This is a genomic window from Acidimicrobiales bacterium (assembly GCA_035316325.1).
Classification (GTDB): domain Bacteria; phylum Actinomycetota; class Acidimicrobiia; order Acidimicrobiales; family VFJN01; genus DASXTK01.
This window is the reverse complement of sequence record DATHJB010000022.1, coordinates 1-54,336: the sequence shown is the minus strand read 5'-3', so window position 1 is coordinate 54,336 and position 54,336 is coordinate 1. Positions and strand designations below refer to the sequence as shown.

At 71.8% G+C, this 54,336-nt stretch carries 52 protein-coding genes; 34 read left to right on the top strand and 18 right to left on the bottom strand.

The window, feature by feature from the left end:
* From VK611_03150 to nhaA, 9 genes are all read right to left on the bottom strand, one after another.
* A partial coding sequence (locus tag VK611_03150; protein ID HMG40292.1) for a hypothetical protein occupies window positions 1–195 on the bottom strand: 195 nt, incomplete at its 3' end.
* 12 nt (window positions 196–207) lie between these two features.
* Window positions 208–1,044 (bottom strand): ABC transporter permease subunit, encoded by an 837-nt coding sequence (locus tag VK611_03145; GenBank protein ID HMG40291.1) that lies wholly within the window; start codon window positions 1,042–1,044, stop codon window positions 208–210.
* Window positions 1,041–1,958, bottom strand: coding sequence for an ABC transporter ATP-binding protein (locus tag VK611_03140; protein HMG40290.1), 918 nt, complete (start codon window positions 1,956–1,958; stop codon window positions 1,041–1,043). Before VK611_03140 ends, VK611_03145 begins: the two co-directional genes overlap by 4 nt.
* A 138-nt stretch (window positions 1,959–2,096) precedes the next feature.
* Complete coding sequence (locus VK611_03135; GenBank protein ID HMG40289.1) at window positions 2,097–2,594, bottom strand: hypothetical protein; 498 nt, start codon at window positions 2,592–2,594, stop codon at window positions 2,097–2,099.
* Complete coding sequence (locus VK611_03130) at window positions 2,591–3,181, bottom strand: hypothetical protein (protein HMG40288.1); 591 nt, start codon at window positions 3,179–3,181, stop codon at window positions 2,591–2,593. Before VK611_03130 ends, VK611_03135 begins: the two co-directional genes overlap by 4 nt.
* A 70-nt stretch (window positions 3,182–3,251) precedes the next feature.
* On the bottom strand, window positions 3,252–4,724 hold the full coding sequence (locus VK611_03125) for an ammonium transporter (GenBank protein HMG40287.1): 1,473 nt from the start codon (window positions 4,722–4,724) through the stop codon (window positions 3,252–3,254).
* A gap of 267 nt (window positions 4,725–4,991) precedes the next feature.
* Window positions 4,992–5,327, bottom strand: a complete 336-nt coding sequence (locus VK611_03120) for a hypothetical protein (GenBank protein HMG40286.1) — start codon at window positions 5,325–5,327, stop codon at window positions 4,992–4,994.
* Window positions 5,328–5,485: 158 nt separating this feature from the next.
* Complete coding sequence (locus VK611_03115; protein HMG40285.1) at window positions 5,486–6,454, bottom strand: calcium/sodium antiporter; 969 nt, start codon at window positions 6,452–6,454, stop codon at window positions 5,486–5,488.
* Between the two features lie 3 nt (window positions 6,455–6,457).
* Complete coding sequence (gene nhaA, locus VK611_03110) at window positions 6,458–7,894, bottom strand: Na+/H+ antiporter NhaA (GenBank protein HMG40284.1); 1,437 nt, start codon at window positions 7,892–7,894, stop codon at window positions 6,458–6,460.
* A 192-nt stretch (window positions 7,895–8,086) separates the two neighbouring features.
* Between nhaA and VK611_03105 the strand changes: the two genes are divergently transcribed.
* The 4 genes from VK611_03105 to VK611_03090 are packed head-to-tail and all read left to right on the top strand — an operon-like array spanning window position 8,087 to window position 12,005.
* Window positions 8,087–8,512, top strand: coding sequence for an OB-fold domain-containing protein (locus VK611_03105; GenBank protein HMG40283.1), 426 nt, complete (start codon window positions 8,087–8,089; stop codon window positions 8,510–8,512).
* A gap of 1 nt (window position 8,513) precedes the next feature.
* Window positions 8,514–9,719, top strand: a complete 1,206-nt coding sequence (locus VK611_03100) for a thiolase family protein (protein ID HMG40282.1) — start codon at window positions 8,514–8,516, stop codon at window positions 9,717–9,719.
* Window positions 9,720–9,740: 21 nt separating this feature from the next.
* Window positions 9,741–10,754 (top strand): glycerate kinase, encoded by a 1,014-nt coding sequence (locus VK611_03095; GenBank protein ID HMG40281.1) that lies wholly within the window; start codon window positions 9,741–9,743, stop codon window positions 10,752–10,754.
* Window positions 10,755–10,793: 39 nt separating this feature from the next.
* Window positions 10,794–12,005, top strand: a complete 1,212-nt coding sequence (locus tag VK611_03090; protein ID HMG40280.1) for an acyl-CoA dehydrogenase family protein — start codon at window positions 10,794–10,796, stop codon at window positions 12,003–12,005.
* A gap of 5 nt (window positions 12,006–12,010) precedes the next feature.
* On the opposite strand, the gene VK611_03085 is transcribed toward VK611_03090, so the two are convergent.
* Window positions 12,011–12,691: a helix-turn-helix domain-containing protein gene (locus VK611_03085; GenBank protein ID HMG40279.1), complete on the bottom strand. Its 681-nt coding sequence runs from the start codon at window positions 12,689–12,691 to the stop codon at window positions 12,011–12,013.
* A 224-nt stretch (window positions 12,692–12,915) separates the two neighbouring features.
* On the opposite strand from VK611_03085, the gene VK611_03080 reads away from it, so the two are divergent.
* The 5 genes from VK611_03080 to VK611_03060 are packed head-to-tail and all read left to right on the top strand — an operon-like array spanning window position 12,916 to window position 17,257.
* A complete protein-coding gene (locus VK611_03080; GenBank protein HMG40278.1) occupies window positions 12,916–13,407 on the top strand; it encodes an EthD family reductase in 492 nt (163 codons plus the stop codon).
* Window positions 13,407–14,162: an enoyl-CoA hydratase/isomerase family protein gene (locus VK611_03075; protein HMG40277.1), complete on the top strand. Its 756-nt coding sequence runs from the start codon at window positions 13,407–13,409 to the stop codon at window positions 14,160–14,162. Before VK611_03080 ends, VK611_03075 begins: the two co-directional genes overlap by 1 nt.
* Window positions 14,163–14,179: 17 nt before the next feature.
* On the top strand, window positions 14,180–15,346 hold the full coding sequence (locus VK611_03070; GenBank protein ID HMG40276.1) for an acyl-CoA dehydrogenase family protein: 1,167 nt from the start codon (window positions 14,180–14,182) through the stop codon (window positions 15,344–15,346).
* A complete protein-coding gene (locus VK611_03065) occupies window positions 15,346–16,488 on the top strand; it encodes a CoA transferase (protein ID HMG40275.1) in 1,143 nt (380 codons plus the stop codon). The genes VK611_03070 and VK611_03065 overlap by 1 nt, the downstream gene beginning before the upstream one ends.
* Window position 16,489: 1 nt before the next feature.
* Entirely contained in the window at window positions 16,490–17,257 is a 768-nt protein-coding gene (locus tag VK611_03060; protein ID HMG40274.1) for an enoyl-CoA hydratase/isomerase family protein, read from the top strand.
* 18 nt (window positions 17,258–17,275) lie between these two features.
* Here VK611_03060 and VK611_03055 read toward each other — a convergent pair whose 3' ends face one another.
* Window positions 17,276–18,181 (bottom strand): TIGR03619 family F420-dependent LLM class oxidoreductase, encoded by a 906-nt coding sequence (locus tag VK611_03055; GenBank protein HMG40273.1) that lies wholly within the window; start codon window positions 18,179–18,181, stop codon window positions 17,276–17,278.
* A gap of 124 nt (window positions 18,182–18,305) precedes the next feature.
* On the opposite strand from VK611_03055, the gene VK611_03050 reads away from it, so the two are divergent.
* The 10 genes from VK611_03050 (at window position 18,306) to VK611_03005 (ending at window position 29,845) form a co-directional block, all read left to right on the top strand.
* Window positions 18,306–19,103, top strand: a complete 798-nt coding sequence (locus VK611_03050; protein ID HMG40272.1) for an enoyl-CoA hydratase/isomerase family protein — start codon at window positions 18,306–18,308, stop codon at window positions 19,101–19,103.
* Between the two features lie 10 nt (window positions 19,104–19,113).
* Complete coding sequence (locus tag VK611_03045) at window positions 19,114–19,926, top strand: enoyl-CoA hydratase/isomerase family protein (GenBank protein HMG40271.1); 813 nt, start codon at window positions 19,114–19,116, stop codon at window positions 19,924–19,926.
* A complete protein-coding gene (locus VK611_03040) occupies window positions 19,923–20,612 on the top strand; it encodes an RraA family protein (GenBank protein ID HMG40270.1) in 690 nt (229 codons plus the stop codon). Before VK611_03045 ends, VK611_03040 begins: the two co-directional genes overlap by 4 nt.
* Window positions 20,613–20,645: 33 nt before the next feature.
* Complete coding sequence (locus tag VK611_03035; GenBank protein HMG40269.1) at window positions 20,646–21,806, top strand: amidohydrolase family protein; 1,161 nt, start codon at window positions 20,646–20,648, stop codon at window positions 21,804–21,806.
* A gap of 73 nt (window positions 21,807–21,879) precedes the next feature.
* Window positions 21,880–22,578, top strand: coding sequence for a hypothetical protein (locus VK611_03030; protein ID HMG40268.1), 699 nt, complete (start codon window positions 21,880–21,882; stop codon window positions 22,576–22,578).
* Complete coding sequence (locus VK611_03025; GenBank protein HMG40267.1) at window positions 22,575–24,494, top strand: hydantoinase/oxoprolinase family protein; 1,920 nt, start codon at window positions 22,575–22,577, stop codon at window positions 24,492–24,494. Before VK611_03030 ends, VK611_03025 begins: the two co-directional genes overlap by 4 nt.
* Window positions 24,491–24,865, top strand: coding sequence for an acetone carboxylase subunit gamma (locus VK611_03020; protein HMG40266.1), 375 nt, complete (start codon window positions 24,491–24,493; stop codon window positions 24,863–24,865). The genes VK611_03025 and VK611_03020 overlap by 4 nt, the downstream gene beginning before the upstream one ends.
* Window positions 24,862–26,997 (top strand): hydantoinase/oxoprolinase family protein, encoded by a 2,136-nt coding sequence (locus VK611_03015; GenBank protein HMG40265.1) that lies wholly within the window; start codon window positions 24,862–24,864, stop codon window positions 26,995–26,997. The genes VK611_03020 and VK611_03015 overlap by 4 nt, the downstream gene beginning before the upstream one ends.
* A gap of 8 nt (window positions 26,998–27,005) precedes the next feature.
* A complete protein-coding gene (locus tag VK611_03010) occupies window positions 27,006–29,066 on the top strand; it encodes a hydantoinase B/oxoprolinase family protein (protein HMG40264.1) in 2,061 nt (686 codons plus the stop codon).
* Window positions 29,063–29,845 carry an SDR family oxidoreductase gene (locus VK611_03005; protein HMG40263.1) on the top strand — a complete coding sequence of 261 codons (783 nt, stop codon included), beginning with the start codon at window positions 29,063–29,065 and terminating at the stop codon, window positions 29,843–29,845. The genes VK611_03010 and VK611_03005 overlap by 4 nt, the downstream gene beginning before the upstream one ends.
* A gap of 9 nt (window positions 29,846–29,854) precedes the next feature.
* Here the strand turns inward: VK611_03005 and VK611_03000 are convergent, their stop codons facing one another.
* Genes VK611_03000 through VK611_02990 form a run of 3 tightly spaced genes read right to left on the bottom strand, consistent with a single transcriptional unit; the run spans window position 29,855 to window position 33,169 of the window.
* A complete protein-coding gene (locus VK611_03000) occupies window positions 29,855–30,733 on the bottom strand; it encodes an NAD(P)-binding domain-containing protein (protein HMG40262.1) in 879 nt (292 codons plus the stop codon).
* Window positions 30,726–32,192 carry an AMP-binding protein gene (locus tag VK611_02995; GenBank protein ID HMG40261.1) on the bottom strand — a complete coding sequence of 489 codons (1,467 nt, stop codon included), beginning with the start codon at window positions 32,190–32,192 and terminating at the stop codon, window positions 30,726–30,728. The genes VK611_03000 and VK611_02995 overlap by 8 nt, the downstream gene beginning before the upstream one ends.
* Window positions 32,193–32,218: 26 nt before the next feature.
* The gene (locus VK611_02990) at window positions 32,219–33,169 is read right to left on the bottom strand and encodes a D-glycerate dehydrogenase (protein HMG40260.1); all 951 of its coding nucleotides are present in this window, start codon (window positions 33,167–33,169) and stop codon (window positions 32,219–32,221) included.
* A 91-nt stretch (window positions 33,170–33,260) separates the two neighbouring features.
* Here VK611_02990 and VK611_02985 point away from each other — a divergent pair, with 91 nt between their 5' ends.
* From VK611_02985 to VK611_02915, 15 genes are all read left to right on the top strand, one after another.
* Window positions 33,261–34,043, top strand: coding sequence for an enoyl-CoA hydratase/isomerase family protein (locus VK611_02985; protein ID HMG40259.1), 783 nt, complete (start codon window positions 33,261–33,263; stop codon window positions 34,041–34,043).
* A 34-nt stretch (window positions 34,044–34,077) separates the two neighbouring features.
* Window positions 34,078–35,709, top strand: coding sequence for an FAD-dependent monooxygenase (locus VK611_02980; GenBank protein ID HMG40258.1), 1,632 nt, complete (start codon window positions 34,078–34,080; stop codon window positions 35,707–35,709).
* 137 nt (window positions 35,710–35,846) lie between these two features.
* Window positions 35,847–36,818, top strand: coding sequence for an ABC transporter permease (locus VK611_02975; protein ID HMG40257.1), 972 nt, complete (start codon window positions 35,847–35,849; stop codon window positions 36,816–36,818).
* Window positions 36,815–37,780: an ABC transporter permease gene (locus VK611_02970; GenBank protein ID HMG40256.1), complete on the top strand. Its 966-nt coding sequence runs from the start codon at window positions 36,815–36,817 to the stop codon at window positions 37,778–37,780. Before VK611_02975 ends, VK611_02970 begins: the two co-directional genes overlap by 4 nt.
* The gene (locus VK611_02965) at window positions 37,777–38,838 is read left to right on the top strand and encodes an ABC transporter ATP-binding protein (protein ID HMG40255.1); all 1,062 of its coding nucleotides are present in this window, start codon (window positions 37,777–37,779) and stop codon (window positions 38,836–38,838) included. The genes VK611_02970 and VK611_02965 overlap by 4 nt, the downstream gene beginning before the upstream one ends.
* Window positions 38,828–39,841: an oligopeptide/dipeptide ABC transporter ATP-binding protein gene (locus VK611_02960; GenBank protein ID HMG40254.1), complete on the top strand. Its 1,014-nt coding sequence runs from the start codon at window positions 38,828–38,830 to the stop codon at window positions 39,839–39,841. Before VK611_02965 ends, VK611_02960 begins: the two co-directional genes overlap by 11 nt.
* Before the next feature lie 61 nt (window positions 39,842–39,902).
* The gene (locus VK611_02955; protein ID HMG40253.1) at window positions 39,903–41,486 is read left to right on the top strand and encodes an ABC transporter substrate-binding protein; all 1,584 of its coding nucleotides are present in this window, start codon (window positions 39,903–39,905) and stop codon (window positions 41,484–41,486) included.
* Window positions 41,483–42,700, top strand: a complete 1,218-nt coding sequence (locus tag VK611_02950) for an amidohydrolase family protein (GenBank protein ID HMG40252.1) — start codon at window positions 41,483–41,485, stop codon at window positions 42,698–42,700. Before VK611_02955 ends, VK611_02950 begins: the two co-directional genes overlap by 4 nt.
* Before the next feature lie 18 nt (window positions 42,701–42,718).
* A complete protein-coding gene (locus VK611_02945) occupies window positions 42,719–43,636 on the top strand; it encodes a TIGR03619 family F420-dependent LLM class oxidoreductase (GenBank protein ID HMG40251.1) in 918 nt (305 codons plus the stop codon).
* Entirely contained in the window at window positions 43,636–44,787 is a 1,152-nt protein-coding gene (locus VK611_02940) for an acyl-CoA dehydrogenase family protein (protein HMG40250.1), read from the top strand. Before VK611_02945 ends, VK611_02940 begins: the two co-directional genes overlap by 1 nt.
* A gap of 3 nt (window positions 44,788–44,790) precedes the next feature.
* Window positions 44,791–45,543, top strand: a complete 753-nt coding sequence (fabG, locus tag VK611_02935; GenBank protein ID HMG40249.1) for a 3-oxoacyl-ACP reductase FabG — start codon at window positions 44,791–44,793, stop codon at window positions 45,541–45,543.
* A gap of 49 nt (window positions 45,544–45,592) precedes the next feature.
* Window positions 45,593–47,221, top strand: coding sequence for an AMP-binding protein (locus VK611_02930; GenBank protein HMG40248.1), 1,629 nt, complete (start codon window positions 45,593–45,595; stop codon window positions 47,219–47,221).
* On the top strand, window positions 47,218–48,063 hold the full coding sequence (locus VK611_02925) for an NAD(P)-dependent oxidoreductase (GenBank protein HMG40247.1): 846 nt from the start codon (window positions 47,218–47,220) through the stop codon (window positions 48,061–48,063). The genes VK611_02930 and VK611_02925 overlap by 4 nt, the downstream gene beginning before the upstream one ends.
* Window positions 48,060–50,399 carry a glycoside hydrolase family 3 N-terminal domain-containing protein gene (locus tag VK611_02920; protein ID HMG40246.1) on the top strand — a complete coding sequence of 780 codons (2,340 nt, stop codon included), beginning with the start codon at window positions 48,060–48,062 and terminating at the stop codon, window positions 50,397–50,399. The genes VK611_02925 and VK611_02920 overlap by 4 nt, the downstream gene beginning before the upstream one ends.
* 42 nt (window positions 50,400–50,441) lie before the next feature.
* Window positions 50,442–51,278 carry an alpha/beta hydrolase gene (locus VK611_02915; protein HMG40245.1) on the top strand — a complete coding sequence of 279 codons (837 nt, stop codon included), beginning with the start codon at window positions 50,442–50,444 and terminating at the stop codon, window positions 51,276–51,278.
* Here the strand turns inward: VK611_02915 and VK611_02910 are convergent.
* The 4 genes from VK611_02910 to VK611_02895 form a co-directional block, all read right to left on the bottom strand.
* Window positions 51,275–52,132, bottom strand: a complete 858-nt coding sequence (locus tag VK611_02910; protein HMG40244.1) for an SMP-30/gluconolactonase/LRE family protein — start codon at window positions 52,130–52,132, stop codon at window positions 51,275–51,277. The genes VK611_02915 and VK611_02910 overlap by 4 nt on opposite strands.
* A complete protein-coding gene (locus VK611_02905; protein ID HMG40243.1) occupies window positions 52,132–52,923 on the bottom strand; it encodes an SDR family NAD(P)-dependent oxidoreductase in 792 nt (263 codons plus the stop codon). Before VK611_02905 ends, VK611_02910 begins: the two co-directional genes overlap by 1 nt.
* A gap of 12 nt (window positions 52,924–52,935) precedes the next feature.
* Window positions 52,936–53,781, bottom strand: a complete 846-nt coding sequence (locus VK611_02900; GenBank protein HMG40242.1) for an amidohydrolase family protein — start codon at window positions 53,779–53,781, stop codon at window positions 52,936–52,938.
* 14 nt (window positions 53,782–53,795) lie between these two features.
* On the bottom strand, window positions 53,796–54,336 hold a 541-nt coding region (locus VK611_02895; protein ID HMG40241.1), incomplete at its 5' end, for an LLM class flavin-dependent oxidoreductase.

Genomic DNA, 54,336 nt, shown 5'->3' with positions numbered 1-54,336 from the left:
GGCGACCGCCCAGAAGACCACGACCGGCGCCCGCCGCCGCCACACCAGGGGGATGTGGACGGCGACGGTGCAGATCCAGCCGACCACGCCGGTCTCGCCGCCTGCCACGGCGAGGCTGACCGCGGCGAGCCCGGCGGCCAGGGCGGCGTCGGCCGTTCGGGGCTGCCGTGCCATGAGGGCGGGGGTCGTGAGCATGGTCCTCGAGGGTCAGGCGTCCCGGCGACGCAGCACCACCGCTCCGGCGGCGAGCACGGCCACGATGTAGACGGCCAGCAGGGCGCCGGCCGCAACGGGCGTGAGCAGGTCCGTTTCCACCGCGGCGGTGTCGAGCGTATAGACCGCCTCGGCGGCCAGGCCGGGATGGAAGGGGAGGACCGCGTCGCGGGCCGACTCGGGGACCGCCAGTGCCAGCAGCGCCGGCGTGACCATCATCAGGCCGATGTAGGTGGTCAGAGCCCCGGCGGTGTGGCGGATGACGGTGGCGAGCCCCAGGCCGATCAAAGCCAGCGCCACCACGGTCAGCGGCCCCGTGAGAATGGCGCGCAGCGCACCGTCGTCGACGATGCCGACACCGTGATCGCCGGCTACGGCCTGGCTGACCAGGAACGACACCACGCAGACCACGAGCATCACCGGGGCGATCACCACGGTCAGCGCCAACGCTTTGGCCCACAGCAGCGGCAGGCGGCGGGGCACCGCGGTCAGGCTCGACCGGATCGACCCGGAGGCGTACTCCCCGGTCATCTGCAGCATGCCGAGGACCACGACGATCAGCGAGCCCAGGTGCAGGGCGTCGAAGGCGGTGTCGATGGCCGCGGCCGTGGACGGCTCGATCTTGCCGCCGTCGACGTCGGAGGCGTACGCGGCGGCGAAGATGGCGGCCAGACCGACCAGTGCGGCGCCGACGCCGGCCAGCACGATCCAGGTGGAGCGCAGCGAACACAGCTTGGTCAGCTCCGAACGGAACACCCGGGGCAGGGTCACGCGGTATGCCGGGGCGGTGACGTCGAGGGCGGCGTCGACGGTGGCGTCGAGGGTGGTCATGCGGCGCTCCTGTCGTCGGTCCGGTACTCCAATGCGTCCCGGGTGAGGTCCATGTAGGCCTCCTCCAGCGAGGCGCGCTTCGGGGTCAGCTCGTGCAGCGCGATGCCGCGATCGGCCGCCAGCGCGCTGATCCTCTCCACCGCCACGCCGTGGACCTGCAGCACACCGCGCTCGGTGCTCGACACCGTGGCGCCGTCGCCGACGAGCAGGTCCCGCAGCTCGCCGGCCTGCGGGGAGCGCACCGTGACGGTGTCGGTGTCGACGCGGGCGATGAGCTCCTCCACGGTGGTGTCGGCGAGCAGGCGGCCGCGGCCGATGATCACCAGGTGCTCGGCGGTGACTGCCATCTCGCTCATCAGGTGGCTCGACACCAGGACGGTGCGACCCTGCCCGGCGAGGTCCTTCAGCAGGTTGCGGATCCACAGCACGCCGTCGGGATCGAGGCCGTTGACCGGTTCGTCGAGGATGATCACCTCCGGGTCGCCGACGAGCGCCGCGGCGATGCCCAACCGCTGGCCCATGCCCAGGGAGAACGCCCCGACGCGGCGCCGGGCCGCGTCACCGAGGCCGACGCTCTCCAGCGTCTCGTCGACGCGGCCGGCGGGGATGCCATGGGTCTGCGCCAGCGCGATCAGGTGGTTGCGCGCCGTCCGACCCCGGTGCACGGACTGGGCCTCCAGCAGCGCCCCGACCTTCTGCAGCGGCGCCGTATGCGCCACGTAGCTGCGGCCGTCCACCGTGGCGCGGCCGCGGGTGGGACGGTCCAGCCCGACGATCATCCGCATCGTGGTGGACTTGCCCGCACCGTTGGGGCCGAGGAAGCCCGTGACCTGGCCGGGCCGCACGCTGAACGACAGATCCTGCACGGCCGTCTTGTCGCCGTACCGCTTGGTCAACTGGTCGATCTCGATCATGGACGCCACCGTAAGGACGCGTCCCACCGCCGAAAACAGCCTGCAGTCTGGTCTTCGCCCCACCCCCACTACGACCTTCGTCGTACCGGCCGACACCGAAGGCGGCCCGCCGCCGGCAGGTAGGTCGGGTGTGGTTGGTCAGGTCTTGTGGTCGAGGAGGATGCCGTGTCCTCGGCTGGTGTCGATGGTGAGGCCGATGGGTGCGAGTCGGGCGCGTAGGCGGGACAGGCGGGCGGTGGCCTGGCGCTTCGTGCCCCGACCGTCGGGTCGGAGGGCGCCGGTGATGTCGGTCCAAAGGACGACGGTCCCGAACCGGTCGACGAGGAGGCCGACGAGCCGGCTGTCGCCGGTGGCCAGGGAGACGTGGTGGCCGTCGTAGTGGAGTTGGGTGTCGTCGGTGAGTCGGGGCCGGCGTCGTTTGCCGGTGGCCCTGAGAGCGAGCGCCTGGAGGCGGGCCCATGTGTCGCGTTCGCCGGCGGACGCCCGGATCCAGTCCTCGTCGTCGTCGATCGTTGGTGGGGTGGTGTCGTCGTCGAGGAGCAGTAGGCGGGGTACCCGGCGTGCGGCCAGCTCGGTTCGCCGGTCGGCGTCCCTCGGCCAGCGCACGATCTCGGGTGGCGTCATCGTCATCGTCATCGTGCTCGTCGCTTCGGTGTGGGGGTGGGGGCGTCGTCGGAGAGGATGACGCCGCGCTTGCGCACGACGTGGAGCCGGAGGCCGACGTCGGCGAGGCGGGCGGCGATGCGCCGGACGAAGTTGCGGCGGGAGGCATCCGAGGTGCTGCCGCCGTGGTCCTGGTAGGTGCGGATGAGTTCGTCGTGGGTGACGAGGCGCCGGTAGTTCTGGATGAGGAGGTCGACGACGGGCATCTGGGTGGTGGAGACGGCGACCCAGCGTCCTCGGAAGCGGACGAGGCCGTCGTCGTCGAGGATCGGCTCGGCCCGGGTGTGGAGCAGGCGGTGCTGGAGGTTGGTGACGCCTCGGACGATGGCGAGCGGGTCGGCCGCTTCCGGGATCCACTGTTCGAGGTCGTCGATGATGTTCGGGGGCGTGGAGCCGGGGGCGAGGAGGAGGACGCGGGGTTCGCCGAGGGAGGCGAGGAGTCGGCGACGGTGCTCCTGGGTCGGCCAGTGGAGGACCTCGACGTGGGGCAGCGGGCCGACCGAGGCCCAGGCGGACGGGGAGGGGGAGGGGGAGAGCGTGGCGGGGCTGGGTTCGGGCATTGGGCCGTCCTCCGGAGGGGTGGGTGTGCCCCGGCACCGCGCGGGCCGGGGCACACCGGATGGGTTGTCGCTACGGCGTGACGGTCTCGAGCTCGGGCTCGGCGGCCGGTGAGCCGCCGTTGCTGGCGGCCGCGGGGACGAAGGTGCCGAACCCCTCGCCGTAGCCGGGGCTGCCGTGCTCCTCGACGTCGAGGCCGGCCAGCTCCTCCTCCTCCGACACACGGAGGCCGACGACCAGCTTGATGAGGAAGAACATGACGAACGAGGCCACCGATACCCAGGCGATGACGGCGAGGATGCCGATGACCTGGGAGACGAGTTGGTCGGCGCCACCGCCCAGCAGCAGGCCCTGCTTCCAGAAGCCCTCGACGTCCTGGCTGGCGAACAGCCCGACGGCGAGCACGCCCCAGACGCCGCAGACGCCGTGCACCGAGATCGCCCCGACCGGGTCGTCGACCTTGACCACCTTGTCGAAGAAGTCGACGGCGAACACCACGAGCACGCCGCCCACGGCGCCGATGAGGATCGCCCACGGGCCGGTGACGGCCGCGCAGCCGGCGGTGATGGCGACGAGCCCGGCGAGCAGGCCGTTGCCGGTCATGCCGACGTCGGGCTTGCCGGTCTTGAGCCACACGGTGCCCATGGCCGCGATCGCGCCCGCCGCCGCCGCCAGGGTGGTGGTCACGGCGATGGCGCTGACCGCCCCGTCAGCTGCCAGTTCCGAGCCCGGGTTGAACCCGTACCAGCCCACCAGGAGGATGAAGCATCCGAGGATCACGAACGGGATGTTGTGGCCCGCGATCGTGTTCGACGAGCCGTCGGCGTTGTACTTGCCGAGGCGTGGCCCGAGGGCCTTGGCGCCCCAGAACGACGCGATGCCGCCGACCATGTGCACGATCGACGAGCCGGCGAAGTCGTGGTACGGGGTGTCGAGCTGCAGGAGCCAGCCGCCGCCCCACACCCAGTGGACGACAACGGGGTAGATGATCGCCGAGATGATGAACGAGTAGACGAAGTAGGCCTTGAACTTCGTCCGCTCCGCCATCGCCCCGGACACGATCGTCGCCGCCGTGGCCGCGAACGCCACCTGGAAGATGAAGAACGTCGACACCGACAGGTCGCCGTAGGTGCCGGCGTTGTCGCCGAGGAACCAGCCGTCGAGGCCGATGAACTTCTTGATCCCCGAGGTCTCGGGGGCTCCGAAGGCGAAGGCGTAGCCCACGGCGAAGAACGCCACTGCGCCGGCGCAGAAGTCCATCAGGTTCTTCATCATGATGTTCGCAACGCTCTTGGCCCTGGTGAGCCCGGCTTCGACCAGCGCGAAGCCGGCCTGCATGAAGATCACCAGCACGGCAGCCAGGAACACGAAGATGTTGTTGAGGTTCGTCTGCACGAGGGCGACGGGGTCGACCTCGGCGTCCTGAGCGCCGACCGGGCCGGCGAGCAGGATGCCCGCCATGCCGGCAGCGGTCGCGACGCCGGCTCCGACGAGGAGCTTGCGGCGCCACCCCGACCTGGCGGGGTGACTGCGCGGGGTATGCATCTGTCGTCTCTCCTTGGTGAAGGGATGCCGCGCGTGCCAACGACGCACGTCGTCGGGCAGGCGTTGACCACTCACGGCGGGTGAGCTGCGCACTCGGGTGAGGCGCAGGGACGTGCCCGGGCATGCGTTCGTCCAGGTGCTCGCCGCACGGGGCGACTCCGGGACACGCCGGGACCGGGCGCGTTGGGGCCGGTGACGCGGCCTCGGCGAGGCGTCAGCTACGTGGCGGGCTCGGGTGGCCGCGACGTCGACGTCGGCGAGGGGGCGTCAGCCGAGAGCGAGCGCGGGTGGTCCCCGCCGTGTGGGAATGCGCGCCCACAGCAACGACCGGCGGGGGCCGGGCTCGTCGGTGGTGCGCAGGATCGCGCTGACCAGCATGAGCGAGGTCAGCATCAGGATCACGACGAGGGTGGGCACGATGGCCCGGGCGATCTCGTCGATCGTCGTGATGCGCGGCAACGGCTTCGCGTGGTTGGCGCCCACGGTGGAACCGGTGACGTCAGGGCGACCCAGGCTGGCGGGCGTGCCCGAGTCGGGCTCGAGGGTGAGGCCGACCAGGATGCCGAGGAGCAGGAAGAGGCACAGCGCTGCACGCCTGGTCATCCCGCTCACCTCCCCGCTCCGGTCGCCGACCGCCCACCTTGGGCCTGACTCGTTCGTGACGCTAAGGAGCCGCGGTTTCCTCACCGTTCGCGCTCGATTACGGGAGATGCACGAAGACCTGACGCATCCCTGACCTCGAGAACGGTCGTGCTGCGGCGCTAGAGAGCGAGAAGGGGCAGGCAACCGGCGTAGGTCACGAGCAACGCCACCGCCTCACCGCGGGTGACGTGCCGCCGGCGGACCAGCGCCCCCGCGCCGAGGCCCGTGACCAGGAGCATCAGGCCCACGGCGCCCAGGGTGAGCGCCGCGTCGTCGAGGTCAGCCGGTCCGACGAGCCCTATGACGCCGCCGACCGCCAGGCAGTTGAACAGGTTCGACCCGACGACGTTGCCGACGATCAGCTGGTCCTCACCAACCCGTGCCGCGGCCGCGGCGGTGACCAGCTCCGGCAACGAGGTCCCGATCGCCACGATCGTCAGTCCTATGAACCCGCCGGAGAGCTCGACGCGCTCGGCGATGTCCACGGCACCCCAGACGAGCAGCTGCGCACCGATCAACGTGCCGACCAGACCGAGGCCGGTGCTGGCCGCCATCTGCCACGGGGACCGGTGCTCCTCCACGTCGAGGAACTCGCCGACCTCCTCGGCCAGCTCGTCGTCGCCAGCCCCAGGGCCGGAGGGCGCGATCCCTGCCTGGCGCAGCAGGATCGTCAAGGCGGCCACGAGTGAGAGGAGCAGCAACACGGCGTCGGCGCGGCTGAGGCCACCCTGCACCAGCACGGCGAACAGCACCGTCGCCGCAACGGCCAGGGGCAACTCGCAGCGCAGGATGCCCGACGACACCCCGATGCGGCCGATCAGCGCCGCCACACCCAGGACCAGGCCGAGGTTGGCCATGTTCGAGCCGATGACGTTGCCGACACCCACCTCCGGCTCGCCATCCGCGGCGGCGAGCCCGCTGACGAGCATCTCCGGGGTGCTCGTGCCGAAGCCCACGATGACCGCACCGACGACGACCCTCGACACACCCCACCGCTCGGCGAGCCCGGCCGAGCCGGCGACGAACCGGTCCGGCGCGAACGCCAGCAGCACGAACCCGCCGACCACCGCAGCCAGGACGACAGCCACCGCTCAACCCACGGCAAGGACCGGCTCGGGCCGACCCTCCTGCACCTCGCCATCGTCTTGGGACCGGGTCACCGGAGGACCGCCACTCGAACGCAGCAGCAGGTAGCCGATCGTGCCGGCCAGCAGGCTGCCCGCCAGGATGCCGACCTTGGCCGAGGCGGCGAAGGCGGGATCGGTGAACGACAGGCTGGTCACGAACAGCGCCACCGTGAACCCGATGCCGGCGCACACCCCCAGGCCCGCCATCTGCCGCCACGTCGTGCCCTCGGGGAGGCGGCCGGCGCCCAGGCGCACCGCCAGGAACGACGCCAGCAGCACCCCGACGGGCTTGCCGATCAGCAGCCCCAGCACCACGCCCACCGTCACCGGGTCCGACACCAGCCCGCCGATCGCGTCGCCCGACAGCGGGACGCCGGCGTTGGCCAGCGCGAACACCGGCACGATCACGAACGCCACCCAGGGCGACAGCGCCCGCTCCAGCCGCTCCAGCGGGCTCGTCGAGTGCATCGACAGGCGGGACACCTCGGCGATCAGGTGCTCGTTGGCCTCGAACTCCTCGCCCGTCACCACCCGGTCGTAGTAGGCCCGCTCGACGCGGTCCAACAGCCGGCGGGCCTCGGTCGGGTAGCGCCGCGGTGACCGCAGGGGCCACGCCGGCGTCAGCAACCCCAACGCCACGCCGGCCAGCGTGGCGTGCACCCCGGACTCCAGGAGCGCCAGCCACAGCAGCGCGCCCACCGCCAGGTACGGCGCCAGCGCCTGCACGTCGGCCCGACGCATCACGAAGATGATCCCCAGCCCGACCAGCGCGGCGGCCAACCAGCCGAGCGACAGGTCGCCCGTGTAGAAGACGGCGATCACCACGATGGCGCCGATGTCATCCGCGATCGCCAACGTCAACAGGAACACCTTCGCCGCCAACGGCACCCGCCGGCCCAGCAGCGTCACCACCCCCACGGCGAAGGCGATGTCGGTCGCCATCGGGATCCCCCAGCCGTCGACACCGCCACCACCGGCGTTGAACGCCCAGAACACCCCCGCCGGCACCACCATCCCACCCAACGCCGCGATCACCGGCAGTGCCACCGACCGCATGTCCTGCAGCGCCCCGTGCACCACCTCACGCTTGATCTCCAACCCCACCAGCAGGAAGAACACGGTCATCAGCGCGTCGTTCACCCATGCCTGCAGGCTCAGGTGGTCGAGGTGGATCACCTCGCCGAGCTCGATCAGCAGCGGCGTCGACCACAGGTCCACGTAGCTCTGGGACCACGGCGAGTTGGCCCACACGATCGCCACCACCGCCGCCACCAGCATCACGATCCCGCCGGCAGCCTCATGGCGCAGCAGCCGCTGCGCCGGCTGAACCATCGCCCGCGGCACGAAGCGGCCCGACTCCGACCAGGTGTGCCGTACCGGCATCCCGCCGTTCACCTGCATGGGAGCCCTCCCGATCGCGCGTCAGAAACGTGCCGACCAGACTTCCCGGCTCACCACTGACGACTCTACGAGCACCCCGTTACGCGACCGTGTCCGGACCCTGTACGAAGCCTTCGCCCACCGCCGGGTGGCTGGCGTCGATAGGTGGATGTATAGTTCCGATTCGTACATCGGGGCTGCGAGGAGACGAGCATGGCCGGAAAGACTTCCGGGGGAGAGCGGGGTGTGGTCCCGCTGGTCGACTACCTGGTGCTGGGGGACGATCCGCACCTGGTGGCCAACGAGTGCACGTCGTGCGGCGCCCGGTTCTTCGGCCGGCGCAACGCGTGCGCGTCGTGTGGGGGAGAGGGTTTCGCCGGCGTCCGGGTCGCGACCGAGGGCGAGGTGCGGGCGTTCACGATCGTGGCCCATGCGGCACCAGGGGTACCGGTGCCGTTCGTGGCCGCGCTCGTCGACTGCGCCGGCACCAGCGTGCGAGGGAACGTCGTCGGCGTCGAGCCCGATCCGGACCATGTGTCGCTGGGCATGAAGGTTCGACTCACGACCGTGCCGGTGGGTGTCGACTCGGCCGGGACCGAGGCGATCGCCTTCGGCTTCGAGCCTCTGGAGGGCAACTGACATGGCTGATGACGTCTGGATCCTGGGGATCCACATGACGAAGTTCGGCAAGCACCCGGAGCTCGACACGGTCGATCTCGCGGCCGAAGCAGCCATGGGGGCTCTGGCCGACGGTGGCGTGGCCATCGGGGACGTGCAGGTGCTCGCCGCCGGCAACCTCATGGGCGGGCCGGCCGGCATCGGCCAGCAGCTGCAGAAGCAGATCGGCCAGACCGGCATCCCCGTCTACAACGTGGCCAACGCCTGTGCGACGGGCGCGACGGCGCTCCGCACGGCGATCATGGCGGTCAAAGCGGGCGAGGCCGATGTGGGCCTCGCGGTCGGTGTCGAGAAGCTCGCCGGCGCCGGCCTGCTCGGCGGCGGCGGTCAGGCGAAGGCCGACGGCGACTCGTGGACGCCCCAGGGCCGGTTCGGGGCGGTCGCGCCGGTGGACGGGCGGATCGGCACCGACACCATGCCGGGCGTGTTCGCCCAGGTCGGCATGGAGTACGGCCACCGCTACGGCGGCACCAGCTTCGAGCTGTTCGCCCGCATCTCCGAGAAGAACCACGCCCACTCCACCCTCAACCCGCTCGCGGCGTACACCAAGAAGATGTCGCTCGAGCAGATCATGGGCGACGTGATGATCGCCTACCCGAACACCCGGCCGATGTGCTCCGCCAACTGCGACGGCGCCGCCGCGGCGGTGGTCGTCTCCGGCGAGAAGCTGAAGACCCTGTCGCTCGACCAGCGGAGGCGCGCGGTGAAGGTCTCGGCGTCGATCCTCACGTCGGATCCCTGGACGGAGGCCTGCCAGGTCCTGCCGGACGTCAACACCCTGACCAAGCGGGCGGCCGCGCAGGCCTACGAGCAGGCCGGAGTCGGGCCCCAGGACCTCGATCTCGTCGAGTTGCACGACTGCTTCGCCACGGCCGAGCTCGTCCACTACGACAACCTCGGGCTGTGCGAGGAGGGTGGTGCCGTCGACTTCTTCGAGTCCGGTGCTCCCTGGCGCGACGGCCGCCTCCCGGTCAACGTGTCCGGTGGACTGCAATCGAAGGGCCACCCCATCGCGGCCACCGGCATCGCCAACGTCTGGGAGGTTTGTCACCACCTTCGGAACGAGGCCGGCGACCGCCAGATCGACGGAGCCATGGTCGGACTGGCCCACGTCATCGGTCTCGGCTCCGCGTGCGGTGTCCACATCCTGGAGAGGTCGGCGGCCTGACGGGCCGAGGGTCGCGATGACGTGAGGCTGTTGGCGGCGCCCGACAAGTTCAGGGGCACGGCGACGGCCGCCGAGATCGCCGAGGCCATCCGTGGGGCGGCGACTGCCTCGGGTTGGGAGTGTCGGTCGACGCCGGTGGCCGACGGCGGTGAGGGCACCCTCGAGGCGCTGGGTGGCGCCAACCGGGCGACGGTCGTCCACGGCCCGCTGGGCGAGATGGCGACGGCCTTGTGGCGCCTGGACGGCGACGTCGCCGTCGTCGAGATGGCACAGGCCTCGGGCCTCGGGCTGGTCGGGGGAGCCGAGGGCAACGACCCCTGGCGGGCCGACACCGCCGGCACGGGCGAGCTCATCGTGGAGGCGGTCCGCTGCGGGGCGCGGCGGATCATCGTGGCGCTCGGGGGGTCGGCCAGCACCGACGGCGGGGCGGCCTGCCTCGAGGTCGTTCTCGGTTCCACGGCAGACCTCGACGACATCGACCTCGTCGTCGCCTGCGACGTGGAGGTCGGCTTCGAGGAGGCAGCCCCGGTGTTCGGCCCTCAGAAAGGGGCAGGTGGAGAGCAGGTCGCGGCGCTGCACGCGCGGCTCCAGGGGTTGGCCGACGAGTACCGGGCCCGGTTCGGCGTCGACGTGCGGAGCTGTGCGGGCGCCGGTGCTGCGGGAGGTCTGGCCGGTGGGCTGCTCGCGCTCGGAGGTCGGCTCGTTCCCGGGTTCCGGGTCGTGGCCGATCAGTTGGACCTGCGTACCCACGTCGAGGCTGCGGATCTGGTGGTCACGGGCGAGGGCCACCTCGACGAGCAGTCGCTGCGCGGCAAGGCCGTCGGGGGAGTGCTCGAGCTGTGCCGGTCGCAAGGCCGGCGGGGCATCGTGATCGCCGGCGGCGTCGATCCGGCCATGACCGTGCCGGCTGTCTCGCTGGCCCGGCGCTTCGGGGACGCACGTGCCCGGCGTGACGTGCTCGCCTGCGTTGCCGAGGTGACGACCGACCTCCTCGGCATGTGGGAGGCGGGCCACGGCTTGACACAACCGGAATAATTCCTTCACAATCGTCGACGTGGTTGGAGTACGTGGATCGTGACCGGATGGACGGAGGAGCAGCAGGAGTTCCGCCGGGTCGTGCGGCGCTTCGTCGAGGCCGAGGTCGCGCCGCGGAGGACCGAGCTCGAGCTGGGCGACCTCCCTCCCTACGGGGTCCTCCGCTCGTACTACGCCGCCTTCGGGCTCGGCGACGCCGCGCTCGATCGCTTCCGGCGGGCCAGTGCGCGCCGAGCGGACGGGCCCGGCACCGGAGCGGCCGATCGCTCACCCCGGAGCTCGGCCGCCGAGGTCCTGATCCCGATGATCGAGCTCAGCAGATGGTGCCCCGGGCTGGTCACGGCCCTCGGCGTGAGCGTCGGCCTGGCGGCCGGAACGATCCTCCGGTCCGGTTCGGCCGAACAGCGGGAGCGTTGGGCGCCTCCCCTCCTGACCCTGGAGAAGGTCGGCGCCTGGGCGATCACCGAACCGGACTCCGGCTCCGACGCCTTCGGCTCGATGCGCACCGTCGCCCGGCCCGACGGCGACGGCTTCGTCCTCAACGGGTCCAAGACCTTCATCACCAACGGGCCCTATGCCGACACGCTCGTCGTGATCTGCAAGCTCGACGACGGGCGCCCGCCGAAGGACCGCGAGGTCCTCACGTTCGTCCTCGACCGGGGCATGCCGGGCTTGGCGCAAAGCGGGCCCTTGCGCAAGCTGGGGCTTCACTCGTCGCCGACCGGCGAGGTCTCGCTCGCCGACGTCCGGGTCGGCGCCGACCGGCTGCTGCGCTCGTCCGCGGGCGGGGACGCCAAGGCCCAGGACGGCGTGCGGGCCAACTTCGCCACCGAGCGGGCCGGCGTGGCCGCCATGGCCCTCGGCGTCATCGAGCGGTGCCTCGAGCTGGCCGTCGACTACGCCCGGGACCGCGTGCAGTTCGGTCGTCGCATCGGCGACTTCCAGCTGGTGCAGCTGAAGCTGGCGGACATGGAGGTGGCGAGGCTCAACGTGGAGAACCTGGTCCTCGGCTACATCGCCATGGCCGACGCCGGGCGGCGGCCGTCGCTGGCGGAGGCGTCGGCCATGAAGCTGTACTCGGCCCGGGCCGCGGTCGACGTGGCGTCCGCAGCCGTCCAGGTCTTCGGCGGCAACGGCTACATGGCCGAGAACCACGTCGAACAGCTCTACCGGGATGCGCGCGTGTTCCAGATCTACGGGGGCACCGACGAGATCCAGGTGACGCACATCGCCCGGGACCTCCTTCGATGACGACCTCAGCGGGACTCGGCTGCGTTCGGCTGTCGGCCTCGCAGGGCGAAGGCATCCTCGGACTCCTCGATGGTCAGGGGTGGCCCGCCGAGCACCTCTCTTCCGGGCCCCCGGAGCCCGTCCATCACGATGCCGACGTAGCGCCGCACCAGGCGCTGAGCGATCTGCGACTCGTGCCCCGAGACCTGGGCGAACGCGACCAGCGCCATGCGGACGTCGCTCACGTTCGCGTCGGGGCGGAGCTGGCCTGCCGCCTGGGCGCGGTGCACGATGCCGTCGATCACCTCGTACATGGCGTCGCGCTGGTCGAGCAGCTCGGGCGAGCCCGTGATGCGGCGCGAGAGGAACTGCGCGAGCACCAGGTTCTCGAGCTGCAGGTCGGTGATGAACCGGCAGCACTGCACCAGCGCCCGCCAGGGGTCGTCGTCGCCCGCGGCATCGTTGGCGACCGCGGTACAGCGCACCAACCGGTCGAGCACCAGGGCGTGGACGATCGCCTCCTTGGTGGGGAAGTTGCGGTAGAGCGTCGCCACCCCCACCCCGGCAGCCTCCGCGATGTCGCTCATCTGCGCATCGACGCCCGACCGGGCGAAGACCGCGAAGGCCGCATCGAGGATCCGCTCGCCGTTGCGCCGGGCATCGGAGCGACGCTCGGCCCTGTGGTCGCCCTCTCGTGATGTCCGCATCCCACCGGATGTTACGTTCCGGATCGTTCGGAGGAGAAGGGCTCGTTCCTGCGAAGGCCGTCTTCTTCGTCAAACGCCGACCGGGGATCGAGGTCGCAGCGCTCCGGGAGCTGTTCCTGTCTCGCGAGCTCACAGCCGTCCGGTCGCTCCGTCCGCGTCGCTACGTCCAGCACCATGCACTGCCGGGCGGGTATCGGCGGGGCGAGCCTGCGTTCGATCTGGTCGTGGAGCTGTCGCTCGCGGCGGACGAGCCGGACCTCGACGTGCTCGGGGGCGTCGGGGCGTGCTCCGCGGCCGCGGCGGCCGCCGTCGACCGGTCGAGGAGCCTGGGGATGGTCGTCACCGAAGTGCTGGTGAAGTCCGGAGCACCGGCGGCCGGCGGCGTGACCGCCTTCGCGCCGGTGTGCCGCCGGCCGGACCAGGAGCGCGACGAGTTCTTCCGGTACTGGCGCGACGTGCACGGCCCGACCGCTGCCGCGATCCCTCAGCTGGTGCGCTACGTGCAGTGCCATGCGGTCCGGCCGGTCAGGTCGGCGGAGGGCCAGGTGCTGGAGGGCTGCGCCGTGACCTGGTTCGACAGTACGGCCGCGATGCGAGAGGCGGCGGCGACGCCGGAGTACGCCGCCACGCGTGCCGACGAGCCCAACTTCGTCGCCGGCGTGCCGCCCCAGGTGATCACGACCGAGCAGGCGCGCCTCGGCGAGGAGGCGGTCTGATGGGCATCGGGATCAGCCGGCAGGACGGTACGACGCTGGTCACGCTCGACTGGCCCGAGAAGCGCAACGCGCTCGACGTCGACCAGATGTCGGACCTCTCGGCGGCGCTGGAAGAGGCCGCCGGCGGCGACACGAGCGTCATCGTGCTGACCGGAAACGGAGCGTTCTGCGCTGGCGCCAACCTCCGGAAGGTGACGTCCCGGTCGGCGCTGTCCGAGACGGAACGACGGTCGCTCGTCGAGAACGTCGCCCATCGGTTGATCAGGGCGGTCGTCGACGCGCCGATCCCCGTCATCGCCGCCGTCGACGGACCGGCCGTCGGGCTCGGGTTCGACCTGGCACTCGCCTGCAACTGCCGACTGATCGGCCCCCGAGGCTGGATGATGCAGGGGTGGGGGCGCATCGGAGTCATCCCCGGAGCGGGAGGGGAGCTGCTGCTTCGGCTGCTGAACCCGTCGATCCTCTGGCGGCTGCTCGAACAGCAGCCGCGCATCACCGGCCCCGAGGCCGAGCGCTGGGGCCTTGGCGAGGCCGTGTCCTCCGGTTCTGCGCTCGACGCGGCTCTCGGCCGGGCCACTGCTCTGGCCGATCTTCCCCGGGAGACCGTGCTCGCCTACACGTCGCTGCACCGGTCGACCCTGCGGCGGGAGCTGCCCGCCCACCTGGCCGAGTGCGCGGAGGTGCAGCCCCGACTGCTCGCCAGCCCAGCGGTCGCCGAGCGCGTCGCACGCCTGCTCGGGCCACAACCGGAATAGACCCAGAGGGGGACGAGGTGGACTTCAGCTCAGCGGAGGCCGAGGACGAGATCCGGGAGGCGGTCCGCTCGACGTGCCGCAGGTTCGACGACCGCTACTGGCGGGAGTGCGACGAAGCCCACCAGTTCCCGCACGAGTTCTACGACGTCATGGCGGCCGGCGGCTGGGTCGGCATCGCCATCCCCGACGAGTACGGCGGCGGCGACCAGGGGATCACCGAGGCGTCGATCGTGCTCGAGGAGATCGCGGCGTCCGGAGCGGCGATGAACGGATGCAGCGCCCTGCACCTGTCGATCTTCGGCATGAACCCGGTCGTCAAGCACGGCTCGGACGAGATGAAGGCCAAGTACCTGCCCCGCGTCGCCGCCGGCGACCTCCACGTCGCCTTCGGTGTGACGGAGCCGGACGCCGGTACCGACACCACCTCCATCACGACGAGGGCGATACCCGACGGCGATCGCTACCTGGTCCGGGGCCGCAAGGTCTGGACCACCAAGGCCTCGCTCTGCGAGAAGGTGCTGCTGCTGGTGCGCACCACCCCCCTCGAGCAATGCGAGCGGCGCACCGACGGGATGACGCTGCTCCTCGCCGACCTCCAGCGCCCCGAGGTGGACATCCGACCGATCCCCAAGGCGGGCCGGAACGCCGTGGTCTCGTGCGAGGTGCGCTACGACGACCTGCCCGTGTCGATGGCCGATCGCGTCGGCGAGGAGGGCCGCGGCTTCCACTACCTGCTCGACGGGCTCAACCCCGAGCGCATCCTGGTCGCGGCCGAGGCGCTGGGCACCGGCAAGCGGGCCCTGGCCCGGGCGGTCGACTACGCACGCGAGCGTGAGGTGTTCGGCCGGCCCATCGGCCAGAACCAGGGCATCTCGTTCCCGCTCGCCGAGGCCCACACTCGCCTGCACGCGGCAGAGCTGGTCATCCGCGAGGCCTCGTGGCGCTACGACCGGGGCCTCGCGTGCGCCGAGCAGGCCAACCTGGCCAAGTGGCTGGCGGCCGACGCCGGGCACTTCGCGGCTGACCGGGCGGTGCAGACGCTCGGAGGCTTCGGGTACGCCAAGGAGTACGACGTCGAGCGCTACTGGCGCGAGTCCCGACTGATGAAGCTCGCGCCGATCTCCCAGGAGATGGTCATGAACTTCGTGGCCGAGCACGTCCTCGGCCTGCCGAGGTCGTACTGATGGGCGCGATCGCACAGCCGCCCCTTGCCGGTGTGCGCGTGGTCGAGGCGTCGAGCTGGGTGAGCGGTCCCTACGCGGGACTGATGCTCGCCGACCTCGGCGCCGAGGTCATCAAGGTCGAGCCACCGACGGGCGATCCGTTCCGGCGGTTCCGCCGGCCGACCACGCCGGTGAGCGCCGAGTTCGCCAACTGCAACCGCGGCAAGCGCAGCGTCGCGCTCGACCTCAAGTCGCCCGCCGACAGGCAGGCACTGCTCGACCTCGTGGCGCAGAGCGATGTCTTCATGTGCAACTGGCGCCCGGACGTGGCCGATCGGCTCCGCCTCGGCGATGCCGCGCTGGCCGCGGCCAACGAGCGCCTCATCCGCGTCTACATCACCGGATACGGCGCCGCGGGCCCGGAAGCGGGGGCGCCGGCCTTCGACTCCGTCGTCCAGGCCCGGAGCGCGCTGTGCCATGCCGGCTCGCCCGACGGGACGCCGGTACTGCTCCCCGGCTATCCGGTCGACAAGACCACGGGCATCCTGGCCGCCCAGGCGGTGCTCGCCGGTCTCTTTGCGCGGGAGCGCGACGGCTCGGGTGAGCGCATCGACATCGCCATGCTCGACGTCGCGGCCTACGTCGACTTCGTCGAGCTGTTCGCCAACCGCACGTTCGTGGAGGGCCAGCCGGAGGAGGCCACGAACGTCCAGGCGACCTCCCTCCGGCCGCTGCCGGCGAGCGACGGCTGGCTCGTCCTCGCGCCGGTGAGCGGTGCTCAGGTCGGCGCCCTGTGCCGGGCGGTCGGCCATCCGGAGTGGGTCGACGAGCTGCGCGCGCAGCCGACCGCGGCTGAGTCGGCCGCGTTGCTGTTCGAGCGGCTCGAACGGGTCCTCCGGGGGCGCCCCCAGGCCGAGTGGCTGGCCCTCTTCGACGCCCACGACGTTCCCGCGGCCCCGTGCCTCACCATCGACGAGCACCTCGCCGACCCGCAGGTGGCGCACAACGAGATCTACGAGCTGGACGACTGGCCGGGCATGGGACCGGTGCGCACGGTCCGCTACCCGGCGCTCTTCGCCCGGCGGGGCCCGCTTCGGGCGGCGACGTCGCCCCCGGAGCTGGGGGAGTACGACCTCGAAGGGAGCGGAGGGACGGATGTCTAGCGTGCTCAGGACCGAACTGGTCGACGGGGTCTCGGTCGTCTCGCTGAACCGGCCGGCCAAGCACAACGCCCTCGACGACGCCCTCCAGGAGGCGTTGTGGGCCGCCGTGGCCGACGCGATCGACGACGACTCGGTCCGGGCCGTCCTCCTGCGCGGCGAGGGGCCGTCGTTCTCCTCCGGCCGCGACACGACGGCCCTCGGGCACCACGGCGACCGGGGGCTGTACGCCTTCGCCGGGCAGGTGCAGGAGGCAGCCGTTCGTCTCGTCACCTGTCCCAAACCGGTGGTCGCGGCGCTCAAGGGCCACGTGCTCGGCGTGGGGCTCGAGATCGCGCTGTCGGCCGACATCCGGGTGATCGCCCGTGGGACCTCGATCGGCTTCCCCGAGGTCAACCACGGGCTGTCGACCGACAACGGCGGCGCCGGCCTGGCCACCGTGCTCGCCGGCCCGTCACGGGCGAAGCACCTGCTCATGACCGGCGAGACCATCGACGCCGACCAGGCCGTCGCCTGGGGGCTGGCCGACTGGCTGGTCGATCCGGACCAGCTCGACGAGCGTGCCCTCGAGATCGCCCGGCGCCTGGCCAGCAGGCCTCCGTTGGCCGTGCGCATGTTCAAGCACCTCGTCGACCAGGTGCACCGCGGCCGGGTCCTCGACGAGCTCCGGGCGGAGCTCCCGGTGCTCATGGCTCTGTACGCCAGCGACGACGTGGCCGAAGCCCGCTCCGCCCGGGCCGAAGGACGCCCGCCCGTGTACCGGGGGCGCTGAGCGACGCCCGCTCGCCGGTCAGCCCGTGATCTCGGTCCCTACGGTCTCGGCCAGCCGGGTGGCCCGCTCGATGAGGGCGTCGGGCGGGGCGAAGCTGACCAGGTCGCAGACCGTCACGCCCAGGCGGGCGTGCGCGGCCAGGTCGGCCGGCTCGCTCGACAGCTTGCCCCCGGTCACGATGACCAGCTCGGAGAAGTCCCGACCGGCCTCGTCGCAGAAGCGGCGGAGCGCATCCAGTCGCTCGGCGAGCACCGCGGGCGGCAGCAGCTCGTGGGTGTCGCGCCCGGGCGTCGGGGGCGAGTAGACGGCCCAGCCGTCGGCGTAGGCCGCAACCCGCCGCAGCACCGCGTCGCGAAACCCTCCGAGCAGCACAGGGATCCGGTTCCCGGGCTGCGGCGGCTGCGGGTGGAAGCCGGCCTCGACGTGGCGGTAGAAGTCGCCGGCGAACGAGCTCACGCCTTGCTGCCAGGCGCGCTGCATCAGCTCCGTGTGCTCGTCGAGCCGGGCGAGCCGCCGGTCCATGCCGACGCCTACGGCGTCGAACTCCTCCTTCATCCACCCGGTCCCGACGCCGAGCAGAAGGCGCCCCCCGGCGAAGGCATCCACGGTGGCGAGCTGCTTGGCGAGGATCACCGGCGGCCGCAGGATCGAGACCAGCACCCGCGTCCCCAGGCGGATCCGCGTGGTGGCACCGGCGACGGCCCCGAGCAGAGCGGTGGCCTCGAGGTAGGGGAAGGACGGATCGAAGTCGTAGGCGCCGTCGGCGGTCCCCGGGTACCGGCTCGCGACCTTCGCGGGCCCGATCAGGTGATCGAACACCCAGAGCGAGTGGTAGCCGGAGTCCTCGGCGGCACGGGCGACCCGGAGGACCGCGTCGACCGTGGTGCGAGGGCCCGACTGGGGGAGGTGGAGGCCGAGCTTCATGATTCGGAACAATTACTACACTTGAGGTCCAATGGACAACAGGAAGTTAAGTTCCGTATGGTGGCGACACGGTGAAGGAGCGCGGCGCCGAACGGCCGCCCGGCGACGGAGGAGGGGAGATGCAGTGGGCTCACGAGTGATCGACCTCGGTACACCGCACCTCGTCCTCGAGCGCCGAGGCGTCCTCGCGTGGTGCACGATCGACCGCCCCGAGGCGCGGAACGCCCTGAGCCCCGCCATGTACCGGGGCATCGGCCGGGCCTTGGAGCTGGTCACTGCCTCCGACGAGCTCGAAGCGCTCGTGCTCACGGGGACCGGCGACGTGTTCGTGCCGGGCGGCGACATGGGAGACCCCACGCAGGCCGAGCCCTGGCCCGGGCAGGTCCTGCCCTTCGGGGCCCTGCGGCACAGCCGCGTTCCGGTCGTGACCGCCGTGAACGGCATCTGCCAGGCCTCCGGCCTGCTGCTCGCCCTGCTCTCGGATGTCGCCGTCGCCAGCGACCGGGCGGTGTTCCGCGCCCCCGAGCTGCTGCGGGGCTTTCCCGACATGTGGTTCGCCGCGGTCCTGCCCGCGCACGTCGGCGTCGGGAGGGCCCGCGATCTGATGCTCACGGGCCGCCGGGTCGACGCCCGCGAGGCCTGCGCCATCGGCCTCGTCGAGCGGGTGGTCGCCCACGACGAGCTCGAACAGGCCGCCGAGGAGGCCGCCTACGAGCTGCTGGAGGCGGCGCCGCTGGCGCGCAACGCCTGGCGCCGGGCGGTCAACGCCTCGTACGGCGTGGTCGACGAGTCGAGCCAGGAGGCGGCCGCCAGCAGCCCGGAGGTCACGGAGGGGTTCGGCGCGTTCCTCGCCAAGCGTCCCCCCGCCTGGAGCCGGCGCCCGACGACCCAGCCGCTCGCCACGGGCGACCACGGTGAGTGATCATCCGGAGGTGACGATCACAGAGCCCGAGGTCGGGATCATCACCGTGACGTTCGACCGCGACGAGAAGCGCAACGCGGTGAACCCCGCCATGACCGACGCGCTGTGGTCGGCGTTGGACGCGCTGATGGACCGCGACGACCTGCGGTGCATGGTCATCACCGCCGTGGGCAGCTACTTCAGCGCCGGCATCGACCTGGCTCACGGAGCCGGCCGGCGCCCGGCGAACCCCGAGACGGCCCACCTGCACCCGGGTTGGAGCTATCGGCGCAACTACCGCAGCCATCACCTCCTCTACGACGAGATGGAGACCACGGAGAAGCCGATCGTCCTCGCCGCCCAGGGGACCGTGCTCGGCTGGGGCGTCGAGACGGCCGTCGCGTGCGACTTCCGGTTCTGCACCCCCCGCACCGCGTGGGGCCTGCCCGAGCCGGGGCTCGGTGTGCTCGCCGGCAGCGGGGGCACCACCCGCCTCACCCGGCTCGTCGGGCCGCACTGGGCGAAGTGGCTGGCGATGGCGGGCCAGAGGATCACGGCGCAGAAGGCTGTCGAGATCGGCCTCGTGCACCAGGTCCTCCCGGAGGAGACGCTGCTCGACGAGGTCTACGCCTTCTGCCGCGAGCTGATCGCGATCCGCGCCGAGACCCTGGGCCTCGCCAAGCTCGTCGTCGACCTCGCCGCCGACGTCCCCGACCGCAACGCCCAACGCCACATCGACCGCATGGCCAACTCGCTGCTGCGCACGGGTTCCTCGACGTTCGACGAGCGCGCCGCCCACCACCGGCGAACCGCCGCCGGCCCGAGCCAGGAGGAGACGTCATGACCGTCGATCGAGAGCTCGTCCTGGAGCTGTCCCGCATCTCCACCCCGTCGATCGTCAACGCCATCGAGCTGCTCGACCTGCGCCCTGGGGACGAGGGCTACACCGACTCGTCGATCCGCTGCCTCACGCCGACCCTGCCCCCGGTCATGGGCCACGCGGCCACGGCCAAGGTCGTCACCCGGCGGGACCAGGGCGGCGACGGGCCGTCGTTGCAGCTCGCGGACCTGTGGGAGTACGTCGCCACGCTCCCGACACCCCGTGTGATCGTCATGGAGGACGTCGCCGAGCCGCCGGGGCACGGGAGCATGTGGGGAGAGGTGCACGCCAACGTGATGGTCGCCCTCGACTGCCACGCGGTGATCACCAACGGCGTCGTCCGCGACCTGCCGGAGATGCAGGCGGTCGGCTTCCGCACGTTCGCCGGCGGGCTCGTCCCGTCCAAGGGTGTGCTGCGCCTGCTGGAGGTCGGCGGGCCGGTGGCCGTCGGCGGGCTCGCCGTCCGGCACGGCGACCTGCTCCACGCCGACCTGCACGGTGTGGTCCACGTGCCCGACGAGGCCGTCTCCGCTCTCCCGGACAAGGTCCGCGAGGTCGAGGCGAACGAACGCCGGACCATCGCCTACTGCCAGGCCCCCGGCTTCACGCTCGAGGGCCTGCTCGCCATGCGCAAACGGGTGACGCACTAGCCCACCCGATCGATCAGTACCAGGGAGGAACCAATGGTCGAAACAGCATCGATCGAGGAACGGCTCGACGCCATCGAGGTGCACGACGTCGACACCCATGTCAGCGAGCCGCCGGACCTGTGGACGAGCCGCATGCCGTCGAAGTGGGGCGACGAGACGCCCCACGTCGAGGCGGGGCCCGACGGCAGGCGTGCGTGGTTCTCGGGCGGCGAGCGAATCATGGGCGCGGCCGGTGCGGCCGACGAGCACCCTCTGCTCGACACCGACACGTGGGCGGGCGCCACCGACCCGCACGCGCGGCTGCGGTGGATGGACAAGCACGGGATCCGCTCGCAGGTGCTCTACCCCAACCTCGTCGGCTTCTTCGGGGCGATGTTCGCCACCCGCGACCCGGCCTTCGGGATCGACGTCTACCGCGCCTACAACGACTTCCAGACCGACTTCTCCTCGGTCGCGCCCGATCGGCTCATCCCCCTCGCCAACCTGCCGTTCTGGGACCTGGACGCGTCGGTCGCCGAGCTCGAGCGCTGCCACGGGATGGGGCACAAGGGCCTCAACTTCGGCTTCCGGTTCGAGCAGATCGGCCTTCCCCGGCTCCGGGACATGCATTGGGACCCCATCCTCCGGCGTGCCGAGGAGATGGGCTGGTCGGTGAACTTCCACGTGGGCTTCAGCGGCAACCCCGCGGACGACCCCGCTCTGCAGTTCGACGTCGACCACAGCGACTTCGACCGGGTGAAGTTCGCCGCCGCGCTGTTCGCCGGCAACATGCAGTGCATCGCCGAGCTGATCATGAGCGGCCTGTGCAAGCGGTACCCGACGCTCAAGTTCGTGTCGGTGGAGAGCGGCATCGGCTTCATCCCCTATCTGATCGAGGCGCTCGACTGGCAGTTCGTCAACCAGAACCTGCACCGGACCCACCCGGACTGGCTGCGGCCCTCGGAGTACTTCCGGCGGCAGATCTACGGGTGCTTCTGGTTCGAGCAGGACGTCGCCCGGCTCGCCGACCTCTATCCCGACAACTTCATGTTCGAGTCGGACTACCCGCACCCGACCAGCCTGACCCCGGCCGACGACCTCGAGTTCGTCCTGGGGCCGAGGGAGACGATCATCGCCAACCTGGCGACGCTCCCCGACGACCTGTTGCGCAAGGTCGTGCACGACAACGCGGCGCGCGTCTACGGCCTCGACTAGCGCCGGAATTATAATTCCGGTACGTTGAGATCGTCAGCCCACCACGGAGGTTGTGCATGTCGGTACGGGGCAAATGGGCGCGGTCCACGCAGCGCTGAGCGGGAGATCCGCCGGCCCGGTGTTCCTGCCGTGGGTGTGGGAGCTGGCCGCCGAACGGGCCGGGATCGACGTCACCGCGATGGCGGCGTCGCCGACGGAGCTCGTCTCGGCGCTGAGCCTCACGGCCGAACTGGTCGAGTCCGACGCGGTCGTCGTGCTGGTCGACGACCTGGACGCGCCCGCGCTGGAGGCGCTCCGCCGCCTGGCCGCCGCCGCTGGGCGCCGTGACCGTGTCGCCGTCGTGCCCGGCCCCTGCCTGCTGGCGGAGCGCCGGGGGCTGGGGGACGCCGACGACCGCGACGAGGCGGCCGAGGACCTGGCCCGGGCCGCCCTCGAGACCCGCGTCGACGTGCTGGCCCTGGACGAGCCCCGGCCGGACCCGTCGTCGGCCGGCTGCTTCCGGACGCTGGCGCGCATGGCGGCCTTCCACGGCGCGCGCACGCTGGTGATCGGCCCCGCCGCCGCCTCGTTCGCGCTCGACGCGGGCGTCGACGCCGTCGACTGCGGGCCCGCCGGGCCGTTGGGCGCGGGGGTGGCGGTCGCCGCTCCACTGGGCGTACCCAGCGGATTGGCGGTGGTCACCACCCCATGGTCGCCCCGCTCGACGGACGCGGAGGCCCTGCGGGCACGGGCTCGCGAGGTCCACGGTCAGCGAAGGGACGCGGTGGCGTGACCCTCACGATCGACATCGACACCGGTGGCACCTTCACCGACGGTGTGTTCACCCGGGACGGGGTCGCCCACGGCGTGAAGGTCCTGACCACGCCGCACGACCTCACCGTCGGGATGCTGGAGTGCATCGACGCCGGTGCCGGTGTGCTCGGCCTCCCGGTGCAGGAGATGCTGCGGGAGGCCCTGGCGGTCAGGTTCTCGTCGACCATCGCCACCAACGCCATCCTCGAGCGGCGGGGCCCCGCCATCGGGCTGATCGTGAGCGCCGGGGCCGAGCACGACCTCTACGGTGCGCCGCTGGTCGAGGCCGGCATCGTCCGCCCCGAGCTCGTCGCCGGGGTGGCGACACCCGTCGACCTCGACGCCACCCGCGTGGTCGTCGAGCGTCTGCTCGACGGGGGAGCGCGGGCGCTGGTCGTCAGCCTCGACGGCTCGTGGCACGATCCCGGGCCCGAACGGGCGGTGCGCGCCGCGGTGCGCAGCCTCTATCCGCCCTACTACCTGGGCGCGGTGCGGGTGTTCCTGGCCAGCGAGCTCAGCGCCCTGCCCGGGGCGGCCGAGCGCACCGGCACGGCCGCGCTCAACGCCTTCGTGCACGACCGCCTCGCCCGCAGCATCTACCGGGTCGAGGAGGAGCTGCGGCGCCGTGGCCTTCGGCATCCGCTCCTGCTCGTGCACGGGCACGCCGGGCTGGCGCGCAGCGCCAAGACCCTGGCCGTCCACACCTACAACTCGGGGCCGGTCGCCGGCGTGCGGGGTGCGGCGGCCGCAACCAGCGATCTGGGCAAGGTCGCGGTGACCCTCGACATCGGCGGCACCAGCGCCGACGTGAGCCTGGCGGAGTCCGACGGGTCGAGCCTGACCTGGACCGGCTCGGTGGGCCTCGTCCCCACCCACGTGCCCTCGGTGCCGGTCGACGCCCTGCCGATCGGGGGAGGGTCGATCGCCTGGGCCGACGGTGCCGGCCTCCAGCTCGGTCCTCGTAGCGCCGGGGCGCATCCCGGCCCGGCGTGCTTCGACCGCGGGGGAGCCGAGGCGACGCTGACCGACGCCAACCTGCTGCTGGGCCTGCTCGACGCCGACGCGTTCCACGGCGGTCGGCTCCCGCTGGTCCGGGCACGGGCCGAGGTCGCCCTGGGCGCGCTCGCGGCCGCGTCCGGGATCGAGCTCGGCGAGGTCGCCCGCCGGGTGCGCGACCGGGCCGAGGCCGTCATCGCCGACGGGTTGTCCGCGCTCCTGGCCCGCCGGGGCGTCGACGCCGCCGACGCCGTGCTCGTGGCCTACGGCGGCGGAGGCCCCCTGCACGCCGCCGGCATCGCCGGGCGCGCCGGGATCGGGCGGGTGCTCGTGCCCGACCACGCGGCCGTGTTCAGCGCCCTGGGCGTGAGCAGCCTGGACGTCGCTCACCACTACCCGCTCCTGGTCACCGGGCCCGTGGCGCCCCAGGCGGTGTCCGACATGCTCGGCGCGGCCCGGCGCGACATGGAGGCCGAGGGCTTCGCCGGCTCGGACCAGCACACCGACCTCGAGCTCGTCGATCCCCGGCGTCCCGGTGTCGTCCGCTGGCGCCACGCCTTCGCCGCCCCGCCCACGGCGTCCGACCTCGTCCCCCTGGTCGCCGAGCTCGACGAAGTGGCGATGGAAGGAGACCTGCTGGTGCTCACGATGACGGCGCTGACGCCCCACCCGGACAGCGCGCCCGCCCCGGCCGACGCCGGCGAGCCAGGTCGTCGCCCGGTCGACTGGGGCGACGGACCGACCGACACTCCGGTGATCCCCGCCGCCTCACTGGGCGACGGTGCGACGGTGGAGGGCCCGGCGCTCGCCGCGGGGCCCGACACCACCGTCGTCGTCCCGCCGGGCTGGCGCCTGACCCGCACGAGCCGCTCGGGCCTGGTCGTGGAGGCGGTGCGGTGACGCAGGTCCGTATCACCGAGTACCTGAGCATCGACCTGGAACCCGAACGCTGGACGTGCGTCGTCTGCGGCCACGACCTCGGCGACGCCCGCGGCGACTACAAGCAGGGCTGCCTCGTCGCCGCCCGCAACCCGTTGGAGATCCACAGTGCCGGCGTCGACCCCGTGGCGGCCGGCCGCGTCTTCGCGCCCGACCCGGAGTGGGTGCGGATCGTGGAGTTCTACTGCCCCGGCTGCGCCACCCTCGTCGAGGTCGAGTACCTCCCCCCGGGGCACCCGCTGACCCACGACATCGAGCTGGACGTCGACGTCCTCAAGCAGCGGTTCGGCAACGACGGCGAGTTGGACGACGACGCGATCGGAGGGCCGTGAAGACGACGGTCGACATCGACATCGGGGGCACCTTCACCGACTGCGTGCTGATGCAGGAGGGTGCCCTCACCCGGTGGAAGACACCGACGACCCGCTACGACCTCGCCGTCGGGGTGCGGGAGGCCATCAGGGGCGCGGCCGAGCAGGCGGGCCTCGATGTCGTCGCCCTGCTGTCGGATGTCGACGCCGTGCGGTACTCCACCACGATCGCGATGAACGCGCTCCTGGAGCGGAAGGGCCCGAAGCTCGGCCTCATCACCACCTCGGGCAACGAGCACATGCTCATGATCGGGCGGTCCCGGCAGTGGGCCGACGGGCTCCACCCCCGCGAGGTCCGGGACATCACCCGGATCCGCAAGCCGGTGCCGCTCGTCCCGGTCGACATGGTGGTCGGCATCCGGGAGCGGATCGACTACTCGGGCGCGGTCGTCGCGCCGCTCGACCTCGACGACGTCCGCGGCAAGGTGCGCCACCTCGTCGACCGCGGTGCCCAGGGGTTCGTCGTCGCCCTGCTGTGGTCGCACGTCAACCCGGCCCACGAGGCCGCGGTCCGGGAGACGATCGAAGAGCTGTACCCCGACGTGCACCTCGGCGGGCTGCCGGTGTTCTGCTCGTCGGACGTCTCGCCGACCTGGCACGAGTACCCGCGGGCCAACGCGGCCGTGCTCAACGCCTACCTGCACTGGGCCCTGCAGGACGAGCTGAGCGCCCTCGGCGGCGAGCTGCGCGAGCAGGGCTACCGCCGCCCGCTCATGGTCGTGAACAACGTGGGCGGGGCGGCCAAGGTGACGCGCACCCGGGCCCTGGACACCTGGGCGGCCGGTCCGGTCGCCGGCCTGTTCGGCAGTGCCTACCTGGCCGGCCACTACGGGCTGGAGAACGTGGTCGTGACCGACATGGGCGGGACCAGCTTCGACTTCGGCACGGTCGTCGGGGGCGACGTCCGCTTCTTCTCCGAGCAGCCGGTCGTGGACCGGTGGCTCACGGAGACGTCGATGATCGAGGTGAAGTCCATCGGCGCCGGCGGCGGCTCGATCGCCTGGCTGAACCCCGAGATGGACGACCGCCTCGAGGTCGGGCCCCGCAGCGCCGGATCGGACCCGGGCCCGGCGAGCTATGCGCAGGGCGGGAGGGAGCCCACCGTCACCGACGCCGATCTGGTGCTCGGATTCCTCGACCCCGACCGCTTCCTCGGCGGCCGGATGCGCCTCGACCGCGATCTCGCCGAGCGCGCCATCCGGCGACGGGTCGCCGAGCCGCTCGGCCTCGACGTCGTCGAGGCTGCCGCGGCCATCCGCACCGCCATCGACGCCCACATGGGCGGCGTCATCGCCAAGGAGCTGTACCTCAAGGGCCTCGACGTGCGGGAGTTCGCGCTGTTCGCCTACGGGGGCGCCGGGCCGCTGCACTGCGCCGAGTACGCCCGACAGCTCGACGCGGACCTGGACTGCTACACGTTCCTGTACTCGAGCGTGTTCTGCGCCCTCGGCGGGGCGTCCATGGACCTCCGCCACCTCTACGAACGGTCGCGTCACGTCGTGCTCTGCGACCCGGCCGAGGGCTTCTGGCTCGACGACCACGAGGCGTTCAACTCGGTCGTCGAGCAGCTGCGGCGCGAGGCGGAGCGAGACGTCGTCTCCGAGGGCTTCACACCGGCCGAGATGGTCTGCACCCTCGAGCTCGACATGCGCTACCGCTACCGGTTCAACCTCACGAGGGTCCGCTCGCCGCACCTGGTGCTGACGAGTGAAGCCGACGTCCGGGGCGTGGCCGCCGCCTTCGCCGAGGAGTACGGCCGGCGCTACTCCGACATCTCGCTCGATGTCGACGGTGCCATCGACGTCGAGGGGTTCCACCTCACGGCCAGCGTCCCCCGCCCCAAGCCGGTGCTGCCCGAGCTGCCGACGGGACGAGCCGACGCGTCGGCCGCCCTGATGACGCGCCGCCCGGTGTTCTGGCCCGACCTCGGCCGCTACGAACCGACGCCGGTCTACGACGCCGACGCGCTGCGATCGGGAAACGTCATCGAGGGCCACGCGATCGTCCAGGGCCCGGACACGGCCATCGTCGTCCCCGCCGACCGGACGCTCACCATCGACCGCATCGGCACCGCCGTGCTGCGGCCCAGCTAGGAGAGACCATGCGCATCGATCGCGAGCTCGTAGCCCGCTATCGCCTCGAACCCAGGACCGACCGGGAGGAGCGCGTCGCCGACGCCCTCGGTGCTGCCGACTTCAGCGTCTACTCCACGAAGCTCGAGCTCTTCTGCGAGGAGGGCAAGGAGGTCATGGTGAAGACCGGCCTCTCGGAGATGATGCAGGCCGGCGACTGCATCGTCGGCGTCTACACGGCATCGGGGGACCTGGCCATCGCCTGCGTCGGGACGTGCGTCCATGCCGCGACGGGGCAGATCCCGTTGAAGTACATCCTGAAGTACTACTGGGACGACCCCACGGTCTCGGTCCGCGAGGGCGACAACTTCTTCGCCAACGAAGCGCAGCTGGGCGGCATCCACAACCCCGACCAGATGAACGCCATACCGATCTTCTGGGAGGGCGAGCTGGTCGCCTGGGTGGCCGCCGCCTCCCACGAGGCCGAGACCGGCGCGACCGAGCCGGGCGGCATCCCCCCGAGCGGACGTTCCCGCTGGGACGAGGGGTTCAAGACACCCCCGCTCAAGGTGGGCGAGGGGTTCACGCTGAAGGGCGACGTCCTGGCGATGATCGCCAACATGGTGCGCGACGACCGCCTCATCGAGGTGGACCTCCGAGCCCGCACGGCGGCGTGCCTGAAGGTGCGCGACCGGCTCCTCGGCCTGCTGACCGACAAGGGACCGGACTTCCTGATCGGCCTGCTGCGCCGGTCGTGCGAGTCGGCCGCCGAGGGCACCCGCAAGGTCGTGGCCAAGATGCTCGACGGCACCTTCCGGGTGAACATGTTCTTCGACAACGTCGGCCTCGACGAGGGCCTGGGCCGGGTGTCGATCGCCGTCCACAAGCGGGGCGACCAGATCACCGTCGACCTGCGGGGCTGCTCGCCCCAGACACCGTCGATCATCAACGCACCCACCCACGTCATCCGCGCCCACATGGCGGCCATGCTGTCGATGTACCTCCTGCCCGACCTGCCGTGCAGCAGCGGCATGTACCAGCCGTTCGAGTTCATCGCCGCCGCAGAGGGCACCTGCCTCAACCCCACCATGGACGCCGGCATCTCGGGCAGCGTCTCGCTGGCCCCCAAGGCGGTCCAGGGCATGCACTCGTGCCTGAACAAGATGATGTTCGCCACCGAGCTGCGCGAGCAGACCGCCGTCCCCTTCGGGACCGGGGCCCGCGTCTTCGGCTACGGAGGCATCAACCAGTACGGCCACTTCAACGCCGGCGTGCTCGCCTCGTCGATGAACGCCACCGGCGGCGGGGCCCGGCCCGACCAGGACGGCGTCGACTCCGCCGGCTTCTGGTGGTCGGGCTACGCCGACTGCCTCGACATCGAGCACGACGAGATCCAGCACCCGTACCTGTACTCCTTCCGGCGGCTGGCCGCCGACCAGGCCGGGCCGGGCAAGTACCGCGGCGGGGCGGGAGTCGCCAACAACGTCGTCATCCACGGCTCGCCCCACTTCGAGGCGATGATCCTCGGGCAGTGCTGGCGCTTCCCCAACTCGATCGGTCAGTTCGGCGGCTACGCCGGGAGCTGCGCCCCGGCGGTGACCGTCGAGAACGGCGCCTGGCAGCAGGCGCTGGCCGAGCCCGGGTTCGAGAACCCGACGAGCCTCCCCGAGCTGATGTCGGCGCAGCCGGTCGACGGCGACTACACCTTGCGCAGCATGGAGACCAGCAGGACCTATGGCGAGGGCGACAGCATCGGTGTCGTGGCCGTGGCCGCCGGGGGCTACGGCGACGTGCTGGAGCGTGACCCGGCCATGGTGATGGACGACATCCGGCGGGGCGTCTACACGGCCTGGACGGCCGAGAACGTGTTCAAGGTCGCGTTCGACCCGGCCACCCTCGACGTCGATCCGGCGGCGACCGAGCGGCTGCGGGCCGACGAACGGGCGGCCCGTCTGCAGCGGGGGCGGCCCTACGCCGAGTTCGTGGCCGAGTGGGAGCGGCTCGCGCCGCCGCCGGAGCTGCTGCGGTACTACGGCTCGTGGCCCCATCCGGACCGCGTCGCGGTGGCCGACGGAGGTGCACCGGGGTGAGGGGCGTCGCCGGCAAGCGGGCGATCGTGACCGGTGCCGGGTCCGGCATCGGCCGCGCCATCGCGACCCGGCTCGTCGACGAGGGCGCGACGGTGCTGGTCGTGGACGTCTCGGGGGCGGAGGTCGGTGTCGCCGAGGAGCTGGGCCCGGCCGCCGTCGCGCAGCGGGCCGACGTCTCGGTCGAGGCCGACGTCCGGGCAATGGTCGAACGCGCCCGTGCCGAGTGGGGGCGCCTGGACATCCTCGTCAACGGCGCCGCCGGAGCGGCGACCGTGGGCCGGGGGCCGCTCGTCGACGTCGACCCCGACGACCTGCGACGCACGCTCGACGGTGTGCTGGTCAGCGCGTTCCTGGGCATGAAGCACGCCATCCCGTTGATGATCGGGGGAGGGGGCGGGTCGATCGTCAACATCGCCTCGCTCTCCGCGCTGGTCGCCTGGCCCGGCATGGGCTCCTACGCGGCGGGGAAGGCCGGGATGCTGGCGCTCACCCGGGCGGCCGCGGTCGAGAACGCCCGCCAGGGGATCAGGGTGAACGCCATCTCCATGGGGACCGTGGCGTCGCCACCCGTCCTGCGGATGCCCGAGGAGCAGCAGGAGCAGGCTGCGTCGCTCCACCCGATCGGGCGCCTCGGGCGCCCCGACGAGATCGCCGCGCTCGCGGTCTTCCTGGCGTCGGACGAATGCGGCTTCGCCACGGGCGCCAACTTCGTGGCCGACGGAGGCCGCACGGCGTCCGCGGGTCACCCGGGTGACGGAGACGACGCCTCCGGCCGCTGAGGGCCGCCGTCAGCGCCGGTCCTCGCCCCGCAGCGGGGCGAGCCGGTCGATCACCGCCGGCAGCTCTTCGATGCCGTCGCGCGCCCAGCCCTCGAGCCGGGACGGGGGGATGTCCAGGTCGCGGGCGTCGGCCGACAGGTCGGCCAGGCGACCCCGGAACATGGACAGGTACCAGTCCATGCCGTACTCCTCGACGGAGCCGTTCACCATGTCCGGGCGAACCAGGGCCTCCAGCGCGTAGCTGCCCCCGCTGCTCACCCGGATCAGCTCGACGAGTGCCTCCAGCTCCAGGCCCAGGCGCTCGCCCAGCTCGAGCATGCCGGCGACGACCATCACGTTGGCGTCGTAGACCAGTGTGTTGAACAGCTTGGCCAGCTCACCGGCACCGGGCCCACCCATGTGGAGGACCGACGTCGCGGTCGCCTCGAGGATCGCTCGGCTCCGCTCGAAGGCCGCTCGGTCGCCGCCGACCATCATCGACCGGTACGGCTTGCCTCCAGGCCCGCCCGCCGGCCCGCTGGTCATCGCGTCGAGGACGAAGACCCCGGCGACCCGCCCGCGCTCCGCCCATTGGCGCAACTCGGACGGCTTGCCGCGGGGCCGGTTGTTGACCACCACTCCGCCCGGGCGCATTCCGGCGACCAGCTCGGCGACCAGACGCTCGACCGCGTCGTCCTCGACGTCGCGGAAGACGACGACCTCACAGGCGGCGGCCAGGTCCTGGAGCGTCGCTGCGGTGGTCGCGGGCGCATCCTCCAGCGCCGCGGTCGTCGTCGGGTCGTCCGCCCACACCACGAGCGGCCAGCCGGCCTCGGCGACGGCCTGTGCGATCGGCGCCCCGGAGCGCGCCTTCAGCCCCACGAACCCGACCGGTCCGCGGTCAGCCACGCTGCAGCTCGATCTCGCGCTCGCGCACGGCGCTTCGTCGCACCTTGCCCGCGTCGTCGCGCAGGGTCTCGGTGACGAACCGGAACGAGCGCGGGATCTTGTGAGGCTCGACCCGTTCCAGGAGGAAGGTCCTGAGCTCGTCGCCGGTGAGGGCCTGGGTCGCCTCGACGACCGCGTGCAGGTGGTGGCCGAGGTCCTCGTCGGGGAGCCCGACCACGGCGCTCGACGCCACCAGGGGATGTTCGGACAAGGCTGCCTCCACCTCGGCGGGGTAGATGTTCGCGCCGCCCACGAGGATCATGTCCGAGATCCGATCGGTGAGGTGGAGATAGCCGCCGGCGTCGATCCAGCCGATGTCGCCGAGCGACTCCCACCCGTCGTCGAGCACCTTCGCCTCGGCGCCGATGTAGCGGTAGGTGTCGGGCGCGCCCGGGGCCTTGCGCATGTAGATCTCGCCCACCTGGCCCTGTGGGACAGCGTCGCCAGCGGCGTCGACGACCTTCATCTGCCCCTCGGCCACGCGCCCCACCGAGCCGGGGTGGGCCAGCCACTCGTCGCCGGAGATGACGGTCATGGCCTGGGCCTCGGTGCCTCCGTAGAGCTCGAAGAGGTGGCTGCCACCGACCAGGTCGATCCACCGCTCCTTGAGCCATGGCGGGCAGGGCGCGGCCATGTGCCAGACGACCTCCAGCGAGCTCAGGTCGTAGCGGCCGGGGGCGGCCTCGATCGCCCGCCACATCCGCAGCATCATCGTGGGGACGAGCAGGACGAAGCCGACCCGGTGCTGCTCGATGGCCTCGAGCGCCGCCTCGGCGTCGAACCGGGGGAGCACGACGAGGTGCTGCCCGAGGAACGATCCGAGCATCGAGTAGGAGAACGGGCCGTTGTGGTAGAGCGGGCCGGGCACGAGCTGGACGTGCTCGGGCTGCATGAAGAACCGCCGCTGCGCGGCCTCGGGGGCGATGGCGCCGGCCGAACCGGACACGATGACCTTCGGTCGGCCCGTGCTGCCCCCCGAGGTGAGTGCCTTCCACGCCGGCGGCACGGTCGCCGGCAGCGGCGCGTCGCTCAACGCGGCGTCGGGCTCGAACCCGGCCGGGACCGTGTGGCGATCGGCGTGCTGCTCGTCGAGCCCGACGACCAGCGGCGGGTCGGCCAGTTCGATGATCTGCCGGCGCTCGCGGGCCGGCAGCCGCCAGGAGACGGGTTGGGGCACCGCGCCCAGCTTCCAGGTCGCATAGCACGAGACGTAGAACTCGATGCCGTTGCGCAACCCGATCGTGACGAGATCGCCCTGGCTCACGCCGAACGACGCGTAGGCGCGGGCCAGGCGGTTCGAACGGCGGTCGAGCTCGTCGCGGGTGATCGTGACGCCCTCGCACGTCACCGCCGGCCTGTCGGGGTCCGCGGCGGCCGACGTGGTGAGTACCTCGCCGATGGGACGCAGGGGGTTCGACATGTCGCTCCTTGGTGAGGCTTCGGATGTCAGGGCGCGACCACGGTGGCGGGGGTCCGTCCCGCCAACAGGTCGACGACCGATTCCGCCGCCAGGCGGCCCATGGCCGTGCGGGTGCGGACGGTCGCGCTGCCGATGTGGGGTAGCAGTACGGCGCCAGGGGCGCGGACCAGCTCGGGGTGCACCGCCGGTTCGTCCTCGAAGACGTCGAGCCCAGCGGCGAAGATCGTGCCCGCGTGCAGGGCGGCCGCCAGCGCCGCCTCGTCGACGACGGGTCCCCGCGAGGTGTTGACGAGCACCGACGTCGCCTTCATCAGCCCCAGCCGTCGGGCATCGACGAGGTGGTGGCTCTCCGGACCGAGCGGCACGTGCAGGCTCACGACGTCGGCCCAACGCAGCAGGTCGTCGAGGTCGGCGACGAAGCCTTCGTCGCCGGTCGGGCGGCGAGCATGGTGCCGGACGGTCATGCCGAACCCCGCGGCACGCGTGGCGACGACCCGGCCGATGCGGCCCCAGCCCACGACGCCCAGACGGCGGCCGTGCACGTCCTGGCCGAGGTGGTCGTTGATGTTCCACCCGGCCCAGCGGCCGGCACGCAGGTCGGCTTCGGCCTCGGTGGTGCGGCGCGAGGCGGCCAGGATCAGCAGGAAGGCGAGGTCGGCGGTGGCCTCGTCGAGCACGCCGGGCGTGTTGCAGACGGCGATGCCGGCCTCGGCCGCGGCGGCGACGTCGATGTTGTCGACGCCGACCGCGACGTTGGCGATCACCCGCACCCGGCCCCGGCCGACCTCGACGACGGAGCGGTCGATGCGGTCGGTCAAGAGGCAGACCACTGCATCGACGTCGGCCGCCGCGATCCGCAGCTCGGCGGCGCTCATCGGCCGATCGTCGCGCGGCGGGCCGACGAGCTCATGGCCCGCGTCGAGCAGGGGATCGAGGCTGCCGGGCGGCATCCTCCGCGTGACGAGTACTCGGGCCATGTCCCTCCGGCTCGGCAGTTGCGCAGCGCGGAACCATAGGGAATAGTTATTCCGGTTGTCAACGCCCGTCACACGGAACACAGGAGATGACATGGACTACTCGGATCTCGCCCCAGCTCTCGTCGTGGAGGTCGACGGGCCGATCCGGGTGATCACGATGAACAAGCCCGATCAGCTGAACGCCTTCTCCGACGACCTGCACCGGGCGATGTGGCTGGTGTGGGGGCGCCTCATCGACGACGAGGATGCTCGGGCCGTCGTGCTCACCGGGGCGGGCAAGGCCTTCAGCACGGGCGGCTACCTGCCCAACTTCGTCCGCAACAACAAGGACCCGATCGCGCTGCGCCGGGACATCCGTCAGGCCGAGCGCCTCGCGCAGGCCATGATCGACTGCGAGCTGCCGGTGGTGGCCGCGGTGAACGGACCGGCCATCGGCCTCGGCTGCAGCCTGGCGGTTCTCAGCGACCTGGTGGTCATGTCCGAGGAGGCCTACATGGCCGACCCCCACGTCAGCGTCGGGCTCGTCGCCGGTGACGGCGGCGCGGTGGCCTGGCCGCTGGTGATGGGTCTGCTGAAGGCCAAGGAGTACGTGATGCTGGGCGATCGCATCCCGGCCGCGGACTGTGCGCAGCTCGGCCTGGCGTCCCGCGTGGTCCCGACCGGAGACGTGGTGGCCACGGCGATGGCGCTGGCCACGCGGCTGGCGGAGCAGCCGGCGCAGGCGCTCCGCGACACCAAGCGGGCGATGAACCTGCACCTGCGGCAGGCCGCCAACCTGGTTCTCGGCTTCGCCCTGGCGGCGGAGACCGAGTCGTTCGGCACCGACGACGTCCGACGTCGGGCCGAGGAGTTCGTCAGCCGGCGGGACTCGTGACGGGGATCGTCGGGCTCCAGACGGGAGGGTGGCGATGATCGATACCGCGGTGCTGGTCGTGGGCGCCGGTCCGGTGGGCATGGCCATGGCGCTCGTGCTGGACCGGTTCGGCATCCCCCACGTCGTCGTCGAGCGGAGCCTGGGCACGACCGATCACCCGAAGGCGCACGGCTGCATGGTGCGGACCATGGAGCACTTCCGTGTCTGGGGTCTCGAGGACGCCGTGCGCGCCGGGGGCCTCTCACCTCAGGCGACCGGGGTGTGGTTCTGCGAGAGCGTCACCGGGCACGTGTTCGGCGTGCCACGGGCACGGGTGTCGGCGCAGTCTCCGACGTCGGTGTGCGCGGTGACGCAGGACGTGGTCGAGGACGTGCTCGACGGCTCGCTGCGCAAGAACGGCCACACGACCCTGCGGCGGGGGTGCGAGCTGGTCGACCTGACGCAGGACGACCTGGGCGTGACCGCCACCGTGCGGGATCTGGCGACGGGGGAGGACGTCGGGATCCGGGCCGACTACCTGATCGCCTGCGACGGGGCCGGCAGCCGCATCCGCCGGAAGCTCGGCATCGAGCTGGAGGGGCACGAGGCCATGGCCCGCGTCGCCAACTACTACTACCGGGCCGAGGTCGGCCACCTGCCCCAGGTGCACGAGGCCTTCGCCTTCAGTGTCTGGCCCACCGACCCCGACGTCCGGCCCGGGTGGGTCACGTTCGCGGGGAACGCGGGGGATCGCTGGATCTTCACCCAGCCGGTCTCCGACATGGACCACCCCGACGAGGAGGTGCCGGTCCTCAGTGAGGACGAGCTGCTCCCGACGCTGCGGGCGCACTGGGGCATCCCGGATCTCGACATCGAGCTCCTCAACGTCAAGCTGTGGCGCATCAGCGCGCAGCTCCCGACCGCGCTCCGGTCCGGTCGCGTGATCCTGGCAGGCGACGCGGCCCACCTGATCCCACCGTCCGGGGGGCTGGGCATGAACTCGGGCTTCCAGGACGTCCACAACCTGGGCTGGAAGCTGGCGCTCGTCGTCGGGGGCGTCGCCCCCGACGCGCTGCTCGACACGTACGAAGCGGAGCGGCGCCCGGTGGTGGCCGGGATCATCGAGTGGTCGAAGGCGAACGGGCACCGCATGTGGAAGATGCCGGAGGTCATCCGGCGGCGACACGAGGACCCTGAGGCCTGGCGCGAGCTGCTGCTCGACTTCGAGAACCACATGGACAGCGTCGGCCAGCAGCTCGGCTACGTCTACGAGCGCGGTGCGCTCGTCGACGACGGCACGGCAGTTCCGGCCATGGACCCGCAGAACTACTGGCCCACCGACCGGCCGGGCGCCAGGTTCCCCCACATGTGGGTCGACCGGTCGCTGAGCGAGTCGACGATCGACTGGTTCGACGCCGAGTTCGTGCTCGTCTGCGGGCCCGACGCCCACGAATGGCGGGCCGCGGGGGAGCGCGTGGCCGGCGAGTCCCCGGTCCCGCTGCGGGTGCGCACGCTCCCGACCGTCGCCGGCCCGATCGCCTTCGGCGCCACGGGCGCCGTCCTGGTGCGGCCGGACGGCCACGTCGCCTGGCGCCCGTCCGAGATGCCCGACGACCCGACCGCAGCGCTCGCCGAGGCACTGGCGCACATCGTTGCTGGCGGAACCGAGGCTCCGGATGCGGACTGAACAGCACCTTGACAGCGGGTGCAGTTGTAAATAATTCTTCCGGAAAGGGTTGGGGGGACGAGGAGCACGATGCACAAGGGGGATCGGCCGATGCTGGCCCAGGCGTCTACAGGGGCGGGTCGAGGACACGATCCGTCGTGCTGAGGTACATCGCCGGCAAGCTCGCGCGGACGGTCGTGGTGCTGCTGCTCGTGAGCTTCTTCACGGTGGTGCTCCTCGACCTGGCCCCCGGCGATCCGGCGTACGCCATCCTGGGAGCGGACGCCCGGCCGGACGCGGTCGAGGCCGTCCATGCCGATCTCGGCCTGGACCGCCCGATCTACGAGCGCTACGCGGACTGGCTGGGCGACGTCGTCCGGGGCGACTTCGGGACGTCCTACCGGGCCAACGTCTCGGAGGCCGCCCGGGTGAGCGTCACCGACGAGATCACCAGCGCGCTTCCGATCACCGCGGAGCTCGTCGTCCTCTCGTTCCTCCTCGCCCTGCTGGCGGCGGTGCCCATCGGCGTCTACGCGGCCTACCGGAAGGGTGGCGCGTTCGACCGTGCCGCCTCGGCGGTGTTCTCGGTGCTCATGTCGACCCCCGTCTACGTGACGGCCCCGCTGCTGGTGTTCGTGCTCGTCCTGCAGGCGGGGCTGTTGCCGGCGACGGGTTGGGTGTCGCTGTCCGACGACCCCCTGGAGAACCTGCGCCACGTGATCCTCCCCGCCTCGGCCCTGGCCCTCGAGATGGTCCCGGGCTTCGCCATCGTGCTCCGGGCGGACATGATCGGCACGCTCAACGAGGACTTCATCCTCCAGGCCCGCGCCAAGGGCCTGTCGCCGGCGACCGTGCTGGTGCGTCACGCCCTGCGGCCGTCGTCGTTCTCCCTGCTGACGATGGCGGGCATCACGCTCGGCAAGCTGATCGGCGGCGCGGTGATCGTCGAGACGCTGTTCGCCTTCCCCGGGCTCGGCAGCCTCTTGCTCGAGTCGATCCAGGCGCGGGACGTCAACACGGTCCAGGGCGTCGTGATGTTCGTGGCCCTCGCCTACGTCCTCATCAACGGCGCCGTCGACCTGGCCTACACCTACCTCGATCCCCGGGTGCGCCTGAGGGCCACGGCATGAGCCGCGTCCTGCCGCCCGAGGTGCCGTCGTCGGAGATCGAGGACCCGTCCGACCCCGTTGGTCCCGACGAGGGCAGGTCGCCGATCGAGGAAGGGGGCCTGGGGCTCCTCACCACCGGGACCACGGGGGCAGGCAGGCGTCGCCGCCGCCGGGTCGCCGTCTGGCTCGCCGTCGGCTGGCTGGCCCTCGTGATCGGGACGGCGCTCCTGGCCGACCTGCTGCCCCTCGAGCCCTACGACCGCATCGTCAGGTCGTTGCCGCCGCGGTCGCCGATCGGCCTGCGTCTGGACGAGCCCCTCGGGACGGACGGGTTCGGCCGCAGCATGGCGTCGCGGCTCGTCTACGGCGCCCGCCAGTCGCTGCTGATCGCGGTGGTGGCGGCCTCTCTTGCCGGGGCGATCGGCACCGTCATCGGCGTCGTCACGGGCTACATGCGGGGCAAGGTCGACGAGACCGTGGGCGTGCTGCTCGACGCGCTGCTGGCCTTTCCGGCCCTGGTGCTGCTGATGGCCATCGCCTCGATCGGGCGCCGGGACGTCACCACCGTCATCGTCGCCCTCTCGGTCCTCGGGGTGCCGGGCTTCGCCCGCGTGGCCAGGGCAAGGACTCTGGCGCTCGCGGAGCGCGAGTTCGTCATGACCGCACGCTCGATGGGGGCGACGACGTGGCGGATCATGTTCCGCGAGATCCTCCCCAACCTCATGCCGGTCCTGCTCTCGGTGATGCTGCTGGTGCTGGCGGCCTTCATCGTCGCCGAGGGAACGCTCAGCTTCGTGGGGCTCGGCGTCCCGCCGCCGCAGCCGAGCTGGGGCGGGATGATCAACGAGGGTCGCCAGTCGCTGCGGGTGGCTCCTCAACTCATCTTCACCCCCGCGGTCTGCCTGGTCCTGACCGTGATGTCGTTCCGGGTCGTCGGCGAGTGGCTCGGCGACCGGCTCGACGCAGGCGAGGGCGGGCGATGAGCGGCGGCAACGGCAGCACCGATCCCGCGGCCGCGCTCCTCGACGTCCGCGGCCTGAGCGTGCGGTTCCCGACCCCACGAGGCCTCGTGCACGCGGTCGACGACGTCTCGTTCACGCTGGAGACCGGGGAGACGCTCGGCATCGTCGGCGAGTCCGGTTCCGGGAAGTCGGTCCTGGCCCGCTCGATCATGCGCCTGACGCCTTCCACCGCCATGACCTCCGGGTCGGTCACGTTCCTCGGCCGCGACCTCGGGGCTCTCGCGCCACGGGCGGCCCGGTCGGTGTGGGGCCGCGACGTGGCGATGGTGTTCCAGAACCCGATGACGTCGCTGAACCCGGTGATGACGATCGGTCGCCAGCTGGCGGAGCCCCTGCGGCTGCACCTCCGGTCGAGCAAGCGTGAGGCCCGCTCGCGGTCGGTCGAGCTGTTGCGCTCGGTGGGCGTGCCCGAGCCGGAGCGGCGGCTCGACGCCTACCCGCAGGAGCTGTCCGGCGGCATGCGCCAGCGCGTCTCGATCGCCATGGCCATCGCCTGCTCGCCGCAGCTGCTGCTGGCGGACGAACCGACGACCGCCCTCGACGTCACGATCCAGCGCCAGATCCTCGACCTGCTGAGCGACCTGCAGCGCGAGACGCACATGGCGATGGTGCTGATCACGCACGACCTCGGCGTGGTCGCCGGGCGGGCCCGCCGCGTGATGGTCATGTACGGCGGGCGGGTGGTGGAGACGGGCCCGACCGAGTCGATCTTCGAGGACCAGCGCCACCCCTACACCGCATGCCTGCTCGCGGCCGTGCCCCGCATCGAGGCGCCGAGCCACACCCGGCTCGCCGTCATCCCGGGCCGGCCGGTCGACGTCGTCGACCCGTCGCCGGGATGTCGGTTCGCGTCCCGGTGCCCCCGGGCCCAGCCGCAGTGCCGGCACGAGGACCCCCCGCTCCGCCCGGTGCCCGAGCGGCCCGAGCACAGCTACGCCTGCTTCTTCCCCGTCGGGTCGGCCGAGGATCGCCTCGCCCTGGAGCGCCATGCCGTAGGAGACCAGGCCCGTGGCGGGTAGCGGGAACTCGCACCTGCGCGACGGCGACGACGTGCTGCTGCGCGTCGACGACCTGGTGGTCGAGTACACCACTCGTGGACCGGCGCGCGGCCCCAAGGTCCAGGCCGTGTCGGGCCTGGCCCTGGACGTCCGCCGGGGAGAGACCCTCGGCCTCGTCGGCGAGTCCGGGTGCGGGAAGTCGACGGCCGGGCGGGCCGTGATGATGCTCACCCGGCCCACCTCGGGCAGCGTGGTCTTCGACGGTCTGGACCTGACGGCGCTGGGTGGCCGCGACCTGCGCCGGGTGCGCCACCGCCTCCACATGATCTTCCAGGATCCGGCCTCGTCGCTCAACGAGCGACGCAAGGTGCGAGACATCGTCGGCGAAGGGTTGGCCATCAGCCGGGCTCCCCGCCCGTGGCAGCCGCGCGTCGACGAGGCGCTGTCGGCGGTGGGCCTCGACCCCGACGTCGTCGGGAGCCGCCGACCCCGCGAGCTGTCCGGTGGCCAGTGCCAGCGTGTCGCCATCGCCCGGGCCCTGGTGCTCGGTCCCGACCTCGTGATCTGCGACGAGCCCGTCTCCGCGCTCGACGTGTCGGTGCAGGCCCAGATCATCAACCTGCTCGAGGACATGAAGGCTCGCTACGGGTTGACCCTGGTCTTCATCTCCCACGACCTGGCCGTCGTCAAGAACGTCAGCGACCGGGTGGCGGTGATGTACCTGGGCAAGCTGTGCGAGATCGCGCCGGCCGACCGGCTCTACGACGCGCCGGAGCATCCGTACACGCAGGCGTTGCTGAGCGCGATCCCGCACCCGGACCCGTCGGCCGCGGTTGAGCCGCTGCGGATCTCGGGGGACGTGCCTTCGCCCATCGACCCGCCGAGCGGGTGCCGGTTCCGCACCCGCTGCCCCCGGGCGAGCGACCGCTGTGCCGAGGAGGAGCCGGCGATCCGCGAGGCCGCTCCGGGCCATTTCGTGGCGTGTCACTTCCCAGGCCTTGCCCCCGACAGGAAATGGAATTAATGTTCCGGACAGGTTCCCGAACGTTCGGCAACCTGTCCGACAGCGAATGAGAGGGGGAAGCATGCGCACTCGCTTCGCAGGAGCGCGCCTGGTCTGGCCGCTGGTGGCCTGCCTGGCAGGGAGTCTCGTCGCGTGCGGCGGGGACGACGGTGGAGCCGAAGGTGGTGGGGGCGGGTCGCCCACCGAGACCCCGGGAGATCCCGTCTCGGGCGGGGACCTCACCTTCCTCTACTCGGGGGCCGGCTTCAACGCGTTCGAGCCGGCGGACGTCTCGAACGAGGCGGACAGCGCCGCCGCGTACCTCGGTGCGGTCTTCGGGATGCTCGTCTACGAGGACTACGAGACCGGCGAGGTCGTCCCGTCGATGGCCGAGTCGTTGACCGCGTCCGACTCGGCGCACTGGGTGTTGGGCCTGCGGGAGGACGTGACCTTCAGCGACGGCACGCCGTTCGATGCCGAGGCCGTGAAGTTCAACTGGGAGCGGGCCGCGGGGTTGGCCCAGAGCCCGGTGGCACCGGTCGCCGCCCAGATCGCCTCCCTCACTGTGGCCGACCCGCTGACGCTCGAGATCGAGCTCGCGGCGCCCGACAGCACCTTCGACCGCACGGTCGCTCGGAACCTGGCGTTCGTCGGCTCGCCGACGGCTCTCCAGGCCGACGAGGCATCGTTCCTCCAATCGGATCCGGTGGGGGCCGGGCCGTTCGTCGTCACGTCGATCGGCGCGGACGGCACGGCGGAGTTCGACCGCAACCCCGAGTACTGGGATCAGCCGAAGCCCTACCTCGACCACCTGACCATCCGGTTCGTGTCCGACGACGAGCAGCGCCTGAACACGTTCCTGTCGGGCGATGCCCAGCTCATGGGTGTCGGCATCACCCAGGACGTCTCCTCGATCACCGAGGGCACGGTCGTCGAGCAGGGTGCGCCCGGCGGCGGATCGACGCTCATCTTCAACACCGCGAAAGCCCCCTTCGACAGCGAGACCGCCCGGTTGGCGGTCCAGCACGCCATCAACCGCGACGAGGTCAACGAGATCCGCTACAGCGGCCGGGGCCGGGTCGAGTCGAGCATCTTCACCGACGACAGCCCGTTCCACGACGCCGAGGCGGAGTTCCCCGGCTTCGACCCGGGCGAGGCCCAGAGCCTGTTCGACGAGTACGCCGACGAGACGGGGGAGCCGATGTCGATCCAGTTCACCGCCCCCCAGGCGGCGCGGGCGACGGCCGAGCTCTTCCAGGCCCAACTGCAGGAGTTCGACAACGTCGAGGTCGAGCTGAACGTCGTCGACGGGGCGCAGTACTTCCCCGGTCTGCTCTCCGGGGCGTTCGACGTCGCCGTCTTCTCCTGGGCTGCCGCCAACCCGTTGTCGGACTTCCGGACCTTCTACGAGACCGGCGGCCCCCTCAACCTCGGTGGTTACTCCAACCCCGAGGTGGACCGCCTGCTCGCCGAGGCCGCTGCGACGACCGACGAGGCCGAGCAGGCGGATCTCCTCAAGGACGTCCAGGAGATCGTCGTCAACGACGACGCCGTCGCCTACTTCCTCGTCCAGACCCCGAGCCGAGCCCTCGTCGCCGACGACGTCGTCGGCCTCGACAGTGCGGTCGACGGGATCTGGCTGTGGGACCGGGTGTCGCTGCGATGAGCGCCCGACTCGACTGGATGATCTCGGTCGACGACCACGTGCTGGAGCCCCCGCACGTGTGGGAGAGCCGGCTTCCCGCCAAGTACCGGGACGTCGGGCCGACGATCCGGCGGGACGATGCCGGGGAGGCCTGGTTCTTCGAGGGCAAGCGCATGCCGACGATCGGGCTGGCCGCCGCGGCAGGGAAGAAGAGGGAGGAGTTCAGCCCTCTTCCCATGACCTACGACGAGATGCGCCCCGGCTGCTACGACCCCCGGGCGCGCCTCGAGGACATGGACCGCGACCGGGTGCTGGCATCCCTCTGCTTCCCGTCGTTCCCACGCTTCTGCGGCCAGACCTTCTACGAGGCCCAGGATCGGGAGCTCGGTCTGCTCTGCGTGCAGGCCTACAACGACTGGATGCTCGAGGAATGGGCCGGCAGCGCCCCCGGGCGCTTCATCCCGATGATCATCATCCCCCTCTGGGACCCGATGCTGGCTCGGGAGGAGATCGAGCGGACAGCTGGGCTGGGCGCGAAGGCGGTGGCGTTCAGCGAGAACCCCGTTCCCCTCGGCCTCCCGTCCATCCACGACCGGGACCGCTACTGGGAGCCGGTGTTCGCCGCCGCGGCCGAGACCGGCATGGCGCTGTGCACCCACCTCGGCTCGTCCTCGAAGCTGCCCAGGACGGCACCGGACATGCCCATGATCGCGACCATCGCGCTGCAGCCGATCAACATCGCGTCGACCTGCATCGACTGGCTGTTCAGCGGGGTCCTGCCCCGCCACCCGGGCCTCAAGGTGTGCCTGTCCGAGGGTGGCATCGGGTGGATCCCCTACGTGCTCGAGCGCTGCGACTACGTGGTCGAGCGACAGGGCTACTGGGCGAGCAAGGGCGACTTCGAGGGCGACCTGTCGAGTGGCGAGGCGAAGCTCGTCGAGGGGACCGGTGCCGAGCTCGGCGCCCTGCCCTCGCAGCTGTTCCGCGACCACCTCTACGGCTGCTTCATCGACGACGCCCACGGCGCACAGTCGATCGAGGCGATCGGCGTCGACAACGTCATGATCGAGACCGACTACCCGCACACCGACTCGACCTGGCCGAACTCGATGGCGATAGCCCACGAGCGCCTCGGGTACCTCCCCGAGGACGTGCAGTTCAAGGTGCTCCGGGGCAACGCGGAGCGGGTCTTCGACTTCACGCCGGCCGACCTGCCCGATCTCGCCGGGCCCTGAACCGGGAGCTGCCGAGCGATGGACGTGTGGGTGTCGCTGCCGCAGGCCGCGCCACGTGACCTGGTGGCCCTGGCGAGCGAGCTCGACCACACCGGCGTCACGGGAGTGGCCGTCTCGGACCACATGTGCGTCCCCGACGACGTGGCGTCGGGCTACCCGTACGCGGGCGGTCGGCCACCCCAGTTCCCCGCGGACGCCGAGTTCCCCGATCCGGTCACGCTGATCGCGGTCATGGCCGGGGTCACGAGCCGGCTCCGGTTCATGACCCATGTCCTGCTCGCTCCGCTGTGGCACCCGATCGCGCTCGCCCGCCAGGTCGCGACCGCGGCGGCCTTCGCGGATGGCCGGTTCGACCTGGGCGTCGGGGTCGGCTGGATGCGGGAGGAGTACGACGCCCTCGAGGTCGACTTCGAGCGGCGGGGGAGTCGCCTCGACGAGGAGATCCCCCTGCTCCGCCGCCTCTGGCAGGAGAGCGTCGTCGAGCACCCCGGCAAGCACCACGCGTTCCGCGGCGTGTCCGTCCGGCCCCTCCCTCCGTCGCCCGTCCCCGTTCTCGTCGGCGGTCACAGCCGAGCCGCGATCCGGCGCGCCGCCCGGCTAGGCGACGGCTGGGTGGGCGTCAACCCCGAGCTCGACGAGCTGCAGGCGTTGCTCGCGCTGGTGCAGGAGGAGCGGGCGCAGGCCGGCACCGGTGACAGCTCGTTCCTCGTGCGCAGTGGTGTGAAAGGCGCCCTCACCGACGAGCGTCTCGCCGCCCTCGCCCGCATGGGGATCGACGGGCTCGTCGTCCTCCCCTGGCAGCTCTCCGGGCCACGACCGGCCGGCGACGCTCCCCCTGCGTCGCCGGCCGCCGTGGCCGAGGCGGCAGCCGAGATCGCCCGCCGGGTCGAGTCGGTCACGGCCGCCCGCCGCCACCCAGAGTCAGGATCACCGTGATGCGCAGGACGCTGTACGACGAAGCCCACGAGCTGTTCCGGAAGACCGTGAGGACCTTGATCGAACGCGAGGTCGCCCCCCACTTCGGAGACTGGGAGCGGGCCGGCATCGTCGACCGGGCGCTCTACCGGCATGCCGGGGCCGCCGGCCTGTTGGGCCTCACGATTCCCGAGGAGTTCGGCGGCGGCGGCTCGGCCGACTTCCGGTTCGAAGCCGTCATCCAGGAGGAGTTCGGCGCCAGCGGGATGCTCAACGCCGGCCAGGGCATCCTCAACCACAACGTCGCGGTCGCCTACCTCCGGTCGGTGGCCGACGAGCAGCAGCGGGCCCGGTGGTTCCCCGGGCTCGCCTCCGGAGAGCTCCTGGCCACCGTGGCCATGACCGAGCCCGGCACCGGCTCCGACCTCAACGCCATCGCCACCCGCGCGATCCGCGACGCCGACACCTACGTCCTGAGCGGCGCGAAGACCTTCATCTCCAGCGCCCACAGCAGCGACCTCGTCGTCGTCGCCTGCAAGACGGGCGACTCCGGCGACCGTGGCCGCGCGCTGAGCCTGCTCGTCGTGGAGTCGGGCACGCCCGGGTTCAGGCGGGGTCGCAACCTCGACAAGGTCGGCCAGCACGCGGCGGACACCGGCGAGCTGTTCTTCGACGACGTCGCCGTCCCCGCCGCCAACCTGCTGGGCGAGGAGAACCAGGGATTCCGGTACCTCGTCGAGAACCTGCCCTCCGAGCGGCTCGGGATCGCCGTGGTCGCGCTGGCACACGCGGAGGCCGCCTTCGGCTGGACGCTGGAGTACTGCAAGGAGCGCCACGCCTTCGGGTCGCCGATCGGCTCGTTCCAGAACAGCCGGTTCGCGCTCGCCACCATGCGCACGGAGCTGGACGTGGGGAGCGCCTTCGTCGACCGCCAGATCGAGGCGCTGAACCGCGGCGAGCTCTCCGCGGAGGAGGCGGCCGAGGCGAAGTGGTGGTGCACCGATCTCAACCGGCGGGTGCTCGACACCTGCCTGCAGCTCCACGGGGGCTACGGCTACATGGAGGAGTACCCCATCGCCCGGGCCTGGCGCGACGGGCGGGTCATGTCGATCTACGGAGGGACGAACGAGATCATGAAGGAGCTCATCGGCCGCCGGATGCTCGGGGTCTGACCCGTGGACGACCTGTCCCGACGTGTCGCCCTGGTCACCGGGGCCGGCCAGGGCGTCGGAGCCGCCATCGCCCGGGCCCTCGCGGCCCGCGGTGCCGCCGTGGCGGTCAACGACCTCGCCGCCGACCGGGCCGACGGCGTGACCGAATCGATCCGCGAGGCCGGGGGACAGGCCGTGACGGTGGCCGCGGACATCACCGAGCCGGACGAGGTCGAGGACATGGTCCGCAGCGTCGCGGCGCGGGTGGGTCCGGTGGACGTCCTCGTCAACAACGCGGGCCTGCCGCCGTCGGGCATCCGGGCGACGCCCTTCGTCGAGACGACCCGGCCCGACTGGGACAGGTTCATCTCCCTCAACCTCTACGGCGTCCTGCACTGCTCCCGGCTCGTCCTCGAGCACATGGTCGACCAACGGTGGGGGCGCGTCATCTCGATCGTGTCGGATGCCGGGCGCGTCGGCGAGCCGGGCATGGCCGCCTACTCGGCGGCCAAGGCAGGAGCGATGGGCTTCTCCCGGGCGCTGGCCAAGGAGGTCGGCCCGCACGGGGTGACGTGCAACTGCGTGTCGCTCGGCTCCATCGCCCCAGCCGGGCAGGAGCCGGATGCCGCGGCTCGTCGGGCGATCGCCCGCTATCCGATGCGGCGCCTGGGAACCCCGGAGGACGTCGCCGGAGCCGTGCTGTGGCTGGCCTCCCCCGCGGGCGACTGGGTGACGGGCCAGACGGTCGCCGTGAACGGTGGCTATGTCCCCTCGTGACGGACAGGGGCCCGAGGCAACGATGGCAGCGACGCGAGGAGACACGGACGTGACGGGAACCGACTGGGGCGTGAGCGATGCGACCGACAGCGCTCTGCGGCTCCTGCATGACGCCACCGAGAAGGTGCCCGACCAGGCCTTCCTCGACTTCGACGGCACGTCGTTCACCTATGCCGAGGTCTGGAGCCGGGCCGCCGCCATCGCTCAGGGCCTGCGGAGCACCGGCGTGGCGAAGGGCGACACGGTCGTCTCGATGCTGGACAACAACAGCGACAGCGTCGCCGCCTGGTTCGGGGCCAACATGATCGGCGCCATCTGGGTCGGCATCAACACCGCCCTGCGCGGCGAGTTCCTCCGACACGTCCTCGCCGACTCCGGAGCTCGCGTCGCGCTCTGCGAGGCCGACTTCGTCGATCGCTTCGTCGCCGTCGAGGGCGGCGTCGGCACGCTGGAGCGGCTCGTGGTCCGCGGGGATGAAGTTCCCCGCAACCGGGCCGGCGGGTGTGCGGTCGAGTCGCTCGCCGAGCTCTGCAGCGGGGGAGGGACAGCCGGCCCGATCGAGCCGACGGCGTCGGACGTGTCGCTGCTCGTGTACACGAGCGGGACGACCGGGCCCTCCAAGGGCTGCGTCATCTCCCACGGTTACGTCGTCAACCTGGCCCGCCGGTTCCTCGAGCAGACCGACCGCTGCGGCGACGACCTCAACTGGAGCCCGCTGCCGATGTACCACTTCAACCTGATCGGCAACACCATCGCGGGCACGCTGATGGTGCAGGGGACGGCCGCGATCGCGCCCCGCTTCTCGGTGTCGCGGTTCTGGCCGGAGATCGAACGCACCGGAGCACGGGTGGTGAACCTGCTCGGGTCGATGGGAGCGCTGATCGCGGCGATGCCGGACACGCCGGAGATGGCGCGGTGCCACGGACAGATCCGCGTCGTCCACGGCGCACCGTTCCCGGCCGAGCTGCAGCAGACGTGGCGTGAGCGGTTCGGCGTCCGGCGCGTCGGGGGCGGCACCTACGGCCTCACCGAGGCGGTCCCCCTCACGACACTGCGCCACGGAGAGCCCGAGGCGCCCGGCACCTCGGGGCGGCGCAACGACCGTGACTTCGACGTGCGCATCTTCGACGCCGACGATCGCGAGCTCCCTCCCCGCGAGGTCGGCGAGATCGTCGCCCGCCCCCGGCGCCCGAACGTGATGTTCGACGGCTACTGGAAGCAGCCCGAGTCCACCGTCGCCGCCACCCGCGACCTGTGGCTCCGCACCGGCGACCTCGGGATGTTCGACGACGACGGCTTCCTGCACTTCGTCGACCGGAAGAAGGACTACCTGCGACGACGGGGCGAGAACATCTCCAGCCAGGAGCTCGAGGCGACCTACATCGGCCACCCGGCGATCGCCGACGTGGCCGTGCACGCCGTCACCTCCGAGCTCGGCGAGGACGACGTGAAGGTCACCGCCGTCCTCGCCGACGGATCGGCACTCGCGCCCGAGGAGCTGTTCGAGTGGTCGAAGGAGCGTGTCCCCTACTTCGCCCTCCCTCGCTACATCGAGTTCCGGGAGGCACTGCCGACCAGCGCCGTCGGCAAGGTCCTCAAGCACCGGCTCCGCGACGAGGGCTGCACGCCCTCGACCTGGGACCGCGAGCGCGCCGACGTCACCTGGGAGCGACGGTGAACGCCCGCCCGGTCGTGCAGGTCGGCTTCGTCGGCCTCGGCGACCAAGGTGCCCCGATGGCTCGTGCCATCGCCGAGGCCGGGTGGTCCCTGCACGTGTGGGCGCGACGCCCGCGGTCACTGGATGCGGTCGCCGGCTTGGCGCACACGGTCGCCGACGACCTCGTCGGCCTGGGACGGGCGTGCGACCTGGTCGGCCTGTGCCTCGGCGACGACCGGGACGTCGAGCAGGTCCTCGTGACGGGCGGCCTGCTCGAGTCGATGGCCCCGGGCGGCATCGTGGCCAACCACGGCACCGGCTCACCCGAGGCGAGCGAGGCCCTCGCGGCGCGAGCCCGCCGCCACGGTGTGTTCGTCCTCGACGCGCCCGTCAGCGGTGGAGGCGCCGGCGCCCGCGACCACAGCCTGACGGTGATGGCCGGCGGCGATCGGGACGCCTACGAGCGGGCGCGACCGGTCTTCGAGAGCTTCGGCGCCGCGATCGCCTACCTCGGCGCCGCCGGTTCCGGCCAGGTGGCCAAGCTCGTCAACAACGCGCTCTACGCCGCCAACCTCAAGAACGCCGGCGACATGCTGGCGCTCGCCGACGCCTTCGGCCTGGAGGTGCCGCTGATGGTCGATCTCGTCCTGGCGAGCAGCGGGTCGAGCTTCGCCCTCGACGCGCTCGCGCGACGCATCCCCCTGGACCTTGCCGAACACGCACAGGCGCTGGTGCGGAAGGACGTCGGCCATCTGTCCGAAGTCGCCCGCCGCCGCGGGATCGCGGTCGCGGACCTGGAGGAGACGGCACGGCGGGGCGTCCACAGCGTCGTGCCGGCGGTGCGACGGCTGACACAGCCGTGAGCGACGTCGCTGGAGATCCGACGGCACCGACCGCCGAACGCGTCGCCCACCTCCTGGGTCGGATGACCCTGTCCGAGAAGATCGAGCAGATGCGCTGCCTGTGGGGCCCGACGGTGCCGCCCGAGCCGGCGCCCGGGGCGGCGCCGCCGGGGGCGATCACCCACTTCGTCCGGGCCGGCCGGTTCACCCCGCAGGAGGCCGTGCGTCACGTGAACGCCCACCAGCGCGCCTACGTCGAGGCGAGCCGGCTCGGCATCCCGGCGCTGTTCTCCGAGGAGGTGATGTGCGGCCTTCAGGTCGACGGGGCGACGATCCTTCCCGACGGGCTCGGGCAGGCCTCGACCTGGGACCCCGACCTCGTCGAGGAGCTCGGGGGACTCGTGCGCCGCCAGATGACGTCCCTCGGCCTGCGTCAGGCGCTCGGGCCGGTCCTCGACGTCGCCCGAGATCCGCGCTGGGGGCGGATCGAGGAGACCTACGGCGAGGATCCGTACCTGGTCGGCTCGCTCGCCACCGCGTACGTCCGCGGGGTGCAAGGGGCCCGGCAGGGTGGCGTCGCCGCGGTGGCCAAGCACTACGTCGCCCACGGGGCGAGCGAGGGCGGGCGACACATGCAGCCGGCACACCTCGGCACCCGGGAGCTCCACGAGGTCCACGGCCTGCCGTTCGAGATGGCGATCCGCGATGCCGACCTGCGGGGCGTGATGTCGACCTACCACCAGATCGACCAGGTACCGGTCCAGGCATCGCCGGAGCTGCTGACGACCGTCCTGCGCGAGGAGTACGGCTTCGAGGGCATCGTCCTGTCCGACCTCGGCGCCGTCACGCTGCTCCACACCCGGCACCTGGTGACCGGGGGCCCGATGGAGTCGGGCGTGCTCGCCCTGCGGTCGGGCCTCGACATGGACATGCCGGGATCCTGCTTCTCCGAGCTCGCCGCCGCCGTCGAGGAGGGGCTGGTCTCCGAGGACGTCGTCGACGGTGCCGTGGCCCGGGTCCTGCGCGGGAAGTTCGAGCTGGGCCTGTTCGAGCAGCCCTACGCCGACGAGGCGGCCGCACCCGTCGTGCTCGACACCGAGGCCGATCGGCGGGTGGTGCGGCGGGCCGCCACCCGCTCGATCGTCCTCCTCCAGAACGAGGGCGACGTCCTGCCGCTCGGCCCCCACCTGCGATCGGTGGCGGTCATCGGCCCCAACGCCGACCGGGCGCTCGCTCTGCTCGGCAACTACAGCTACCCGGTCGCTACCGCAGCGCTCCAGCTCGTCGCCGACGCCTTCGACCCCGCCACGTCCACGAGGCGGCAGGCCTCGGCCGACGAGCTGGTCGCCCCCGAGGTCCTCGTGTCGGTGCCGACCGTGCTCGATGCACTGCGGGAGCGCGTCGGCCACCTTCGCTTCGCCCGGGGCTGCGGGGTCGCCGACACCGACACCAGCGGCTTCTCCGAGGCGCTGGAGGCGGCGTACTCGTCGGACGTGGCCGTCGTGGTCGTGGGCGACCAGGCGGGGATCATGACCGGGGCCACGGTGGGCGAAGGCCTCGACAGCATGACCTGCGAGCTGCCGGGCGTACAGCGCCAGCTGGTGGAAGCCGTCGCGGCCACCGGGACGCCGGTCGTCGTCGTCCTGTGCAACGGGCGGCCGTTCGTCCTCGGCTGGATGACCCCGATCGTGGCCGCCATCGTCGAGGCCTGGTTCCCGGGTGAGGAAGGAGCCGCGGCCATCGCCGACGTCCTCTTCGGCGTCGCCAACCCGGGCGGCAAGCTGCCGGTGAGCTTTCCCCGGGCGGTCGGGTCACTGCCCCGCCCCTACAACGCTCCCTCGGGCACGTTCGTCCCCGACCAGCGGATCTACTACGAGGGGAGCCACGACCCGCTGTTCCCCTTCGGCCACGGCCTCAGCTACACGACCTTCGAGCTCTCGGACCTCGTCGTCGACCCGCCCCGCACGTCCACCGCCGGCCGGGTGAGCGTGAGCTGCCGCGTCGCGAACGTCGGGCCCGGCGAGGGTGACGAGGTGGTGCAGCTCTACCTGCGCGACGCGGTCGGCCGCACGGCCCGCCCGCCGCTCGAGCTGAAGGGCTTCCGGCGTCTCACACTCGCACCCGGCCAGACGACCCGGGTCGCCTTCGACGTCGCCGCCGACCGCCTCGCTCTCTACGACCCGCCGGCCGGCTGGGTCGTGGAGCCCGGCCGGATCGAGGTCATGGTCGGGACCTCCGCCCGTGACATCCGCTTGCGGGGCGAGTTCGAGCTCACTGGATCCGCGCGAGAGGGAAGGCGGGGTCGAGCGCTCGTCACCCCCACCGAGTCGCTTGCCCCCCGACCTGCCGGAACCTAGTATCGGACTATATATTCCGATTAGCGGGAGAGGGTGAACCAGGTGGCAGACAGCGAGGGCAACGTGCGCGGCGGGAGCGTGGCATCCCCCGACGGCACCCGCATCTCCTACCTCGCCATCGGCCGAGGGCCGCGGGTCCTGTACGTGCACGGTGGGCTGGGGACCGGCCTGTACTGGCGCGCCGGTGGCCTCGCTCCCGGGCAGAACGGCGTGACCCCGCACCTGGAGGACCGCTACGAGTCGGTCCTGATGGACCGGCGTGGACACGGTTCGAGCGATTGGGGCCACGGGCCCCATGCCATCGAGCGTGAGGCCGAGGACGTGCTGGCCGTCCTGGACGCGGTCGGTCCGGTCGCCACGGTGGTGGGCCACTCCTACGGTGCCACCGTCACGCTCGAGGCGGCCTTGCAGGCGAGACCAGAGACGATCGGCCGACTGGTGCTCTACGAGCCGGCGTCGGCCATCCTCGGGCCCGTGCTGCCGGGCGAAGGCTTCGCCACCCTGAGCGAGGCGGTGGCCTCGGGCGCCTACGACGACGCCCTCGAGGTCTTCCTGACCCAGCAGGGCGCCCCCGATCTCGCCGCGCTGCGGGCATCGCCCGTCTGGCCCGTGCTGTGCACGCTCGCCCCGACGCTGGTGCCGACCGTCGCCGCCGTCGATCGCGTGACGAGCATCGACCGCTACCGGGCCGTCTCTTTGCCGACGCTCCTCCTGCTCGGCAGCGAGAGCGCACCCGAGCAGGTCGCCGCCGTCCGGGCACTGGACGAGGCCCTGGACGACAGCTCCATCGTCGCCCTCGAGGGTCACGGGCACTACGCCATCAGCACCGGCCCGCAGCTCGTCGCCGACGCGATCGCTGCCTTCCTCGCGGCGACCTAGGGGAGCCCGGCGCCCGGGACGTCGACCTGGCAGGCCAGAAGGACGGACAGTCGGCTGGTGCGGGGATCGACCGAGCCCAGGGGAGGGGCGGCGCACATGAACAGCGTGCGGCGGTCCTCGCCCCCGAGCGCCACCGCGTAGACGGACAGGTCGCCCGTGTCGACGCGATCGACGACCACGCCGTCGTCGACGCGCAGCGGGCCGGATCCCGTGGCGTCGGCCACCCAGAGGGCACCCTCGGCGTCCAGCGCCAGGCCGTCAGGCAGGGGGAGCCGCCCGCTCTCGTGGTCGAACTGCATCCACACCTGCCGCCCGGACAGCTCACCGGCGGTGTCGACGTCGAAGGCGGAGATCCTGCCGGCGAACGTCTCGGACACCAGGAGCCGTCCGCCGTCGGGCGTGATGACGATCCCGTTGGGGAAGACCAGGTCGGTCGCCGCGACCGCGATGTCGCCGTCCGGGTCGACGCGCACCAGCGTCGTCGGTGCGTGGGTCCCGTCGGGGAGCGGTTCGCCGAAGTTCCCGACGTAGGCGCGGCCGCGGTGGTCGACCACCATGTCGTTCGCCGGCCCGGCGGCGTGCTCGCCCAGGTCCGCGACCGTGACCAGCCGGTCGTCGTCGAGCCGCAGCAGCCGGCGGTCGAGCATGGACACGATCAACAGGGCACCGTCGGGGGCGAACCCCAGCCCCGACGGCTGGTGGGCCACCGTGCAGATCGTGGTCACCTTGCCGTCGGGCCCGAGCGCCAGCACCCGGTGCGTGTAGAAGTCGGAGAGGAACAGGCGCCCGGCGTGCCAGCGCGGTCCCTCGAGGAACGAGTAGCCGTCGGCGACGACGCGGACCGTGCGTCCCATCACGCTGCCGGGTTGCGGATCTCGCCGACGCCCATCGTCCCGTTGAGCGCCAGCCCGCCGTCGACGAGGACCTCGTGGCCGGTGATGTAGCCGGCCTCGTCGGAGGCCAGGAACACGACGCTCGACGCCACCTCCTCGGGAGCGGCGATGCGTCCGAGCGGGATGCGGGCGCCGTAGTTGCTGCGCACCTCGGCGGTGAACGCGTCCCGGTTGAGCGGCGTCTCGGTGGCGCCGGGAGCCACGGCGTTCACGGTCACGCCCGTCGGGCCGAGCTCGACCGCCAGCGCCTTGGTCAGACCGTGGACCGCGGCCTTGGCGGTGACGTAGGCGGTCATGCCCGACACCGGCTGGATGTGGGTGACCGAGGAGATGTTGACGATCCGGCCCTTCCCGCGGGGGACCATGCGGGCGGCGGCGGCCCGGCACCCGTAGTAGTAGCCGTGCAGGTTGGTGGCGAGCAGCGCGTGCCACTCGCCCGGATCCATGTCGACGAACTCGCGCACCATCAGCCGGGCGGCGTTGTTGACCCAGATGTCGATCGCGCCCCACCGCTCCTCGACCGCCGAGGCGAAGGCGTCCACCTGCGAGTGGTCCGACACGTCGCCCTGGACGAACAGCGCCGCCCGTCCGGCGGCCGCGATGTCCCGCTCGGCCGCGGCGGCACCGTCGGGGTCGGTCAGGTAGAGGCTGGCGACGTCGGCCCCCGCCCCGGCGAGCGCAGTGGCGATCGCCCGGCCGATGCCGCTCGACGCCCCCGTGACCACCGCGTGCCTACCGGTCAGATCGAACATCGGTCCTCCTCTTCAGGGTTGGGCGCCGCCGGGCACCGGCCAGCCCAACCACTTCCGGATCGAGCCGGCGAAGAGCGCCTCCTTGTCCGCCGACGACAGCTCGTCGGTGTGGAGGAGGAAGTCGACCGCCTCGCGGTAGCTGTGGTGTCCACGGCAGCGGGTGAAGTCGCTGCCCCACATCAGGCGGCCGACGCCGAACCCTTCGAGGATCGTGTGCAGGTGTGGCCACAGGTCGGCGAAGGGGTAGGCCCGCTCCGAGAGCGCCGGCGCGCCCGTGAGCTTCAGCGCGACGTTCGGGAACTGCGCCAGCTGCAGTACCTCGGGGATGTCGTCGAAGATCTCGGGCCCCGACCGCCAGGGCGGGTGGAAGAGGCCCAGGTGATCTACGACCACGACCAGCTCCGGATGGGCCCGCACGACGTGGTGCAGCTCCCGCAGGCTGCCGTGCAGCAGCACGAACACAGGCAGGCGGTGGGCCTCGGCGGCGGCGAAGAACGGCTCGTAGGCGCCGTTGCGCAGCTGCTCGACGCGCGACGCGTCCTTCGGGTGGGCGATCACCAGACGGATGCCGACGATGCCCGGGGTGCCGCGCAGCTCGGCGACGAACTCGTCGACCGACGTCTGCAGGGGCAGCTGGGGACCGGCGTGCGGCAGTCCACCGAACCTGTCGGGGTGCCGGGCCAGGTAGGCCGACACGGTCGGCAGGAGGCTGTTGACCACCGCCGCTCGCACGCCGACGGCATCCATGGCGGCGATCGCCAGCTCGGCGCCGGCCGCAGCGGACTGGTCGTCGGTGAGGCACGGGCTCCACGGCGCCGCGGGGGTCGCCTCGTGGATCTGGGCGTCGATGATCTCCATCAGCGCACGCGGGGCTAGGCGGCGGGGAGGTTCAGCGCGCCGGCGAGGTCCGCGACGCCGTCGAAGTCCCACGGGTGGCCGAGGGCGAGATTGATCTGGTCCGCCCCCGCGTCGACGTACTCGTCGAGGCGATCGACGACCTGCTCGATGCTGCCGGCGAGCACGCTGGCACGCCGCTCCTCCGGTAGGGAGCCCGGCTCGGTGCCGAGCATCAGCATCAGGTTGACCGAGCAGCGCAGCTCCGCAGGGTCGCGTCCGACGTCCTGGCAGTGCTGGTGGAGCACGTCGCGCTTGTGGGCGAAGGCATCGGGGGAGACGAAGGCGGCGTTCCATCCGTCGGCATGGGCGGCGGCGATGCGGAGCCCCCGGCGCTCGCCGGTCGTCCCCACCCAGACCGGCAGGCGGTCCTGCACAGGCCTGGGCTGCTGGCTCGCTCCGGAGATCCGGAAGTGCTTGCCGGTGAAGTCGACGGCCTCGTCGTGGAGCAGGCCGGCGACGCACTGCACCGCCTCCTCGAGCACGTCCATGCGCTCGCCGAGCGGGGGGTGGGGGAAT

What these genes read in the sequence shown, in the direction of transcription:
- VK611_03140 (HMG40290.1), bottom strand. Translation starts at nt 1,958, where the DNA reads ATGATCGAGATCGACCAGTTGACCAAGCGGTACGGCGACAAGACGGCC.
- VK611_02985 (HMG40259.1), top strand. Translation starts at nt 33,261, where the DNA reads ATGGACTACTCGGATCTCGCCCCAGCTCTCGTCGTGGAGGTCGACGGG.
- VK611_03100 (HMG40282.1), top strand. Translation starts at nt 8,514, where the DNA reads ATGGCTGATGACGTCTGGATCCTGGGGATCCACATGACGAAGTTCGGC.
- VK611_03030 (HMG40268.1), top strand. Translation starts at nt 21,880, where the DNA reads ATGGGCGCGGTCCACGCAGCGCTGAGCGGGAGATCCGCCGGCCCGGTG.
- VK611_03035 (HMG40269.1), top strand. Translation starts at nt 20,646, where the DNA reads ATGGTCGAAACAGCATCGATCGAGGAACGGCTCGACGCCATCGAGGTG.
- VK611_03125 (HMG40287.1), bottom strand. Translation starts at nt 4,724, where the DNA reads ATGCATACCCCGCGCAGTCACCCCGCCAGGTCGGGGTGGCGCCGCAAG.
- VK611_03145 (HMG40291.1), bottom strand. Translation starts at nt 1,044, where the DNA reads ATGACCACCCTCGACGCCACCGTCGACGCCGCCCTCGACGTCACCGCC.
- VK611_02980 (HMG40258.1), top strand. Translation starts at nt 34,078, where the DNA reads ATGATCGATACCGCGGTGCTGGTCGTGGGCGCCGGTCCGGTGGGCATG.
- VK611_03105 (HMG40283.1), top strand. Translation starts at nt 8,087, where the DNA reads ATGGCCGGAAAGACTTCCGGGGGAGAGCGGGGTGTGGTCCCGCTGGTC.
- VK611_03010 (HMG40264.1), top strand. Translation starts at nt 27,006, where the DNA reads ATGCGCATCGATCGCGAGCTCGTAGCCCGCTATCGCCTCGAACCCAGG.
- VK611_02955 (HMG40253.1), top strand. Translation starts at nt 39,903, where the DNA reads ATGCGCACTCGCTTCGCAGGAGCGCGCCTGGTCTGGCCGCTGGTGGCC.
- VK611_02995 (HMG40261.1), bottom strand. Translation starts at nt 32,192, where the DNA reads ATGTCGAACCCCCTGCGTCCCATCGGCGAGGTACTCACCACGTCGGCC.
- VK611_02950 (HMG40252.1), top strand. Translation starts at nt 41,483, where the DNA reads ATGAGCGCCCGACTCGACTGGATGATCTCGGTCGACGACCACGTGCTG.
- VK611_02970 (HMG40256.1), top strand. Translation starts at nt 36,815, where the DNA reads ATGAGCCGCGTCCTGCCGCCCGAGGTGCCGTCGTCGGAGATCGAGGAC.
- VK611_03055 (HMG40273.1), bottom strand. Translation starts at nt 18,181, where the DNA reads ATGAAGCTCGGCCTCCACCTCCCCCAGTCGGGCCCTCGCACCACGGTC.
- VK611_03120 (HMG40286.1), bottom strand. Translation starts at nt 5,327, where the DNA reads ATGACCAGGCGTGCAGCGCTGTGCCTCTTCCTGCTCCTCGGCATCCTG.
- VK611_02900 (HMG40242.1), bottom strand. Translation starts at nt 53,781, where the DNA reads ATGGAGATCATCGACGCCCAGATCCACGAGGCGACCCCCGCGGCGCCG.
- nhaA (HMG40284.1), bottom strand. Translation starts at nt 7,894, where the DNA reads ATGCAGGTGAACGGCGGGATGCCGGTACGGCACACCTGGTCGGAGTCG.
- VK611_03130 (HMG40288.1), bottom strand. Translation starts at nt 3,181, where the DNA reads ATGCCCGAACCCAGCCCCGCCACGCTCTCCCCCTCCCCCTCCCCGTCC.
- VK611_03065 (HMG40275.1), top strand. Translation starts at nt 15,346, where the DNA reads ATGGGCGCGATCGCACAGCCGCCCCTTGCCGGTGTGCGCGTGGTCGAG.
- VK611_02965 (HMG40255.1), top strand. Translation starts at nt 37,777, where the DNA reads ATGAGCGGCGGCAACGGCAGCACCGATCCCGCGGCCGCGCTCCTCGAC.
- VK611_02905 (HMG40243.1), bottom strand. Translation starts at nt 52,923, where the DNA reads ATGTTCGATCTGACCGGTAGGCACGCGGTGGTCACGGGGGCGTCGAGC.
- VK611_02940 (HMG40250.1), top strand. Translation starts at nt 43,636, where the DNA reads ATGCGCAGGACGCTGTACGACGAAGCCCACGAGCTGTTCCGGAAGACC.
- VK611_03040 (HMG40270.1), top strand. Translation starts at nt 19,923, where the DNA reads ATGACCGTCGATCGAGAGCTCGTCCTGGAGCTGTCCCGCATCTCCACC.
- VK611_03135 (HMG40289.1), bottom strand. Translation starts at nt 2,594, where the DNA reads ATGACGATGACGATGACGCCACCCGAGATCGTGCGCTGGCCGAGGGAC.
- VK611_03085 (HMG40279.1), bottom strand. Translation starts at nt 12,691, where the DNA reads ATGCGGACATCACGAGAGGGCGACCACAGGGCCGAGCGTCGCTCCGAT.
- VK611_03075 (HMG40277.1), top strand. Translation starts at nt 13,407, where the DNA reads ATGGGCATCGGGATCAGCCGGCAGGACGGTACGACGCTGGTCACGCTC.
- VK611_02910 (HMG40244.1), bottom strand. Translation starts at nt 52,132, where the DNA reads ATGGGACGCACGGTCCGCGTCGTCGCCGACGGCTACTCGTTCCTCGAG.
- VK611_02990 (HMG40260.1), bottom strand. Translation starts at nt 33,169, where the DNA reads ATGGCCCGAGTACTCGTCACGCGGAGGATGCCGCCCGGCAGCCTCGAT.
- VK611_02945 (HMG40251.1), top strand. Translation starts at nt 42,719, where the DNA reads ATGGACGTGTGGGTGTCGCTGCCGCAGGCCGCGCCACGTGACCTGGTG.